Below are 50,067 nucleotides of genomic sequence, written 5' to 3' on the forward strand. Positions count from 1 at the left end.
CTCCAGCAGCGGACTATCACATCGGCCATCGGCATTGGTCACGCGCCGCGCAAGGACTTCGCCGTCGCGGTTGAGATTCAGCGCCATGCCGGCAGCGGGTAGCCCTCGCGCCATATCGAGTACATGCACGGTAAGACGACGCCGAGAGTCAGTCATTCACGATGTCCTCCAGCCGGAACCGCGCAATGCGCGCGACCTCGCGAAGTGCCGTCACGTGTTCGCTTTCAGGCGACTGCGTAAGGCGTTGGCGCAGTGCCGCCTCGATTGCCTCTGGATCACGCTGGCCGCGCACGGCGATGATGAAGGGAAAACCGAAACGGTCCCGATAAGCGCGATTGAGCGCCATGAACTCCGTGGCCCGGTCACCCGCCAGCCGATCCAACCCTGCCGCTGCTTGCTCGGAGGCCGAAGCCGCCGTCAGCTTCGCTGGCTTCGCGAGTTCCGGATGTGCCCGCAGTAGTGCCACCTCGGCTTCGGTTCCGGCGGCGGCAAGGACAGCCATCATCGCGGCTTGCAAGGCATCGAGGCTCGCAAAGGGCCTTGCCTGCCAGGCGCCTAGCGCGATCCAGGGTGAGTGCTCGAAGACCCGCCCGAAGCGCTCGGTAAAGGCGCTCTCGTCGAGTGTATTGACTGTATCGAGCGTGATCTTCATTCCGGTCATACCAGGACCATCGCCCAACCCGCGCCCGGCATCAACCGAGACCATCGCGAAAGGAAGACCGCCGCATGACCATGATCCGGAACACCTACGGCAAAAGCCGCGTGCGGGTGATGCGCGTGCATCGCGATGGCCCCCATCACGGCGTTCGCGAGCTTTCCGTACAGGCGATGCTGGAGGGTGACTTCGGCCCCTCCTACACCGAAGCCGACAACCGCCTCTCGATCGCGACCGACACCGTGAAGAACCTCACCTATGTCGTCGCCCGCGAGGCGCTGGACGCGGAGGCCGAGATCTTCGGCCAAAAACTCGCGATGCGCTTCCTGGACCTCTATCCGCAGGTGGAGCGGGCGACGGTCACGATGCACGAAACCAAGTGGCGCCGGGCCTCTTTCGCGGGCCAGCCGCATGACCACAACTTTGTGCTCGACGCCAACGGCAAGCCGTTCGCCGAAGTCGCCATGACACAGGACGGCACGACCATTCGCTCCGGCATCGAAGGCTATACCTTCATGAAGTCCACGCAATCCGGCTGGGCCGATTTCCACCGCGACGCCTATACGACGCTACCGGATACGAGCGACCGGCTTTGCGCGACGGCGATGGACGCGCACTGGTCCTGGTCCGCCGCCCCAGAGAGCTATGACGACGCGAACGCGCGTATTCTCGCGACAATGCTGCAGGTCTTCGGCACAACCTATAGCCATAGCGTGCAGGATAGCCTCTATCGCATGGGCGAGGCCGCGCTGGCCGAGGTCCCTGAGCTTGCGACCATCAGCATGGCCTGTCCCAACAAGCACTATTTGCCCGTAAATCTGGCACCCTTCGGCATGACAGCCGACAATGCGGTGTTTATCCCGACGGACGAGCCGCATGGGCAGATCGAATGCGTCGTGGGGCGAGGCCAGCCGTGACTGAACACCGCCGCGTAATCTACGCCCGCGAGCCCGGCCTGACCATATTCGAGTTTCGCCGCCTCCTGGTCGAATCTGGGCTGGGATCGACACGCCCGGTTGGGGATGAGCCTCGATTGGCCGCGATGCTGACCGCCGCTGACATGATCCTCACGGCGCGGGTGGACGAACCCGGCAATGCCTTGGTGGGCGTCGCCCGCTGCATCACCGATTTCGCCTGGTGCTGCTACCTTTCGGAATTGGCGATCGCCCCTTCGGCGCAAGGCTTGGGCATCGGCAAGGGGCTGCTGGACGAAGCGCGGCGGCAACTCGGCCCCGCTGTCACCCTGATCCTCATTTCCGTGCCCGAGGCTGTGGGCTTCTATGAACGCGCCGGGATGGCGCGGGTACCCCACACATTCTGGTACCGCCGCGAGCATTGAGCGCACGAAGAACCAAAGATGCTGACCAGCTTTGCGGATGACCCGTCATGCTCGGCGAAGGCCGAGGATAACGTCGGAGAATAGTTCCCGTGACGATTGGGATCAGGCCGTAGACTACGAGACATGTGATGCGCCCCCGCCGTGCGGACTTTCGGGCTCAACCCAAAACGATTCGTCGTCCGCCAGCATCTCGATCGCGGAGCAAAGCACCATCACCGAGACGCCCGCATCCTCCAACGTGATGCTCTCCGCAGGCGTATGGCTCACACCCCCGCGACACCGCGTGAAGAGCATGCCAATGCGGCCCAGCGGACCCATCACCAAAGCATCATGCCCCGCACCGCTCTGCAAATGACACACCGGCAAGCCAAAGGCCGTGACGGCTCTGGCCAAGATCGCTTGCAAACCCGCATCGCACTGGACAGCCGGTGCTTCATAGGTTGCGCGCAATTCGACCATGACTTGGCGCGTCGCGGCAATGGCGCGAGCCGCCGTCTCGATAAGGTGCAGCGCCGCGTCCCGCACGTGATCGCGTTCAGCCCGCAGGTCGATACTCAGCACAACCTCGCCCGGAATGCTGTTTGAGGCCCCAGGACGCAGGGTCAGTTGCCCAACAGTCGCGACCAGACCGCCGCCATTCACCTGAGCCGCTTCTTCCACCGCCAGCACCAACTCGGCGGCGGCAGTCAACGCGTCACGCCGCATCGCCATCGGCACGGTGCCCGCATGACCCGCTACCCCTCGCAATGTTGCGGTCACGCGCACGGCGCCAGCGATGGCGGTGACGACACCCACAGGCAGGCCCTCGGCCTCCAGCACCGGCCCCTGCTCGATATGCAATTCGAGGTAGCCGACCACACGCCGCCCCCGTCGCGAGAGAGCCCGAATGTCGGCCGGATCGCAGCCGAACGCCTCCAGCGCCTGTCGCAGGCTGACACCTTCAGCATCGACAACATCGAGCGTCGCCAGATCGAAGCTACCCGCGACAGCGCGCGAGCCTGAGAGCGTAGCCGGGAAACGGGCGCCCTCCTCATCGCCAAAGGCAATGACCTCGACGTCGAACGGCAGCGCCGCACCGCGCCGCCGCAACTCCTCGACGGCGGCGATCGCGCCCAGCACACCAAGCGCGCCATCGTAGCGGCCGGCATCGCGAACCGTGTCGATATGGGAACCGAGGATCAGGAGCGGCCGATCCGAAACCACTCCCGCGCGGCCAACGACATTGCCGATCGCGTCGATCTCGCTTGTCAGCCCCGCCTCTTCCATCCAGCCGCGCAATTGATCGGCCGCGGCTCGATGAGCGGGAGTAAGGTAGAAGCGCGTCAGCCGACCGGGTTCGTCCGTGAACCGTGCAAGCGCATCGAGCCGCGCCATCAGCGCCGCGCCAATCTCCGCGACCCGCGCGTCCTGCACCGTCCGTTCAGCCCTCCGCAACGGCGAAGGTAATCGGCTGCGCGCCCTTCCGCAGAGTAAGCCGCCCCAAGCTGGCGAGATCCTCAAGCCCATCCGGAATGGTCAGGAAGTGGTTGCCCGCAAGCTGCCCGGCTTTGCTGGCGAAGCAGCAAGGACCATAGGCAATCAAAATCTCCGTCTCGCTCACGCCGCCGGGATAGAGAATCACATGACCCGGCGCGGGATAGCTCGTCGCATTCTCCGGCCCGAGGCCGAGATCATAATCGCCCATCGGAATCCAGCACGCCTCGCCGCTCCAGCGAACATGGATGAGGGATTCCCGATAGGGCAGCATGCCGCGAAACGCAGCGACGGTCTTAGGCGCCGCCGTCTCCTCGAAACGCGCGACGAAACTGAAATCGCCAGCCGTGATGCGGATCAAGCTCATACAAGCCGCTTCCCCGACGGGCCGACCGCCATCGCCGCCGCATCGAAGCCATCCGCCAGCCGGCCGGTCGGCTTGATGAGATCATAGGCATCGCGCGCGAGGAACTTGCCGCTGCCCGGCGCCGCCACGACCTTGCCGGATTGCATCGCAAGCTGACCGCGCAGAAATACCGCTTCGGCCCAGCCAGTGACCTCCATCCCCTCATAGGGCGTGTGGTCAATGGCATGGCCGAGCTTATCGTTGGTGATCTTGACTTTACGCGTCGGATCCCAGAGCAGGATATCGGCATCGGCGCCCGGTGCGATGCGCCCCTTGCGCGTTAGGCCAAAGATCCGTGCCGGCTGGCTCGCGACGAGCCGCACGAAATCCGTCACATCGATGCGCCCCTTCGCAACACCCTCGCTGAACAACAAGGGCAGCCGCGTTGCCAAGCCTGGAAGCCCATTGGGGATATTGGTGAAAGGCGCGTCCTCGCCATTGCTGCGTTTGCCGAGATCACCGTGATACGAAAAGCCACTATGGTCCGAGGAAACCACGTCGATCGTGCCGCGACGAATGGTATCCCACAGGCCCTCCTGCGCCTGAACATCACGCGGAGACGGGCTGCACATGTATTTCGCCCCCTCGAAGCCAGGGCGGTCCATATCGGCGGCCGTCAGCGTGAGGTATTGCGGGCAGGTCTCGGCCCAAACCTTCACGCCACGGGCCTGCGCGCGCGCGATTTCCTTCGCGACCCCTGCGGAGGAGACATGGAAAATCTGGATCGGCTGATCGACCAGCTCGGCCAAAGCGATGGCGCGATAAGTCGCTTCGCGCTCCACAATCTCTGGCCTCGACCAGGCGTGATACTTCGGCGCGGTACGGCCGTCCGCCAACAGCGCGCGAGCGCGCCAGTCGATCGCGTCGTAATTCTCGCAATGCACCGTGACCAGCGCGCCCGTGCGGCGCGCTACGGACAGCACCTGTAGATACTGTCGATCGTCAAGATGCACCGTGTCGTAAGTCAGAAAGACCTTCAGGCTGCGGATACCCGCCTCGACCAGACCGGGAATTTCCGCGAGAACCTCATCGGTCGGGTCCGAAATGATCTGGTGGAAACTGTAGTCGATGGCCGATGCCCGCGCGAGTTCCCGGTACTCGTTGAGCGTGTCGCGGATCGGCTGGCCCTTGAACTGCGTAGAGAAGGAGATAGCCGTGGTCGTGCCACCAAGAAGTGCAGCCGCGCTGCCGGTGGTGAAGCTCTCCTCATCCGTGCCGCCCTCGGGCCTTAGCTGCGCGATGTGGCAATGGGTATCCACGCCGCCCGGCATCACCAGCAGCCCGCCGGCATCGACCGACCGCTCGCCTTGAAGGTTTTCCCCAACCGCCGCGATGCGTTCGCCGATGATGCCGACATCGGCGCGATAAGCGTCTGAGGCAGTGACGACCGTGCCTCCCCGCACGACGAGATTATAATCAGCCACAGTCGGGGCATCCAAGGTGACGATCAACTCTCATGCGATGGAACCCGCCCTTGCGATGAATTGCTGCGGCCGAGAATGCGGCGCGGCCGGTGGCTGGGCAAGCTCTAGATCGCAGGCGCGGTCCGGGTTCCGGCGTCTCGCGCCCAGCATCCGGGCACAATCGACCTGCATGGCGTAGCGAAGTCAGCGCGACTCAGTCATCAGCGACACATGAGCCGCGGTAATCTTCCAGCCGCCCGCAGTGAGGATCCAGCTCTGACTCTGGCGGCCTACTTGAGTGCTGCCCGCCCGCCGGAACTCGAGATTGCAGGTGGCAAAAGCATCGCCGTAACAGGCGATCTCGCGCCTCAGCACCTTGCGCGGCGGCGAGCCGCCAACCCGGCCTCGCCGGAACGCCTGAATCTCCGCCGTGCCATAGAGATTCTCACCAACTCCATAGCGAAGGGTCATCGGCGAATCCCAGAACAGCGCGTCGAGGGTCGCGAGATCGTTCGCCATCAGGGCCGCTTCGTACTGATCACAGGCCGCCGTCACCGCCGCGAGCGTCTCGGGATCGTTGATCTTCATTTCCCCCTCGGTCATTTGGCGCGAACCACCCCGGCGCGCTCCAGGTTGTGCGCGACCCGTAGCGCCAAACCCTCCCGCCAAGGCGGCGCGATGACCTGCACGCCCAGCGGCAAGCCTTCAGTCACGACAGGCACCGTGACGATCGGCAGGCCGATGAAACTCAGCGGCTGCGTATAGAGGCCGATATTCGGCCGCGCCGGTATCTCGACGCCGTTCAGCACCATCATTGCCTGCCCGATCCGTGGGGCCGAGAACGGCGTCGCCGGCGCCAACAGAATATCGGTCTCCTCGAAGATCGCCGCGACCTGAGCGCGGAACAGGCTCCGAAAGCGCTGGGCCTGCAGCACCGCCGTCGCCGGAACCAGCGTGCCCGCCATCAGACGGTCACGTGTCGCCGGGTCAAAGTCGTCTGGCCGGCGGCGCAGATCGGGAAGATGCAGGTTGCCGCCTTCACTCGCCGTTATCACGAACGCCGCCGATCGTGCCGTCTCCGCGCCCGACAGCTCGACCTCCCTGGCGGCGCCGAGCGCTTCCGCCACACGGCCAAGCGCCGCCAGCATCTCCGCCGAAGCGCCAGACATGAACCAGCCGCCTAGCACCTTGCACCGCAGGCCATCGATCGAGGACTCAAGCTCCGCCAGGGTCGGCTCGATCGGACGGTCGGCGGAGCCGGGGTCAGCTGGATCGTGGCCTGTCTGCAAAGCGTCGTAGCAGAGCGACAGATCGGCCACCGTCCGGGCGAAGGGGCCGACATGGTCGAAACTGCCGACAAAGGGGAAGCTTCCGGCCCGCGACAGGCGACCATAGGTCGGCTTCAGACCAAAAATGCCGCAAAAGCTCGCGGGCACCCGGATCGACCCATTGGTGTCCGTGCCGAGCGAAAGCGGAACCAGCCCTGCCGCCACCGCCGCCGCTGATCCGCCCGATGATCCGCCCGCTACATGCTCCAGCGCGTGGGGATTGTGCGTCGTCCCGTCATGGGAGTTCTCGGTCACGAAGCCATAGGCGAACTCGTCCATATTGGTCGCGCCGACGAGCACCGCGCCCGCTTGCCGCATCTGGCGCACCAATGCCCCATCCGAGGTCGCCGGCGGCCGGTCGCGCAGGATGAGGGAGCCGGCGACCGTCGTGAGATCCGCGACGTCGAAAAGGTTCTTCACCGCGAATGGCACGCCCGCCAAGGGACCAGGATCACGCCCCGCTGCGACCGCCTCATCCACCGCGCGCGCATCCTTGAGCGCGCGCTGTTCGAGCACCGCCGTGAAGCAATTCAGCGCAGCATCGCGGGACGCGATTTCGGCCAAAGCGTCCCGCGCCACCGTCTCGGCGCGCAGCGTTCCGTCGCGCACCGCCTTCGCCACCGACACCGCATCGCGAACAGCCGCGCTCAAGGCCGGAACACCGGCGCGGGCTCCACGCTTTCCGAAAGGTCAAGCGCCATGAGCCGATCGATATGCTGCTGGAGGGTCTTGAGATTAATCACAACCCCCGGCGCGCAGCTTTCCGGAATGTCGAGGCCGATTCCGCGCGCCGTTTCCCGCCCATGCGCCAGCAGCGCTTCGTCGGAGGCTGGTATTGTCGATTGCATGCGGCGGCGCTCCTGCGGATGTCAAAGCCAGCGAGCCATCACTCGGGTAGGAAACGAGCGAATCATATTTCCCGCGCCGAGGCTATCGCAGACGCGTCACCAAGCCCACCACCGAGTGCTGAAACCGGTTGGCCGCCCATGATCACCGCCGCGGAAGCGCCTGCCTCGACCCCACGCGACAGGCAGCGCTCGATCGCACCACCGCCGAGATGTTCCGAGAGATACCCGGCGAGAAAAGCATCCCCCGCGCCCGTGGTATCGAGAACCTCGACAGTCGGCGCCGGTTGAGCCCAGCGATCCCGCATCAGACCTCCCGCAATCGCCCCCGCGTTCCCAAGCTTGATGACCACCAGCTCGTAGTATTTGCCCAGGATCGCAAATTGCTCCTCCCGATCGGGCGTGCCGGCGAGGAGTGCGGCCTCCTCGCTGTTGGGAAAGCAAATCGAAGCGCCTCGCGTCCAGCTCAGAAAATTCGCGGCCCCCACCTCCTCGATGAAAGACACTGAACCAGGATCGACCGTCACCTTAACCCTGCGCGCCCGCGCCCGAGCCATAAGATTGAGAACGGCGCTTCTGGGACTGGGTGTGATCAAGGCATAGCCGGAGACCTGCAGCAGATCGGCACCATCGAGTAGCGCATCAGGCAAGTCCTCGACGCAGAGTCCGTCATTCGCACCGCGATCGGTAAAGAAGCTGCGCTCACCCGTCGGGTCCACCAGAGCCACCAGGGTTCCAGTCGGCCGCACCGGATCGGCCCCTAGAAACGGAGAAATTCCCAACGCCTCCATCGCCAGCCGCTGGGCAGCGATATCACCCTCGCCGACTCTCCCGGCAAAGCTAACCGCAACACCGAAATGATTTAGCCACGCCGCCTGATTGGCGCCCGAACCTCCCGGCATCGAACGGATCGCCGCCCGCCGGTCCGAACCCACGATCAAAGGTCCTTCGGCCCTGACGATGACGTCTGTCATCACATCCCCCACGACCAAAACTCGCCGCGGAAAAGGAGCGCCTTGGGCGCCCATTCGCTAGCTCGCTCCGCCCGCACCCGAAGCTTCAGCGGCCGTGATCGCCACCAGCGCGACCGCTATCTCCGCCGCGACCGCCGCGTTGTTCTTAACGAGCGCGATATTCGCCTCGAGGCTCTTGCCATCGGTAAGCTCGAAGATGCGCTGCAACAGGAATGGCGTCAGCGCCTTGCGATTGACGCCCGAGGCCTCAGCCTGTGCGACCGCTTCGGCGATCCGCGCCTCGATTGCGGCCGCATCCAAGCCATGCCCGTGCGGGATCGGATTGGCGACCACCATTCCGCCACCCATTCCGAGCTGCCGGTTCATCGCGATCACCCCCGCGACCTCGCCTGGCGTATCGAGACGGTGATCGACCGGATAGCCACTCGTCCGCGCGAAAAACGCCGGAAACTCATCCGTGCCGTAGCCGATCACCGGAACGCCAAGACTCTCCAGCATCTCAAGCGTCTTGCCGATATCGAGGATCGACTTTGCCCCGGCGCAAACAACAGCCACCGGAATCGAGCCGAGGGCCGCCAGATCCGCTGAGACGTCGAAAGTCTCCTCAGCGCCGCGATGCACCCCACCAATCCCGCCAGTTGCAAAGACGGAAATCCCCGCCATCGCCGCGATATGCATCGTCGCCGCGACCGTGGTTCCCGCCAGCCGCCCCGTAAGCAAAAGCGCCGCGATGTCGCGCCGAGACGCCTTCGCCGCCGAATGCCCTTCCGCCGCAAGCCGCTCCAGCGCCACCGCGTCCAGGCCGACCATCAACCGGCCATCCATCATGGCGATCGTCGCCGGCAGCGCGCCATGGTCGCGCACGACCTGCTCCACCGCTCGGGCCATCACGAGGTTCTGCGGAAACGGCATGCCATGGGTGATGATCGTCGATTCCAGCGCCACGACAGGACGACCCTTGGCAAGCGCCTCGCTGACCTCCGGCGCGATCGACAGCAAGCTCTCGGCGGCCATCTCATCTCCTATCTAGGCAGCAGCGGCGCCACCGAGATAAGCGGCCTGAACGCGAGGGTCCAGCGCGAGATCGGCAGCCGCGCCATGGATCAGGATGGACCCGCTTTCGAGGACATAGGCGCGGTCCGCGATGCGTAAGGTTTGCCGCGCATTCTGCTCCACCAGCAGCACCGCCATCCCCTCGTCGCGCAACCGCTTCACGATGCCGAAGATCGACCGCACGATCAGCGGGGCGAGACCCATGGACGGCTCGTCCAGCACGAGCAGGCGCGGCTGCAAAACCAAGGCGCGAGCGATCGCCACCATCTGCTGCTCGCCGCCGGAGAGCGTCCCCGCAAGCTGCAACCGCCGCTCCGCCAGTCGCGGGAAGAGCGCATACATCGTCTCCATCCGCCGCTTCAACTCCGCCGCCTGGTCGCGGATCAGGTAGCCGCCAAGCCGCAAATTCTCCTCAACCGTGAGCGGGCTGAACAGCCTGCGCCGCTCCGGCACATGGGCCAGGCCGAGCGCCGTGATGCGATGCGCCTTGACCCCGTTGAGGCTTTCACCCCCCAGCACCACTTTTCCGCCCCGCACCGGCTCCAGCCCCGACAGCGCCCGCAGCGTGGTGGTCTTGCCCGCGCCATTGCTGCCGAGCAGCGCCACGATCTCGCCGGGCGCCACAGTCAGGTCGATGCCGTGCAGTACCTCGACCTTGCCGTAGCCGACGCGCAGCCCCTCGACGACGAGAAGGCTCATGCCACAGCCCCAAGCGCGCCGACGTCCTCGTCGTCCTCCTCGGTGCCGAGATAGGCCGCGATGACGCGGGGATTGGCCTGGATCTCCGCCGGCCGACCCTCGGCAATGACACCGCCGCGATCCATGACGATGATGCGGTCGGAGACGCCCATGACCAGCAGCATGTCGTGCTCGATCAGCAGCACCGTAGTGCCAAGATCGCGAATGCGGCGGATGAGGCCCATGAGCGACTGTTTCTCGGTCGGATTCATCCCCGCCGCCGGCTCGTCGAGCAGCAGAAGACGCGGCTGACCCGCCAGCGCCCGCGCGATCTCAAGCCGGCGCTGGTCGCCGTAAGGAAGATCGCCGGCCCGCATCCCGGCCTGATCCGCGAGACCGACGAACTCCAGCCAGTTCCGGCAGGCGGCATAGTGCCGGCCAGCCTCCCGCCGCGCGCCACTGAGCGCCAGCATCTCGGTGACCAGCGGCACTCGGTAGCGGTGATCCATGCCGACCAGCGCATTCTCGAACACCGTCATGTCGTCGAACAGCCGGATGCCCTGGAAGGTTCGCGCCAGTCCCAGCGCCACCACACGATGCGGCGCCAGCCCGACCAGCGAGGCGCCGCCCCAAAGGATCGACCCCTCGTTGGGTTGCAGCACGCCGGTCAGGCAATTGAAGACCGTGGTCTTACCGGCGCCGTTAGGTCCGATGATGCTGAGGATCTCGCCCTGCCGCACGGAAAAGCTGACATCGCTGACGGCGCGCAGCCCGCCGAAGATGCGGCTGATGCCGCGCACCTCCAGCAAAGTGCCGCGATGAGGCGCCGGTACATCCCCTGCCTCATCGGCCACCAGCGCCGACGGCTCCGCCTCGGGAACCGCATGGGCGGCTGTGGCGGAGGGCGCCGCGATGTGACGCAGCCGTGCCGGCCACAGTCCTTGGGGCCGCACGAGCATGAGCAGGATGAGCGCAATCGCGAAGGCGAATTCGCGCCACAGATGGATGAACCGCAGCGCCTCCGGCAGGCCCGCAACGATGATGGCGCCAAGAATCACACCGGGCAGGCTGCCGCGACCGCCAAGCACCACGATGATCAGGATCGTCACCGACTGCGCATAGGTGAAGGAAGTCGGGTCGATCGCCCCGAACCGCGCCGCGAAGAGGCTGCCGCCGAGGCCGCCGATGACCGCGCCCATGACATAGGCCAGCATCTTGACCCGAAGCGTCGGCACGCCCACGGCCTCGGCCGCGGACTCATCCTCGCGCAGACTGGTCCAGGCCCGGCCCAGGCGTGAGCGCCCGAGGCGAATGACGAAGACCAGCACGACGACCAGGAACGCGATCCCCAGCTCGTACACCGCTTTGGGCGATGTTATGTCATGCCCGAATAGCCGCGCGGGATTGATGCCGTACAGCCCGTTGGGGCCACCGGTAATGTCGAGGTTGGTCGCGATGATCCTTACGATCTCCCCGAACCCCAGAGTCACGATCGCCAGATAGTCGCTGCGCAGCCGGAGCGTCGGGAATCCGATGATGACGCCGGAGACTCCCGCCAGCAGCATGCTGAAAGGAATCGTCTCCCAAAAATTCAGATGCAGCAGCGTCTCCAGCAGCGCCGTCGTGTAGGCACCGATGGCGAAAAACGCCGCATAGCCGAGATCGAGCAGCCCCGCGTAGCCCACAACGATATTGAGCCCGAGCGCCAGGATCGCATAAGTCACGACCGTCAGCCCGACATCGATGACGTAATTGCTCGACACCAGCGGCAAAGCCGCCGCCAAAACGAGCGCGCCAATGACGAGTGGCGCTACCGGAAAACGGGCGGCCGCCGCCACCTACATCCGCTCCACGACGCGCTCGCCAAAGAGCCCGGTGGGCTTGATGACGAGCGTGCCGATGAGCACCGCGAAAACGATAACGTCGGTCCAGCGCGACGAAACATAACCGGCGCTGAATGCCTCCAGCAGGCCGATGATCAACCCGCCCGCCATGGCGCCTGGAATATTGCCGATACCGCCTAAAACCGCAGCGGTGAAGGCGCGCAGGCCGACGATGAAGCCCATGAAGAAGTTGATTTCGGTGTAGTACAGCCCCTCCATCACACCGGCCACCGCAGCGAGCGCCGAGCCCACGAAGAAGGTCGTCTGGATGACGCGCTCGACATCGATGCCCATCAGCCGCGCCGCATCCCGGTCCACCGCGAGGGCGCGCATCGCGGTGCCCATGAAGGTGCGATGCACAAACAGATAAAGTGCCGCCATCAGCGCCAGGCTGCAAAAGATGATGCCGATCTGGACGTAGCTGATCTGCGCGCCACCAATCACGAAACCCGCGGTACTGACGAGATGCGGATAAGTCTCGAAGCCCGGCCCATAGATCAGCAACACGCCATTTTCCAGCGCGAGAGACACGCCGAGAGCCGTGATCAGAATCGACAGGCGCGGTGCCGACAGCAATGGCTGATACGCGAAACGCTCGATGACGACACCAATTCCGCCGGTCAGCGCCATCGCCAGCAACACCGCCAGCAGCAAAGCGATGCCCCAGGGCATGTGCATCGCCGCCAGGGCTGACAGCACTGTCCAGCCCAAGAAGGCGCCAACCATGAAGATGTCGCCATGGGCGAAGTTGATGAGCCGCACGATGCCGTAGACCATCGTGTAGCCCAGAGCGATCAGCGCATAGAACGAACCGGTCGTAAGCCCCGCGACCAGAAGTTGGAGAAATTCGCTCATGATGCGACGCCGCCGGGACCGCGTCGCATCAATGCGTTCTTACTGCACCGCGACCCATTTTCCATCGGCATCAAGCTTCTGGCCGGCGACGAACTCACCGTTCTTGACGTCGATGGTGATATAGACGGCGGTCGCGCGGTCACCCTTCTCGTTGAAGGTGATGTTGCCGGTGATGCCCGGAAAGTCCTTGATCTTGTGCAGCGCCGCTGTGATCGCCGCCGGATCGACCGACTTCGCATCAGCGATCGCCTGAGCGATCACCGCCACCGCGTCATATTCGTAAACCGAGTAAGGACCCGGCGCCTTGCCATAGGCCTTGGTGTAGTTGGTCACGTAATCCTTCGCCCCGCTCAGGAACTGCGGCAGCGGAGCGGTGGTCGAGGTCCAGCCCTCGGCGCCGGGTCCGGCCGTCTTGATCAAGGTCGGGTCATTGGTGGCGTCGCCACCCATCATCTTGGCTTTGATATGGAGCGCCGCCGCCTGCTTCGCGATCAGCCCGGCTTCCGCGAAGTAACCGGTATAGTCGATCACATCGGGGTGTAGTGAAGCGACATGCGACAAGACGGCGGAGTAGTCCATCTGCCCAGGCGTGATGGCATCGTAATAGACGACGTTCACGCCGTCCTTCTTCAGCGCCTCAACAGTATTGTCGGCCAAACCCTTGGAATAGGTGGTGTTGTCGTCGATGACCGCGGCGGTTTTCGCGTGCAGGTAATTGGCAATGTAATTCGCGGCGAAAGGCCCCTGCTCGTCATCGCGCCCGATCGTGCGGAAAACGGTGTCGAGACCCAGTTCGGTCAGCTTCGGATTGGTCGCACCATCCAGCACGTAGGCAATGCCCGCACGATGCAGCGCCGTCACCTCTGGCAGCGCCGCGCCGGAGCAGTAGGAACCGGCAACCGCGACAACGCCGTCATCAGCGATCTTCTGCGCCGCCTGCGCGCCCATTTGCGCGTCACACCCGTCATCCTCAGGCACCAAAACGATCTGCCGGCCCAGCACGCCGCCAGCCGCATTGATCTTGGCCGCGGCCACCTTGCCGCCATCGACGATATCGATGCCCGCCGCGGCATAGCTGCCCGAGAGCGGCGCCGTGACGCCGATCTTGATGGGATCCGCGGCAAAAGCCGCCGTCGCTCCTCCGGCCAGCATCAGGGGGAGCGCGGCGTAGAGGATCGGTTTGATCATTGCATTCTCCGTAACGAGGGGCGGATATCTTGGCAGCTACCGGTCGGTCTTAGTCCCGCCCCGGCACGAGATGCAATCGGTAGGCCAACAGTTCCCGCCAGGCTGGCAAAGGCGCATCCAGCGCGTGTGGAACCCGCTTCGACCTCGCCTTGATCGGGCGAGGCTGGTTAACATCCAAATCCTTATAAGAAGTAAATGAGAGGGCGATCACCCGCGCCCTACCGGGAAGCCAGTAACGCCCCTGGCCTGATGGCCCGGGGCGTCCTGATCGCGGCCGCCCGAAGACGGCCGCCGTGAGTTAGTTTAGCTCGCCTGGCCGAGTGCCTTCTCAGCCTCCGCCGCGTTCTCTTTCGTCACGAGCACCGACGGGACAAAGGTATAGGGCGGCAGGTCATGGTTGCCGGCGAGGTAGCGAGCGGCATTATCCACCGCCGTCTTGCCGATCAGATAGGGTTGCTGAGCCGCCACGGCGGAAGCCGGCGATGCCGGATCCTTCACCATCTTCACCACGTCCGGGCTGCCATCCACGCCATAGGTCCGCACCTCTGGCCGCTTCGCCGCGACAATCGCCTGGGTCGCGCCAACCTGGGGCACATCCCAAGCCGACCACACCGCCGCGATATCGCCCTTGTTGGGATATTTCGAGAGCATGTCGGTGACCTGGCTATAGGCGTTCTGCACGGTATTGGGGATCACGTCCCGCAATTCCGGCGTGATGATCTTGATGTCTGGGAATGCCTTCAGCACCAGCTTCAACTCGTCATAGCGAATGGCGCAGACCGGCACGCTGTAGAAGCCGTTGAAGACGAGGATATTGCCCTTGCCGTGAATGTCGCTCGCCAATTGCAGAGCCAGCTTCTCGCCGATGCCGAAATTGTCGGAGGTCGTATCGTTGATGCTATGCGGCGAGATCGTATCGACGGTGAACAGCGGAATACCCGCGTCACGAACCTTCTTGAGCCAAGGCTGCAGCACCGGCCCATTGCCAAGCTGCTCGATGATGACATCGGGCTTCTGCGCGATCAGGGTTTGGATCTGGCTAATCTGGCGACTGTCATTGCGCCCGCCATCGAGAGCGATCGCGGTACCGCCAAGCCGCTTCACCTCATCCATCTGGCCCTGATAGGCTTTCAGGTCCCAATAATGCTCCGTGCCGATCACGGTGATGCCGATGCGCTTGCCCTTCAGGCTTGGCACATCATCCGCATAGGCGGTGGTCGCGGCAAATCCGAAGGCAAAAACAAGTCCGGCGAGAATCCGAGCTTTGAACGACATGACGAGGGTCTCCGATTGATTGATTTGTTATTTCAGTCCGCGGCCTGAAGACGCCGCGTGGCGAAGCTCGCGCCGAGCACCGCGAAGACCAGCAGGCCGATCGCGACCTGCTGCCAATAGAAATTCCAACCGATCAGCAGCAAACCGTTATGCAGCATGCCAAAGAGGAAAACCCCGATCAGCGTCCCGAGAACATTCGGCTTCGCCTCCCGGCTGATGGTGGTGCCCACGAAAACGGCACCGATCGCATCAAGCAGAAAAGCGTTGCCCGAGAGCGGCACATAGGACTTCACGGTCGCCGCCAGCAGCAGTCCGGAGACGCCGCAGAGCAGCGCCGAAAGCAGATAGACCAGCCACGTGGCACGCCTTACGGGCAAGCCCGAATAGCGCGCCACCTGCGGCGCCGCGCCGATCGCCCGGACGTGTCGCCCAAAAGGCGTGCGCCCCAGCAGCACCTGCACCACGATCACCGCCGCCAGCACGATCCATAGCGGCGCCGGCACACCCAGCGCTGTGCCATGAGCTAACGCGTCCAAACCGGCCGCGGGGAAGTTGGATACAAGATAAATCGGCGTGCCGCCATTGGTCGCCAATTGCTGCACGCTCTCGCCCACGAACAGCACGCCGAGCGTCGCCAGAAACGGACTAATGCCCAACACGGTGATCAGCGCCGCATCGACAACGCCCACCATGAGCGCACCGCCGAGCCCCACCGCGAGACTAAGCGCCAGCCCATGGCCGAGAGACATCAATGTCACCGCGACCATCGCCGCGATATCCGCCGATGTGCCAACCGAGAGGTCGATCCCTCCCGCCGACACCACCAGCGTCATGCCGAGCGCCACAATCGCGGGAAGGGTGAAGTTGTTCACCAGGATATGCAGCAGGTTTCCCGGCGTCCTGAAGGTCGGCGAGGCCACGGCGAAGATGACGAAAAGCAGGATCAGCGCGGTAGGCGTCACCCAGCGCACCAATTGCGTGACGCGGAAGCGTGGGGCGGCGATACTGGCTGACAACTCACACCTCTCCCGAGCGGCGCGACACGGACCGAACCGCCACGACGAGCAGGATCAAAACGCCTTGCACTCCATTCACCCAGTAGCTCGACACGTTGAGAAGCTGGAAACCGTTGATGAGGCAGCCGATAAACAACACGCTCAGGATCGTGCCGCCGATCGAGGGCAGCAGCCGGCGCGAAAACACCGCGCTCATCAGGCTCGTCAGCACAACGGAGAGAAGAATATCGCCCGAACCCGGCGAACTGCCGGAAAGCCGCGCCGCCTGCACAATGGCTGCCAGCGCCACCAGCAGACCCGCCGACACATAGCTCAGCGCAAGATAAAGCGGCACGCGCAACCCGGCCGACCGCGCTGCTTGCACCGACCCGCCGACCGCCTGAAGCCGCAATCCCCAAGGCGTCGCATGCACCACGACCAGCAGCAGCAGCGCCGTGCCCAGGAAAGTCCAATCGGTCAGCGAAAAGCCCAGCGGCGTGGCACCCGCGATATAGGCGAGCAGCGGGGAATTAGCCGTCAGCACCGTATTCTGTGTGAGCACCAGTTCCAGCCCGGCGCAGATATTCATTACCGCCAAGGTCGCCAGCAACGGCAGAATACCGAGCCCGACAACCGCAAAAGCGTTGACGAGCCCAACTGAAGCCCCCGCCGCAAAAGTCAGCACCGTCGCGGTCGCATCCCCCAAGCCGGCATTGACGGCCACCGTAAAGACCGCCGCGCAAAGGCCGAGATTGGCACCGAGCGAAAGGTCGATCCCGCCACGGATAACGTCACCTCCGCCACCGATGATGACGATGCTCATGCCGAAGGCGAGCAGCGCCAGCACCGTCGATTGCTCGACCACATTGGTCAGATTGCCGCGCGTGAGAAAGCCGGGCGCCGCGATCGCGAAGACAACAAAGACGATGAGCAGAGCGCCGATGGCGGCAAAGCGAACGAAGCCCCCCCGCCGGTTTCTTTTCAGCGGCGGCACCTCAGCCTCGGCATCCTCGGTCGCGAGAGCGACGCCGAGACGCTGATCGATCGCCCCGTCCATCAGGCGGCCTTGTCGAGCGGTGCCAGCGCTCCCGTCGCGGCGGCCAGGATCTCGTCGGCGGTCGTTTCCGCAGGGACAAGCCGCCGCACGATCCGCCCGCGATACATCACCAGTACGCGGTCGCAGATACCCTGCAACTCCATGAGATCGGAGGAGAGGATCAGAACAGCAGCCCCCTGCGCGACTAGATCGCCCAGCAGCCGGTAAATCTCGACCTTCGCCGCGACATCGATCGCAACCGTCGGCTCGTCCAGGATATAGATATCAGACTTGGCGCTCAGCCATTTGGCGAGCACGACCTTCTGCTGATTGCCGCCACTGAGGTCGCGCAGCCGCGCATCCGGCCCAGGCGTCTTAATCCCCAGCCGCTCGATCAGGCTCATCACCTGCCCCCGCTCCCGCCGCGTATCGATCAGACCGAAGCGCGTCAGCCCGCGCAGGCTGGCGAGCGTCATGTTCTCGCGCACCGAGATGTCGAGCGCCACACCCTGATGCCGCCGATCCTCCGGCACCAGCCCGAGCCGCCGTGCGATAGCCCGCCCCGGCGAGCCAATCCTGGCCGGCTTTCCGCCGATCAGGATCTGTCCGCGATCATGGCGCGTAAGGCCGAAAGCCGTCTGCAAAACCTCCTTCGCACCTGAGCCCACAAGGCCCGTCAGGCCAAGGATCTCGCCTGCATGCAGCGTGAACGTGACATCCTCATAAGCGCCCGCCTTGCCGAGCGATTGCAGCGTCAGCGCGGCTTTGCCACAGGGTATCACCTGTTTGGGAAACATCTCGTGGATGTCGCGGTTGATCATGAGGGACACGATCTCCGCCATAGGCGTCGTGCGCGGATCGACCGTCGCGACATCCCGCCCATTGCGAAGGATCGTCACCACATCGCAGAGATCACGAACCTCTTCGAGGTAATGCGAGATATACACGATCGAGGTGCCTTCATCACGCAGCCCCCGGATGATGTCGAAAAGCCGATTGGCCTCCCGCCGCACCAGCGCCGCCGTGGGCTCATCGAAAACCAGCACGCGCGGCTTGTTCAGAAGCGCGCGGGTGATCTGCACGATCTGCCGCTGCGCCGCGCTCAATTCGCTGATCAGCATATTGCCCGAAAGCGAGACTCCGAAGGTCTCCCGGACGATCGCCTCGGCGCGGCGACGCATGGAGAACGGCGCCAGCAGCGGACCATGGCGCAACTCGTTGCCCAGGAACAAGGCTTCCGCCACCGTCAGGCCGGGCACCAGAAGCGCTTCCTGGTGGATGATATGGACCCCGAGTTCTTCCACCAGACGCGGTGTGACGCTGCGGGGTTCCTCGCCATGGATCAGGATGCGGCCGGCATCGAGCTGGTAGAGACCGCCGAGGATCTTGATGATCGTCGATTTCCCCGCGCCGTTCTGCCCGATCAGCCCATGAATGGTGCCACGCCGCACAACCAGGCTCGCCCCATCCAGCGCGCGCGTCGCGCCGAAAGACTTGACGATATCGCGCAGCGCGAGCGCCTCCTCCGTCATCGTCACAGCGCTCCGTGACGTGGCGGCTTGATGCCATTGAGATAGTAATTCCCGATCGCCGCATATTTCCACCGCACTGGATCATGCAGCGTGTGGGTGCGGACATTGCGCCAATGCCGATCGAGATTGTGCTGCGCCAAAGTCGATCGCGTGCCCGCAAGCTCATGCAGCTTATTGGCGGCGGTCAGCGCGGCCTCGGTGCCATAGGCCCGTGCTTCCGCGACAGCGATGGAGGCGAGTGCGACAGTCTCGTCATTCGGCTCGGCAACCGCCTTGTCCACCGCTCTGCCCGCCCGCGCGAGCAGCGCATCGGCCGCGTTCTGCCGCAGCGTCAGATCGCCGATCTGCGCGATCGTATAGGGATCGTCCGTGGCGCGGTCCTGGCCACTATCGATCCAGGGACGCGTGAAGCGCCGCACGAAATCGATCGTATCGGCCAGCGCCGCCCGGCCAATGCCGATGTCCATCGCCGCGTGCATGATCTGCGCGAAAGCCCCCATCGAGGTCGGCACGTCGAAAGCGTCGTGGAACGGGATTACGCCAATCGGATCGACCTCGACATTCTCGAAGATCGTCGTACCGCTGCCCGTCGTCTTCTGCCCGAAGCTCGACCAGTCATCCACCAAAGTCACACCTTGCGTCTCGGGCGAGACGAAGGCGAATAGCAAATTCCCTTGCGCGTCCTTGGCGACAGCCGCGACCCAATGGGCGAAGAGCGCACCGGTCGAATAGAATTTTCGCCCTTCGAGAATCAGGCGGCCATCCTTTGGCAAAAGCGTGGTCTTGTAGTCATGCACCGTCTTGGTGCCGATCTCGCTCAAGGCATTGCCGAAGCGGTCGCCATTCAGCACCCGCTCGAACCAGAGCTGCTTTTGCTCCTCGGTCGCGGTAAGCCTGATCGCCTCGACCACGAAGAAGTGGTTCTGCGGGATCTGCCCGATGCTGCCATCCGCCGCGGCTATTATGGCGATCACCTCCGCCAAGGTCGCCGCCGAAACTCCGGCGCCGCCATGCTCGCGCGGCACGGTGATGCCCCAAAGGCCGCTCTGCGAATATCGATCGATCTCCGCCCTCGGCAACCGTCGCTCGCGGTCGCGATCGGATGCGCCCACGGCGAATTCGACGGCGAGTTCACGCGCGACGACTAGCGCCTCGGCATCGCTGGAGATGCGGTGCGCGGGCCTGCGTTCGGAGAAGTTCGACGAGGCGCTCATTGGGCGGCTTTCAATGTCGTGTGGCGAGAGGCGGCGGCGGGATGCTGCGCGCCAAGACGCGGGCCGCTGCCAGGAAACATTTTCTGGCGCAGCGTGCCGGCGCGATACTCGGTCTTGTACCGCCCGCGCCGCTGCAATTCCGGCACCAGAAGATCGGAGATATCGGCGAAGGTCTCGGGCGTCACGACATAGGCAAGATTGAACCCGTCGAGGTCAGTCTCCGCGATCCAGGCTTCCATCTGATCCGCGACTTCAGAGGCTGATCCCACCAGCAGCGGCCCGAAACCGCCGATACCGACATGCTCAGCCACTTCGCGCACGGTCCAGGTCTTGTCCGGATCGGCCGTGGTGAAGGATTCCACCGCCGAATGCACCGCCTCATTGCGAATATACCGCACGGGCTCGTCCAAATCGTAGACCGAGAAATCGATCCCGGTCCAACCCGACATAAGCGTCAAAGCGCCCGCATGGCTGATGTAGCGCCGGTACTCCGCATGCTTCTCGCGCGCCTCCTCGCCCGTCCGGCCGACAATGGCCGTGGTGAGATTGAAAATGCGGATCGACTCTGGGGCGCGGCCATACAGCGCGGCGCGCCGACGGATGTCGGAAACATAACCCTTCGCCACGGTCTTGCTCGGCGCCGCCATGAAAACGCATTCGGCATGGCGCGCCGCGAAGTCGCGCCCCTTGCCGGAAGTACCCGCCTGGAACAACACTGGCGTCCGCTGCGGAGATGGCTCGCTCAGATGAATCGCATCCAGCTTGAAGAACTCGCCCTCATGCTTGATGCGATGGACCTTCGCCGGATCGGTGAAGATACCGCGCGCGCGGTCGCGCAAAACAGCATCGTCCTCCCAGCTGCCCTCCCAAAGCTTGTAGACCAGATCCATATATTCCTCGGCGATCTGGTAACGTGTATCGTGCTTCGGCTGCGATGCAGCGCCGGAAACTCCACGCGCCGCGCTATCCAGATAGCCGGTGACGATATTCCAGCCGATACGGCCCTTGGTCAGATGGTCTAGCGTCGACATGCGCCGCGCGAAGGTGAACGGCGGCTCGTAGGATAGCGTGCAGGTCACGCCGAAGCCGAGATTCTCAGTCACCCCCGCCATGGCGGAAACGGTCAGCAGCGGGTCATTCAGAGGAATCTGCGTCGCCTCGCGCAGCGCGGTATCCGTATTGCCGCCATACACATCGTAGACGCCAAGCACATCCGCCAGAAACAGCGCATCGAACTTGCCACGCTCCAGAATTTTCGCGAGGTCGGTCCAATAGGATAGGTCGATGTAGCGATCCGCCCGGTCGCGCGGATGCCGCCACAGCCCAGGCGACTGATGCACGACGCAATTCATGTCGAAGGCGTTGAAAAGGATCTCGCGGGTCGCGCTCATCGTCTCGCTCACACCCAGGCGTGGCGCGGAGGCAGCACGCCGTTGAGGGCATGATTGCCGATCAGCGCGTATTTCCAGCGCACCGGATCGTGCAGCGTATGGGTGCGCGCATTGCGCCAATGCCGGTCCAGCCCGTGCTGCGCCAAGGTCGAGCGCGTGCCCGCCAGTTCATGCAGCTTGTTACCCGCCAGAATCGCGATCTCAGTCGTCAGCACTTTGGCTTCAGCGACCTTGAGTGAAGCCTCACCCACCGTCTGCTCGTTCGCCTCCGCGATCGCGCGGTCCACCGCATAGCCAGCCTGTTCCAGGATCGCCTCAGCTGCGTGAAGCCGCAGGAAAAGGTCGCCGACCGCCGCGATAGTATAAGGATCTTCCCACGCGTGATCTTGCCCACTGTCGATCCATGGCCGCGACTGAGTGCGCACGAACCGCACGGTATCGGCGATGGCGGCGCGCGAGATGCCCAGATCAACCGCCGCCTGAATGATCTGGGACACGGGCCCATTGGCGGAGGGCTGGTCATAGCCGAGATAGGCGGGCACCACGTTCCGCGCCTCGATCAAGACATTATCCAGCGACACGCTGCCACTCGCGGTGGTGCGCTGGCCAAAGCCAGACCAATTATCCGTGATCTTCAGGCCCGGCGCCTGGGGATCAGCAAAGGCGAGATAGACCTTGCCGTCCTCGCCAGTCGCCGCGATCGGGATGATATCCGCGAAAAGCGCGCCGGTGGAATAGAACTTTTCGCCGGTGACCCTAAACGCGTCGCCGTCCGCCACCAGTTTCGTATCGAAGACGCCGGCATTCTTGCTGCCCGCCTCGGAAAACGCATTTCCGAACCTGCGGCCTTCCAGCACCCCGGCGTAGAAGCGGGTCCTCTGCTCCTCGTTCCCGGTAAACCGCAGAGCCTCCACCACGCCAAGATGGTTCTGCGGAATTTGCCCGATCGAGGGATCAGCCTCAGAGATCATGGCGATCACCTCGGCGACGGTCGCGAAGGAAACCTCGGCTCCGCCGTAACCGCGCGGCACCGTCATGCCCCAAAGGCCGCTGCCGGAGAAAAGGTCGAGTTCGGCGCGCGGCAGAATACGCTGCTGATCCCGCGCGATCGCCTCCTTCGCCATCTGAGGCGCCAGCTCCCGCGCAACCGCGATTGCCTCCGCGTCACTGCGGATGACGGTGGCAGGGGCGCGAGAGAAGGCGACGCCCTTGTGGCCGGCGATCTGATCCATGCTCAAACCTTGTGCAGCAGCAATATTACGAAGCGAAACGCGTGAACCCCGTAGCGTAACGCAGCGAGCGATCTAACGCAAAAACACCTACCGTCAACGATATTGTTATAATATGCTATCTTAAATAGTGTTATTTGGACGAGGACCGATCCATGAGCGCGTGCAGGACGCCCGGTGGCGCACCCAGCGCCGGCGCCTGCTCAGCTCACGCCGAGCAGAGAGCGCGCGCCACGAACTCCGAGCGTGGTGGGACCAGACGTTCTCCTACGCCGCGCAGATCTCCTTGACCGACTTCATCACGGCCTCGGTGCTGAAGACCCGGTCGAGCCAGCCGTCCCGAAAAATCTGCGGCTTGGCCTGTTCGATCGCGTAAAGCGCGCCATCGGAGAACTTGCCCTCCGGAAAAACCCCAAAGGCGATCGACAGGCCGATATTGATATGCCCCAGCATGAAATCGACCGCCGCCTCGCGCGGAACCCCCCGGCGCACGACATCATCCACGGCCTCCTTCATCGCGAGGCACAGCGTAATGCCGACGGTTTCGGACAAGGCCGGCTCCAGCATCGCGATATTCTCGACCGTGCAGCGATGCGCCCGCATCACCGGCTTGTAGATTTCTCGCGCCACTTCCTCGCACAGCGCATAATGCGCTTCAGGCCCCTGCATCAGCGCGCAAACGATATGCTGCTTGGCGTGAATGCCGCCGAAGAAATCGTTCTTCGCCACCGGGTCGGTCTCGTCATTGAAAATCGGCGGATGGCAGGGATGGGTCACGAAGTAAGTCACATCCGGGCGCACCGGCATTTCGCCCGCATAGGGCGCCGCGGCGTCGAGTACGATGAGCGCCGTGCCGGGCCGCACCTTGCCGATGATGTCGTGGGCGATCTTGCCGATCAGCCGGTCCGGCACCGCCATCACCACCACATCGGCCTGGCTCAGTGCAGTGTCCATTTCGACGCAATCTGCGCCAACCGCTTGCTTGAGCCGCTCGCGCCCTGCCTCGGAAACCTCGACATGATCGACGGAAAATCGCGATCCCTGCAGGTTCGTGGAGAGACGCACACCCATCTTTCCGCCAGCACCGAGTAAAGCGACCTTCGTCATCGGACTATCCTTGGTTCAAATTGGTTTCGAGGAGGACTCGCCGCCCGCCTTTATGCGAGCGAAGTAGTCCGGGCTGCCCATCTGGCCGCCCTTCAGAGCCAGTTCCAGCGCGGCATGGGCGGGGTCATCGGAATGCGCCTTGCACAGCGCCGCTCCGGGCACCGTCGGCGCCAGCGCGCTCAGCGCATAGACGCCGAGCGCCAAAGCCGCGTGGCTCGATGTGTCGCCGCCCGCGATGATTCCGCGATCGATTCCGGACTTTCGCATGACACGATCCAGGATGCGGCCGAGGCCGTCCCCGATGCGGTCATTAACCGTGTCCAACGCGACGCCAGAAGTTTCCACCACACGCCGCAATTCGGGCAGCGACGGATCATCCGGCCCCCGCGCCGTATAGATGATCGGGTCCAGCCCAGCCGACAGCGCCTCAAGCGCCGCCGCCGAGGCGCGATCCTTCTCCCTCTCCCAAGCCGCGCCATCGACCGCGGCCGTGGGATCAAGCCGAATACCCAGGAAACCGTGTTCCTCGGCCCAGGCGATCTGATGCGCCGTCACCGGCGAGCAGGAGCCCGACACCCCGACGATCCGCGCCGCCGCTGGCGCCGCACGCGGCGGTTCGGCCACCGGAATGAGCCCCGCCCGCTGCCAATGGGCGATCAGCGCGTATTCGACACCCTGGGAGCCGACAACGAATTGCATCGCCTCCCGATGCTCCCAGACCAGCCGCCCGGCTTCCGCGAGCGTCTCCTCATCGACAACATCAAGCGACATGATCTGGGCACCCTCGGCCCGCGCGATGGCGAGCGCATCATCCGCGCGTCCCTGCTTCATCGCAACGAAGTCGATCAAGCCCGAAGGAATAGCCGTCTGGGTCGCAAGATGCCGGGCGAGATCCGCCTCATGCATCGGCGTGACAGGGTGGCGGCTCATAGTCGGATGGCGGTCGAGCCGATATCCCACGCCCGCAACCGTCGCGAACAGATTCCCGAAGGCCTGGTAGCGGTGAATAGCGGGCGCCGCCGTGATCATGGGAATCCAACGATTGCCGAAAATCTCGTCGCCGATCTCGATCGCCGCGCCAATGGAGCCGACCTCGCGCGAGGAATCGAAGGTCGAGCAGATCTTGTACTGCGCGAGTGGCGCACCGGTAGAATGCAACGCCGCGAAAATGGGCGGCAAGGCGACGCGCATCCAGTCGGGACTCTTGGACCGCGCGATGCCCGCGATGCCGATGCCTCGAAGGTTAGGGAACCGCGCTAGCTGCTCCGGCCGCGGCACGTCGAAGAACAACACGCTAGGTAGGCCCGCGAAGGTCAAAGCCTCCATCACGGCGGCCGAGCCCGTAAAGTCGTCACCGTAGAAGGCTATCAGCGGCCCAGCCGGCAGCGGCAAAGGTGTCGTTCTGCGATCACTCATTATACGATCATTATACCAGCTAAATCATGTGGAGCCAAACGCCTTCGCTACGGCGCAATGATTCGATATCGAACGCCAACTCAAGCACCGTCATGGCACGCGCAGGCGGGGCGGCCCTCGCGTGCCATCCACGCCTGTCTTTGTTGCGCAAGCAAGGCGTAGATGGCATGCCTTCGCATGCCATGACGGTGAGGGAGTGAGCATGGTTCAAACCAGAGACATCCTGCTTTAGCGAAAGCTACGAAGCGGATTCCACCGCCTGCGACAAAAACAAACCACGGCTGCGTTGCAAATGGTCCCGCATCGTCTGCGCAGCTCCCACCTCGTCATGGGCGATAATCGCATCGAGGATCAGACGATGTTCCTCCAGCGTGATGCGCTCGTGGCCTTTCCAATGCAGCAGACCAGAATGAAACGCACTGAGCCATTGCAGCATCGCGCGGCTCACCACTTCGAGGATCACATTCCGCGTGATGGCGGCAATGACCGTATGAAACTCCATATCCGCCGCGACGAAACGGCCGGCGTCGCGGTCAAGAAACGCGGTCTGCCGCGCCAGTGCCTCTTCCAGTCGCTGAATATCGGCGGGCTCCGCCATGCGCGCGGCCTCCCGCACCATGCCCACCTCGAAGAAAACCCGCGCATCCTGCAACTGCTTGAGGGATTGCGGCTGCGTCGCCAGAACATGCCGCGCCGCATGGTCGATCTGCTGCATGACATCGGCGATCGAGGGATGAGCGATGCGCGCCCGCTCCCCGTGGGTGATGGTAATGAGACCGAGCTTTTCCAGCCGCTGCATCGCCTCCCGCACCGCCGGCCGTCCGACGCCATAAGCCACCATGAGCTCCCGCTCAGACGGCATCTGCGCGTCGGCACCGTAAGCCCCGGTCTCGATCTCTTGCAGGAGGCGATCGAAGACCTCGTCCGACAGCTTGCGCCGCGTGATCTTCTGCGGTGCGACCATCAAGCGCTGATCAGGCTTCCACCCGCTCCTGGTGATATTTCCGGTCCAATTCCTTGATCCCCTCGACATTGGCGGCCGATGAGCCTTGCGGATCGAAATGCGATTCCAAGAATTTGTCGACGATCGCCTTGGCGACTTCCGTTCCGATCACCCGCGCGCCCATCGTGATGATATGCGCGTCGTTGCTTTTCGCGGCGCGCTCGGCCGAGTAGGTGTCATGCGTCTGCGCCGCGCGAATGCCGGGAACCTTATTCGCCGAGATACACACGCCGATGCCGGTGCCGCAGCACAGAATCCCGCGATCGAAACGCCCTTCCAGGATCGCGTTAGACACACGTTCGGCGAGCGAGGCGTAAAGCTCCTTGCCGCCCGGCACCTCACGCCCAAGATCGACGACCTCATGCGGACCGCCGGATAAATGCTTGAAAATGACATCCGACAGCGGCTGTCCCGCGCTGTCTCCGCCCACGACGATCCTCATGTCGATAACTCCTCCGTCCCGTTCTGGGTCGATGCGGCATTGGCCGCCTCTGCGACGATGGCGACGATCTCCGCCAAGCCGTCCGCGTTCCAGGCATAGCGCCCCACGAAGAGCCCGTCGACATCGGGGATCACGGCCAGCTCCGGAGCATTGGCCGCGGTCACGGAACCGCCGTATAGAATGCGGGTCGCCGTGGCATTGGCCGCGCCAAACCGTTCGGCGAGCGCAGCCCGCAGCCGCGCGAGGCGGTCCGCGACATAGTCGGGATCGGCGGCGGCGGCGGCACCGATGGCCCAGCGCGGCTCATAGGCCAGCACAAGGCGCGGCAGGGCATTCGCCGGCTGATCGGCCGTCGCGGTAGCGAGCTGATCCGCCAGAACATCATCCGACCGACCGTCCCGCTTATCCTCCGCCTTCTCGCCTAGACAGAGGATCGGGGTAAGCCCGTGGCGCAGAGCAGCGTTTACCTTGAGGCGCACCGCGGCGTAGGTTTCGTTGAAATGCTGCAGCCTCTCGGAATGGGCGAGTGCCACGTATCGGCAACCCGCCTCGACGAGCATCGGGGCGGAAACCTCCCCGGTCCAGGCGCCGCGATCATCCCAATGGACGTTCTGGGCGCCGACGCCGATCTGCGACCCTGCGACGCGCGCGCCCGCCGCGCTCAGCGCGGTGAATGGCGGCAGAACGAAGACATCGAGCCCATGATGGTTGATGCCGGCCAGCCTTTCGCGCAGCAGGTCGATATAGGCCAGCGTATCGGCGATCCCATGGTTCATCTTCCAGCCGGTGCCGACGAGTTTGCGCCCCCGCTTCGCTGGCAGGGTCATTGCGCGCCCTTCTCGCCGAAGGCCGCGATCGCCTGAGCGAGTTCGGGATGCTCGCGCGCATAATCCGCGAGCGGAACCCCGGCCACCGCCGCTTCCCAGGCCTGAGTGATGGCGCGCACGCCAGCGCCAGCCCCGCCCGGATGCCCCATGATCCCGCCGCCGCCTAGATACAACAAATCGATGGACCGCCCGTTTCGCGCGAAAGTCTCCGGCGCCTGCCCGCCCCATTGCCCCGATCCCACCACCGGCAAAGCACGGTCGTCGTCGGAAAGAAGCGGCGTGGTGCAGTCACGGAAGGAGCGCAGGAAGGACTCGTCCGGCTCCCAATATTTCGCCCCAATGCCATTGACCTGAAACTGGTCGATACCGAGCAACCGCCACAGCACCTGATAGACGCTGAAATCGAGCCCCAGATCCGGATGCCGCGTCAGCATGTCCCAGCCGCTACGATGCGCATGCAGCACCAAGCGCGAGCGCTTCCGCAAAAATGCCAGTCCGCCATAGCCGACCGAGTTAATGTTGATCACCGCCGCATTGCCGCCCGCATCCGCCACGATGTCGTGCTGGCGCAGCATGGTCTCCGGGTCCGCGCTGGAAATGCCAAAGGCATACATGACCTTCCGCCCGGTCCGCTGTTCATGGTCCAGAATCACCGGCATCACGGCCCGCACCCGCGCTTCGAGCGGCGCATAGCCGGGATTCATCATCTTCTCGTCGTCTTTGATGAAATCCGCGCCGGCCTCGACCAGTTCGCGCGCAACCTCCGCCGTCTGTTCAGGCGTCAGTCCAAGCGCGGGTTTGATGATGCTGCCGATCAGGGGCCGGCCATGGACATTCGCGAGCCTGCGGCTGCCGGCGATGCCGAAAGCGGGTCCCGGATGCGCCTTGATAAACGCGGGCGGCAGCCGCAGCCCGACGATACGCGCACCCGACAGGCCGCGCACCGAAAAGACCCCGCCGAAAGCGATGGTGAGGAGGGCCGCGATATCCGTGCCAATAACTTCCAGCGGGAAATCGACATCGACATCCGCGCGCTTATAGGGCCGCGGATTCTGGGAATTGACCGCATCCTGGGGATAAGCCGGCCGCTCATGCGGTTCCAGCATCCGGATATCAACGACCCGCGCCGCGCATCTCGCTTTGAGATCAGCAGTTTCGCCCGGCACCGCGACGAAGGTTCCGGTCGATTGGTCGCTCGCGATCTTTTCCGCGAGCCGCCCGATATCGCCCGACGTCTCAATCCGATACGTCAGCCGGATCGCGCTGTCGTTCGACACTTGGCTCACGATCGACCTGCCACTTTAGTTCCAGCGCCGCCCTGCGTGGTTGGTATCGCGCGCTTCACCGTCCGCCCCCTGCCACCACCCGCCAGCGACAGCACGGCGATCACCACAACGCCCTGCACGATATCCTGCATCCCGGAAGGCAACCCGGCAATCTGCATGGTCGCCACGATGAGGATGAGCAGCACGCAGCCGAACAAGGTGCCGACCGCTGTCGAAGATCCGCCCATGATAAGCGATCCGCCCAACACCACCGCGCCAAGCGATTGCAGCAGGTAGGGACCGCCCATCTCCAGAAAAGCGCCGCCGACATAAGCTTGCAGCAGCAATCCATCGAGCGCCGCGAGCAGTGAGCTAATCAGAAAAGTAGCCGCGACAACCCGCGTCACGCCAATGCCGGAGAAATAGGCCGCACGCGTGCTCTGCCCGACAGCCGAAAGCGTGCGCCCATAGACCAGCCGCCCCAGGACGATGCTGCCGACAACAACAGCCACCACCGCGAGCATCGCGACCACGGGAAAACCGCCGACCCGCGCCGTTGTCAGCCACTTCAGCGTCGGGCTGACGCCGTAGCTCACCAGCTCCTTATTGGCGAAGAGACTGGCGGTAGCCAAAATATATCCGGTCGCAAGCGTCGCGATAATCGCCGGTATCCGGAAAGCCAGCACAAGCACCGCGTTCACGCTGCCAACGACAATGCCAATCCCCAACGTCGCCAACACACCAAGCCATAACCGGCTGTCGTGGCCCTGGATGAGGATCGTGCTGACATAGGCGCTCAGCGTCAGCACGTTGGGAATGGACAGGTCGATATTCCCGCGACCCGCCGTAATCACGAACATTTGGCCCAGCCCGGCCAATGCCAGGAACGACGCTGAAACCGCAACGCCGGAGAGACTCTGCAGGCTGAACCGGCTGGTGATGAGGGACAGCACGAACCACAGCAGCACGACGCCGATGAGCGCCCAAATCCACCGGTTGCGCTGGCTCCAGTCGATCAGCCGGCCCTCGCCCAGACCCGCCATCACTGCGCCCTCCGCCGGATCAGCGTGGCCCGCAACCCGAGCATGCCGAGCAGCAGCAAGCCCTGAACCGCCGCATTGTAATCCGTGCTGACATTTAGCGCGCCAAGCAGGGCGCCGATCAGCGACAAGACGATCGCCCCGGCGACCACGCCCCAAGGCGACAGCACCCCCCCGATCAGGCTGCACCCGCCGATCACCACGGCCGCGACGCTGGAAAGCGTGAAGGGACCACCGACATTGATGTCGCTCGCGGTATTCGCGGCGGTCAGCGAGACTCCGGCGATCATGCCGAAGATTCCCGCCAAACCATATCGGATCACCGCATAGCGCAGCGCCGACCAGCCGCTACGCGCGAGCGCCGGCGCATTGTTGCCAAAAGCGCGCAGCACCACACCAAGCGGCGCGCTGTCGAGGAAGACCGTCACCCCTGCGACGATGAGGATGATAATGACGGATGTCGGCAAATGCGGAATGGACCAGCCGAACAACGACGTGACCCAGTCGGGGCTGCTGCCGCCGGGCGCTGGTTGCAGGGAATACCCCGCTCCCATCCAAATGAACGAAGCGCCTAGCGTCACCACGATCGCGGGAATGCGGCGCAACTGGATGAGCGCGCCGATCAAACTATACGCAATCAGCGCGACAACAATGGTGACCGCGCCCAACAGCGGCCGGTCGACCAGCAGAGTCGCACTCACGACATTCATGAGCCCGGCAAAAGCACCGATGCTGAGGTCGATCTCGCTTCCGCCCACGACAAACATCTGCGCGACAGCCACCAGCACCAGCGCAACCGACGGCCCAAGCAGAAGATCGAGACCGAACACGCTCGCCGCCGCATGATTGACCAGCATCATGACGCCCAGAACCAGCGCCAGACTCACAAAAGGCGCGGCCTTGATGACTGTCTTGCCCCAGTCGCGATGAAGCCGCTCGACACCCTCGCCCTCTCCGCCGCGTGCGACTTGCTCCGAAAAAGAGGCGCCAATGATGGCGTCCTCGGTGATCTCCTCGCGCCGCAGCTCGCGCACTATGCGGCCCTTGCTGAAGACCAGCACCCGGTCGCATTCCATGAATTCGAGGTCTTCGGTCGAAAGCCAAACAATCAGCCGCCCGGCCCCCGCGGCATCGGCGAAGAGCCCATAAAAATCCGTCTTCGCCGCCACATCGACACCGCGTGTCGGATCGTCGAGCAGGATCGTCGGCGAATCGCTCACCAAAGCGCGGCCGACCAGCGCCTTCTGCTGATTACCACCGCTGAGATCGAGAATGCCGGAGCCAAAGCGACCAGGATCCAGCCGCAGCTTCTCGGCGGCATCGAGAATGGCGGGGCGATCCTCGGCCGCGGCGAAAGGCGCGAGCGCGAAACGCCGACCGATGCGCTCGATATCCATATTGGCGAAGACATTCCAGAACGCGAAAACGCCTTCTCTCTGCCGGTCTCCCGAGACGAAACTGACGGCGCCCGAGCGCTCGATCCCGCCCGAATGACCGGAGGCAGCGAAAATGTCGCGCAGAAACTCCTTCTGCCCCGCGCCTTCCAGACCCGCCAGACCCACGATCTCGCCTTCGCGCAGAAGGATCTCGCTGCCGATCTTCTCGACCACCGGGCCACTCACCCGCAGCCGCACTGGCCGTTGCGAAACCGGCGCCGCCTCATGCGCGCGCCGCAAAGCGACTTCCGCGCCACCGCCCATCGCCTGAACCAGTGCCTGGATCGAGGTATCCGCCGCTGCACCGCGCCAGGCCAGACGCCCATTGCGCAGGACCATAACATCGGCCGCGACATCGACGATTTCATGCAGCTTGTGGCTGATGAAAATACTCGCGAGCCCCGCTTCGGCCTGCTGATGAATGAAAGCCCGCAGTTGTCGGCTGCGTTCCAGATCCAGCGACGATGTCGGCTCATCCAAAACAAGCAGCCGGATGCGCGGCGCCGAGGCGGCCCGCGCGATCTCCACCATCTGGCGCTGACCAATGGAAAGGTCATCCACCACATGATCGACATCGATGCCGTTGCCGGGAAACACACGGTCGAGCGCGGCACGGGCCCGCGCACGATAGGCGCGGCGCCATCCGGGCACCGGCCGCGCCAGATCCGGCGCCTCCAGAAAGAAGTTCTCCGCGACCGAAAGATTGGCGCAGAGCGAAAGCTCCTGATGCACGATACGAATGCCGTGAGCCTGCGCCTCGGTGGGACCGAAGCGATCCCAATCCGCCGCACGGCCATCCAGCTCCAGCGTACCGAAATCGGGCCGGCTGACGCCGCAGAGCGCGCGCATCAGCGTGCTCTTCCCCGCGCCATTGCCGCCCACAAGTCCGAGAATATCGCCCGGCCGCACGATCAGCTCGACCCCGTCATTGGCGAGGGTCGAGCCGAAAGCCTTGGTAATGTCGCGCAGCGCAACGAGAGGCACGGTCGCGTCAACGCTTTTGGCGTGCGGCGAGGCCGTGCTGAGATCACTCATCGCTTAGTCACGGAACTGCCTATTTCTGCGACAGCAGATTCGTCTTGACCCAATCCTGCGAATAGGACGGGCTGACGATGATGTTCGGCGGCAGATTGGCGTAGCTCTTCAGATTGGCCTGATCGACGGTCGCCACCGGCATGATGAGCTTCTGCGGCACATGCGCGCCCTGCACGATGGCAAGGCTCAACCAGAAAGCCGCGCCGCCGATACCGGGCGTCGTGTTCATCGAGATGGTCGTATAGCCGTTGCTCGCATTCTCCTGCGCCCACCAGCGGATGAAGTTCGAGCTGCCGCCGCCCTCGATGACAGGCATGTGGCCCTTATACTGGCCGCCATACTGGTCGAAGGCCTGCGCCACGCCGTAATCGTCACCGCCCTGGCCGAGCACCGCATCGACATGCGGCAGGCTGGGCAACACATTGGCGATGGCCGATTGCGCGACCGAAGCGGTGGCTTGGCCATAGACCGTCGCCACGACCTTCACATTCGGATTGTTCTTGAGCACGGCTTCCTGTGCTGCATACATCGACACGTCCGGCGCCGAACCCTTCACGCCACGGACCAGGATGATGTTGCCCTGGTTATGGATGAGCTTCAGCGCGGCGGTGGCCTGCTGCGTCTTATAGCCGGTGAAGTCGAAATTGAGCTGCGTATTGCAAGGCGCCGAGGCGATGGAATCGAAGGAAATCACCTTGATCCCGGCGTGGCAGGCTTTCTGGATAATGCCATTCTCCGCCGTCTCGGAAGCGGCATCGACCGCGATCGCATCGACACCCTTGAGAATGAGCTCGGCGAGCTGGCTGTTCTGCTGGCTGACGCTGCCGTCGCCGTTCTGGATGATGTAGTCCGAGATCAGGCCGGCCGCCTTGGCCTGCTTGGCCGCCGCCTCGAAGGCCTCGACCATCTGATGGCGCCAGATGTTGCCGTAATAGGAGTTGGACAAAGCGATGACCGGCTTGTCGGCCGATGCCATCGCCGGCATGGCCGGTGCGACCATGGCCGCCGCCGCCAAAGCGAGGCTGGGAATAAGCGAGCCAGCAATCTTCATGACATGTTCCTCCGCGCACCCGTTAAGCCCGGGCTGAGCGCTGCATATGCCCCGACATGACAAGCCTAGGCAAGGTGATTATCTCATCATACCACCAGAACCTGCGTTTCTCTGTGCTCGCCCGCATAGGCGCGCGTCGTTCGTCCAGATTGACTCTCCTTCGTCCGAGGCGATACCCCGGCACGCCGCGCCGGCATCCGCCGGCGGCCTCCAGGCGGCTGGAGCAGACATCCGGCTGCGCCGGTCCGCTTCCCGAAGGACATGCAATGCCCGTTAACGCCTTCATCTTCCCGGGTCAGGGGAGCCAGTCCGTCGGTATGGGGCAAGACCTCGCCGCCGCTTTCGGCGCGGCCCGGGACGTCTTCGACGAGGTGGACGAGACACTCGGACAACGTCTCTCCAAGCTGATGTTCGAGGGACCGACCGAGGAACTCACCCTCACCGAAAATGCCCAGCCCGCGCTGATGGCCGTCTCCCTCGCCGTCATGCGGGTACTGGAGCGCGAGGGCGGCCTCGTTCTGCCGCAGAAGGCAGCCCTCGTCGCCGGCCACTCGCTTGGCGAATACAGCGCGCTCGCAGCTGCGGGCAGCCTCCAATTGGCCGAGACCGCGCGGCTGCTACGCCTTCGCGGGACCGCGATGCAACGCGCGGTTCCCGCGGGAGAAGGCGCCATGGCGGCTCTCCTCGGCACTGAACTCGAACAGGCCGCCGAGATCTGCCGCGAGGCAGCCACCGACCCGGAGACCGGTGCTCATCAGGTCGTGCAGCCAGCCAATGACAATGGCGGCGGCCAGGTCGTCATCTCGGGGCATAAGGCTGCGGTGGAGCGCGCTATCGAGATTTCGCGGGCGCGCGGCATCAAGCGCGCCATGCTTTTGCCGGTCTCTGCCCCCTTCCACTGCGCCCTCATGGCGCCCGCTGCCGATGCCATGGCAGAGGCGCTCGCCACCGCCGCGATCACGGCCCCGCTCGTGCCGGTTGTCGCGAATGTCTCCGCCGCCAAGGCGACGGACCCGGCCGCCATCCGGACACTGCTGGTCGAGCAGGTGACGGGCCTCGTGCGCTGGCGGGAGAGCGTGCAGGCCATGGTGTCCATGGGCGTCGACACCTTCATTGAGATCGGAGCGGGCCGGGTTCTCGCCGGTCTCGTCCGCCGCATCGCGCCGGAGGCGACAACTCGCTCCATCGGCACGCCGGCGGAGATCGAGGATTTCCTCAAAGGCTAAAACACCCCGCACGGATTGCGTCGCTGGCGCACCATGCGGCCTCAATCGAAATGATTAAGGGAGCGGACATGTTCGATCTCAGCGGAAAAACCGCCCTCGTAACGGGCGCCTCGGGCGGCATCGGCGGCGCCATAGCGCGCGCCCTCCACGCCCAAGGCGCCGCGGTCGCCCTCTCCGGCACCCGTCAGGCGCCTCTCGACGCCCTGGCGGGTGAATTGGGCGAGCGTGTCGCCGTCTGCCCAGCCGATCTGCGCGACTCAGCCGCGCCCGATGCCCTTGTGGCAACAGCCGAAGCGGCCCTCGGCCCCCTTGCCATCCTCGTCAACAATGCCGGCTTCACGCGGGACATGCTGGCGATGCGCATGACCGATGAGGACTGGCAGAGCGTGCTGGATGTCGATCTCGCGGCACCCTTCCGCCTCATCCGCGCCGCCATGAAAGGCATGCTGCGCCGCCGGGCAGGCCGGATCATCAATATCGCCAGCATCGTCGGCGTCACTGGCAATGCCGGCCAGGCCAATTATTCCGCCGCCAAGGCTGGAATGATCGGCATGACCAAGTCACTCGCGCAGGAAATCGCTAGCCGTGGCGTAACGGTCAATGTCATCGCCCCAGGCTTCATCGAAACGGCAATGACCGCCGGCCTCCCCGAGGCGCATAAAACCAAACTGCTCGGCGCCATCCCGCTCGGCCGCATGGGGAAGCCTGAGGACATCGCTGCCGCCGCCGTCTATCTCGCCGCGGAGGAGAGCGCCTGGGTCACCGGCGCCACCATTCACGTCAATGGCGGGATGGCGATGATCTGAGTCGGGCCGCGACGGCCAGGGGCTTAGGTTTGCTCACCCCGGGCTGTTGGCGACCTAATTAAAACCGTGCTAAGCGCCCCGCTGTTCCGGGGTGCATCGTCGGGAAGGTCGGCGGGTGCTCCGGCCCGGCGCTTGCCCCCAAGGCGTTTGGATTGTCATCAATAGCCGCCAGGCAGGAGTTTCGAGGTCCATGAGCGAAGTCGCCGACAAGGTGAAGAAGATCGTGGTGGAACATCTGGGCGTGGAGGAGTCGAAGGTGACTCCCGAAGCGTCCTTCATCGACGATCTCGGCGCGGACAGCCTCGACACGGTCGAGCTTGTCATGGCTTTCGAAGAAGCCTTCAGCGTCGAAATCCCCGAGGATGCCGCCGAGAAGATCAGCACCGTCAAGGATGCGATCGACTACATCGAGAAGCAGAAGGCCGCCTGACGGCAGCTTCCAGATGACCGGCTTGAGAACGATTGAGCTGCGCCGCGTCGTCGTCACCGGGATGGGCATCGTATGCCCCCTGGGAGTCGGCGTGGAGCATGTCTGGCAGAGGCTGATCCGGGGCGACTCGGGCATTTCAGCGATTCAAAGCTTCGACGTGACCGACCTCCCCGCGAAAGTCGCCGGGGAAGTCCCGGCCGGAGTCCGCGCGGAGGGTGGTCTCGACCTCAACGAGTGGGTTCCGATCAAGGACCAGAAGAAGATGGATCGCTTTATCCATCTTGGCATGGCCGCGGCGATCGAGGCCGTCGAGGATTCCGGCTGGATGCCGACCGACGAGGAAGATCGCTGCGTCACGGGCGTGATGATCGGCTCCGGAATAGGCGGCCTGCAGGCCATCGCCGATGCCGCGGTCCAGGTGCATCAGGGGAAGGTCCGGCGGCTTTCGCCTTTCTTCATTCCATCCGCCCTCATCAACCTGGTCTCCGGCCATGTTTCCATCCGCTACGGCTTCAAGGGTCCCAACCACTCGGCGGTGACGGCCTGCGCCACCGGCGTCCATGCCATTGGCGACGCCGCACGGCTGATTTCGCTCGGCGATGCCGATGTCATGGTCGCCGGCGGGGCCGAGGCCGCCATCTGCGCGCTGGGCATCGGCGGCTTCTGCGCCTCGCGTGCCCTATCGACCGGTTTCAACGCCGAACCGGCCCGCGCGTCGCGTCCCTGGGACAAGGATCGTGACGGTTTCGTGATGGGTGAAGGCGCCGGCGTGCTGGTGCTCGAGGAATACGAACACGCGAAGGCGCGCGGCGCGAAGATCTACGCCGAGATCGGCGGCTACGGCCTCTCGGGCGACGCGCATCACATCACGGCGCCAGCCGAAGGCCATGACGGCGCTTTTCGCGCCATGAAGGCGGCGCTGAAGAACGGCCAGGTCGATCCATCCGAGATCCAATACGTCAATGCCCACGGCACCTCGACGCCGCTCGGCGACGACCTGGAACTCTCCGCGGTCGAGCGTTTCTTCGGCGACAATGCCCGCGGCCTCGCCATGTCCTCGACTAAATCGGCGACCGGTCATCTGCTTGGCGCCGCCGGGGCAATCGAGGCAATCTTCTCGATCCTCGCCATCCGGGACGGGGTGGCGCCACCGACCCTCAATCTCGACGAGCCAAGCGTGCCGAGTGTGATCGACCGCGTCGCCAATACGGCGCAGCAGCGGCCGATCAAGGTCGCGCTGTCGAATAGCTTCGGCTTCGGCGGCACCAACGCCAGCGTGATCTTCCGCGCTGCCGCCTAACCGCCGAAGCTCCCCCATCGGCCGGATCGCGAAATGGGTCCTGCCTCTGGCGGTACTCCTCGCTGTCATCGGGACGGCGCGGGGATTCATCCGCCAGAGCTGGTCGGGCTTCGGTCCCCTCCCGGCCACCACCGCCCTTGTCGTGCCGCATGCGGACACCGCCCAGCTTGCCGATCTGCTGCAACAACGGCAGGTGGTGGATAACGCGCTGATTTTCCGCATCGCGGTGCTGATCACCAGCCGCGACGGCGCGCTGCATGCCGGCGAATTCAGCTTTCCCGCCCATGCCCGGCTCTCCGATGTGCTTGCGATCCTCCGGCACGGCCGCCAGGTCGAGCATCACGTCACCATCCCGGAGGGCCTAACGGCGACAGCCATCGCCACGCTCGTCAATCAGGCGCCCGCGATGCGGGGCAAAGTCTCGCCGCCCGCCGAAGGCGCTGTCCTGCCGAACACCTACGACTATCTCTATGACGCCGAGCGCCCGGCATTGCTCTCACGCGCGGAAGCCGCTCTGGACTCGGCGCTTGCCACCGCTTGGACAGCCCGCGCGCCAAATTTGCCGCTCACCTCGCCGCAAGAGGCCGTGACGCTCGCCAGCATCGTGGAGCGGGAGACGGCCAAGCCCGATGAGCGGTCAATGGTCGCCGCCGTCTATCTCAACCGTCTGAAGCTGGGCATGCCGCTGCAGGCCGACCCGACGGTCATCTACGGCCTGAGCAAGGGCGCCGGCGTGCTTCCTCGGCCGCTGACCCATGCCGACCTCGCGACGCCCGACCTCTACAACACCTATGTGCGGACCGGCCTGCCGCCGGGGCCGATCGCCGCGCCCGGCATTGCGTCGATCCAAGCCGTGCTGCATCCCGCGCAGTCCGACGCGCTCTACTTCGTCGCCGATGGCACCGGGGGCCACGCCTTCAGCCACGACTATGCGGGGCAGGTGCGCAACATCGAAAAGCGCCGCAAGGAAACGGCGGCGCCGTAATCCTACTTCGGCACCACGTTCGGATTGCCCCCCGGCGAACCGGCTGGCGGAAAGACCGGCATATTGCTCGGCGCCAACGGCTTGATAACCGGCATCCTGCTGTTCACCGAGGGCACGATCACACCATTGACGGAGCCGGGCGCCGTGATCGCTGGCGCGCCAGGATTGACGAGGTTCGGATGGGCGGGATCCTGCGGAGCGGGAGGTGCCGTCACCATCGGCTTGTAGGAATTCGGCATCTGCGCCCCCGCCGCCATCGGCATTGCCGCCCCTAGGCCGATCAGGCCGCAAAGCACTATCGTCTTTCGAGCGATCATCGTTTTCTCCCAAGCCGCGAGTCCGCCGGAGCATAAAGGCTTCCGGCGCGGATAAGTTTCAGATGGCCGTGTGCGCCGTCAGCCATTCTCCGCGCGTAGACGCGGCGCGGCTGGCAGGCGAAGTACCCGCTCGGTTGCGAGAAAGCCAAGCATCACCATCGTGACAATGCTGATCACTATGGTCATCACCATAATCCCCGGCAGAAAATGCCATTCGGTGTGAAACACTTCCCGAATGGTGACCATCGCCGCGAGATCGCCCAGCACCGCCGCAGCGATGCCCGCCGCGCCACCTGCCACCGCGAATTCCGTGAGCCAGGCCAAACGGATCTGCGCGCGCCGCGCGCCCAGCGTCTTGAGGATCACCGACTCGGCGATCCGCGCCTCCCGCTCCACCGCAATGGCGCTGACGAGCACCAGCCCGCCCGCCAGAAGCGCGACCAGACCGACCAGGCTGACCGCCGTGCCGATCTGGCCCAGGAGGCCAGCCAGACCACGCAACACCGCGCCGACATCGATGCCGGTCACGCCAGGCAATGCATCCGTCACCGCCGCCAGCACGCGCCCCTCCTGCCCCGGTGGCGTGCGAAGCGTCGCGATCATCGTATGCGGGGCACCCGCAAAGGGGTCCGGCGTGGCGACGAAGAAGAAATTGAGCTGCAGCGATTGCCAGTGGATATCTCGCAGATTGGCGATGCGAAGGTCGAAGCTGCGGCCGAGCACACTCACCGGCAGCAAATCCCCGACACCGATCCCCCAACTCCGCGCCACCCGCGCATCGAAGGACACGAGCGGCGGCCCGATATAGTCAGCCGCCCACCAATGCCCGGCGACAAGACGCGTCCCCGCTGGCGGCGCGGCAGCGAAACTCAGCCCCACATCGCTGCGCAGCGGCCAGTCGGTGCCGGAGGGAGCATGAAATTGCGCGACCGGAACGCCGCGTACCGCGAGAATGCGGGCGCGAAGACTAGGGAGCGCCGCCAGATCATAGGCTCCCGCCGCGCGCGCCACCGTCTCGAACTTGGGGAGGTCAGCCGGCTGCACGTCGATGAAGTAGAAACTTGGCGCCCGACTAGGCAGCGCCCCGGTGAACTCGGCGACCAGATTGGCGCGTATCTCGGCGACCGCCACCAGCACCGTCAGTCCAGCGCCAAGCGAGAGCAGCATCAGCGGCAAGGAGGAAGCCGGTCCATGCAGCCGGCGCAACCCGAAGGCCAGCGCCGCCGATCTCGGGCGTGGCAAGCGGGCCAGCGCCCTCATAAGAAGCCACGCCACACCGCGCAGCAGCAGCAGCGTCGCGGCGGTTCCGGCGCAGAAGCCGAGCGCGATCACCGGCCGCGGCACCGAAACGGCGGCGAGCCCGACCAGCAGCGCAAGGCAGAAGCCTTCCGCCAGTGCGAACTGCAGGGTCCAGGGCAGACGCTGCGGCAGAACCGCCGCCCGGAACAGTGCCGCGCCCGAGATCGCCGACGCGCGCCGCAACGGCGGCATCGCGAAGACAAGGGCCACCAGCAGCCCGAACGCCGCCGCAAGAGCCAAAGGCAATGAGTAAAGTGCGAGATTTGCCGGCACCGGCAGCTGGTTCCGCAACAGCGGCAGAACCAGCAACGGCGCCAGCCCACCGACCACCAGTCCGAGCAGAATCCCCGGCAGCCCGAGCAACGCCAGCTCGAAGCCCAACACAGCGCTCATCAACTGCGCGGAGGCGCCGAGACAGCGCAGTGTCGCGATGCTGCGCGCCCTCGCGGCAAGCCATGCCTCGACGCCATTCGCCACGCCGATTCCGCCGACCAGCAGCGCCCCCAGGCCGAGCAGGATCATGAACAACGCGGCCTGATCGACGAAACGCGTTATATCGGGCGCCGCCTCGCCAACGCCGCGCACGCGCCAGGCCGCCACCGGAAAGGTCTTTGCGAGATCGGCCGTGACCCGCTCCGGCGCGAGACCGGCGGGCAACGCCACCTGCAATGCGTAGGTCGCGAGGCTACCGGAAGCCAACAGGCTGCTATTGCGCAGGGTATCGAGCGGCACCAGCGCTTTAACCCCGAAGAGCTGGCTGTCCGATATGCGGTCGGGCGCATCAACTATCTTGCCGAGGTAGCGTAACGGGACACCGCCGAGCGTCACCCGGTCGCCAGGTTTGAGGCCGAGCGTATCAGCGGCTGTCGGGTCCAACAGCAATCCCGGCAAGGCGCCGGACGCCAACAGTTCTGAGAATCCCCCGGCAGGCGCGGTCGTCACGCGTCCCAGCAACGGCCAAGTGGGACTGACCGCCTCAACCGCTGCCAATAAGCGCCGGCCCGAGGGGGCGACGAGGATTGACCGTGTCCGCACCGTCTCCGAAAGCCGCCCATGACGCGCCAAGAACCAATCGCTCAGCGCCGGCGGCAACGCTCCACTGCCAGTGGAAATGGCGAGATCGCCACCCAGAATAGCCCGGCCATCCTGCGCCAGACCCTGGTTGATCGCCGCCCGCAGGGAGCCGACGCCCGCGATGGCGGCGACACCCACGGCCAGGCAGAGCACGACAATGAGCAGCCCTCGCCGCCCGCCGCGCAGGTCGCGCAGCGCAAGCCGCCAAGCGAGGCGCATCACGCGATGCGGCCGTTTTTCAGGGTGACGATGCGGCCACAGCGCGCGGCAATGCCGGGATCATGGGTGATGAGCATCAAGGTCGTGCCGCCCTCGGCACAGAGTGCGAAGAGCAAATCCATCACGCTGCGGCCAGTTTCGACGTCAAGACTGCCGGTCGGTTCATCCGCCAACAACAGGCGCGGCCGCGGCGCGAAGGCTCGGGCGATCGCCACGCGCTGCTGCTCGCCGCCGGAGAGCTGAGCCGGTCTATGATGTAAGCGATGACCCAATCCGACCTGTTCCAGCGCCCCAGCCGCGACCTGTGCGGCATCCGCCCGCCCCGCGAGTTCGAGCGGCACAGCGACATTCTCCGCCGCCGTCATAGTGGGGATGAGATGGAACGACTGGAACACGATACCGAGGTTCCGCAGGCGAAAGAGCGCCCGCGCCTCCTCGTCCAGCGCTTCCAGCGCCTGACCCGCCACCCGGATGCCGCCGCCGCTCCCCCGCTCCAGGCCGGCGATCACCATCAGCAGGCTGGTCTTGCCCGAGCCGGAGGGGCCAAGCACCCCCACGCTCTCGCCAGCGGCGATATCGAGGTCCAGCCCCTGAAGAATGGCGACCGCGCCGGTGGAGGTCGGGATGGTCAGCCGCAAGTCGCGAAGGGCGACGATCGGGGTTCCCTCCTCGCGCGAGATTGCGGGACCGGCGGGCAGAGGATTTCGTCTCGACATGCCGGACATCTGGTGTCGAGGAGGGCATCCGCCATCGTATTGGCGGACAACGCGGTCATTCGTCGATGGTGGGAAGACAGTCCTTCGCGGCAACCGGTAACTTGTGCTCTGTCCCACCGAAAGACGATTAGCCCGGAGTTGTGCGGGCACGGCGCGCGCTCTTCTATTGCGGCAGACTGACATACATCGATCTTGAGGGATGAAGTGAATCAGACAGCCCGTCTCGCCAGCCGAATTCTGCTTGCTGCCCTGATGGCGGCGGTGGCTCCGTGGCCGCAGCAGGCGGCGAAGGCGGCGACCGCAGGGGCACCGGTGCGATTGCTCGTCCTCGGCGACTCCCTCACTGCCGGCTATGGCCTGCCCGTTGAGGACGGTTTCCAGGCTCGCCTCGCGGCGGCTTTGAAGGCTCAGGGCGCGTTGGTCACGCTCGTCGACGCGGCGGTCAGCGGCGATACCACCTCCGACGGGGCGGCCAGGCTTGGCTGGGTGCTGGGCGGCGGTCCGGTCGACGCGGCACTGATCGAGCTCGGCGGCAATGACGGGCTGCGCGGCCTCGACCCCGCCCTCATGCAGCACGCGATGACCCAGATTCTCGATGCGCTGGCGGCCAAGCATATCCCGGTGCTGCTCAGCGGCATGCTCGCACCACCCAATCTCGGAGCCGACTACGACAACCGTTTCCGTGCCGTCTTCACTGAACTCGGGAAGCGGCCGGACGTGATCTTCGACCCCTTCTTTCTGCAGGGCCTCATCGGGCATCCCGAACTGACCCAGGCTGATGGCATCCATCCCAATGCGGCGGGCGTGAAAATCGAGGTGGCGCGGTTATTGCCGCTGGTCCTGCAACTCGTGGCGCGCGCCAAGGCGCAGGAGACCGCGAAGGCGCCGGCCGGATGAGGCTCTTCGTCGCTTTGGATCTACCCTGGCCGCTGCGGGAACGGCTGGCGTCGCTCGCCACCGGCATACCCGGCGCGCGCTGGGTCAGCCGCGAAAACCTGCACCTTACTCTCCGCTTCATCGGCGAGGTGCCACCCTGGCGCGCCGAGGAGATCGACCTCGCGCTGCATGGCCTGCGCGGCCGCGGCTTCAACCTGACTTTGGCCGGCGCCGGACTGTTTGAACGCGGCGGCCGCGTCACCTCCCTCTATGCGGGCATTGAGCGGTCGCCGCCGCTCGAATTGCTGCAAACGAAGATCGAGACAGCGTTGCAGCGGGCAGGGCTGGAACCGGAACGACGACGATTTCTTGCCCACGTCACGCTTGCCCGCATGGATCAGCCGCCGAGCGAGAAAATCACCGGCTTCGTCCAGCAGAACAACCTCTTCCGATCAGAAGCTTTCGCGGTCGATCGCGTCACATTATTCAGCTCGCAGCTCACCAGCACTTCGCCGATCTACACTGCCGAAACGGAGTATCTTCTGGACTGAAGAGCGGTGTTTTCCGCTAATTGGAGCGCCGGGAGCTACGAACTCTCATCCTTTGTGACACGTTCGACGACGATCGCGTGATGCCAAGGTCCCATGGCAGCGCTTGTGCAACTGGCGGCGCGCTGTCTAGAAGGCTTCATGCCTTTCGCTGCCTCCCGGATTCTCAAACGCGCACATGGCTGGCCGATGCGGTGGTGCGCCACTAACGGAACGATAGCGTGAGCGGCTCGGACCCCAGGCGATGGCTACGTGACGCCCGGCGGGCCATGGCGCGCCTGCCCAGCCTGCGTCTCACCCGCGTGCCGGATGCGCCGACTTTACCGGTGCGGGACCTTTGGCCGGGTGACCCGACCCAGGGCGCGCGACTGCTGAAAGGCGAACTTGTCGTCGGCAACTCGGTGCGAGCGTTGCAGCCCGGCGGCTGGGGCGACTCCAGCGGTTCCCCGGTACTGCGCGCAGCGGCGCATTCCTTCACGTGGCTGCGGGATCTCAGGGCGCTCGGGACCGATGCAGCGCGCCAGCGCGCCCGCACGCTCGTTTCCGAATGGATCGCGACGCCGCAGCATGATCCCGTCGCCATACGGCCGGATGTGGTGGGCGCGCGGATTGCCGCCTGGCTCGGCCATTACGATTTCTTTGCCGCGAGCGCCGAGGACGCTTTTCGCCAGAAGCTCATGGCGCGGCTGGTGGGAGACGCCCGTGCGCTCTCCGCCGCCATGCCGGTCGAGGAGAATGAGGCGCGCGGCTTGACCGCCATCAAGGGGCTGGTCGCGGCGGCGGTTGCCTTGCCCGATCAAGGCTCTTTCCTTAGCCGCGCCCTGCGCTTCCTGCCTCAGGAACTCACGCGGCAGATTCTACCCGACGGCAGCCATATCGAGCGCAGCCCGGCGACCAATCTCTCCGCCCTGCAGGATCTCACCGAGATCCGTGCGCTGTTGCAAGCCGCCCAGGCGACGCCGCCACCGGCGCTCGGCCCTTCGATCGAGCGGCTTGCCGCCGCACTTCGCGTGTTGCGGCACGGTGATGGCGGACTCGCTTTGTTTAATGGAGCGCGGGAGGAGACCTCCAGCCTCGTCGATCTCGCGCTCACTCAGGCGGGACGCGCAGGCAGGGCTCCGACGCAATTGGTGGATGGCGGTTTCCACCGGCTGCAGGCCGGACGCAGCGTGCTGCTGATGGATACGGGCGCGCCGCCGCCGACTGGCTTCGACCGCAATGCCCATGCCGGCACGCTCGCCTTCGAATTGTCGATCGGCCGCGACCGCCTGGTGGTCAATTGCGGCTCTGCGCCCGCCGCGATGTCCGAATGGCGGGACGCCTTGCGCGCGACCGCCGCGCATTCCACCCTGATCATCGACGACACCAGCTCCTCCGAGCTGAAGCCCGAGGGGCTCGGCCGGCGCCCGGAACAGGTCGAGGTGCAGCGCCAGGAGGCGAGCGGCGCGCATTGGCTCGAAGCAAGCCATGACGGCTGGTTGAAGACCTTCGGCGCCCTCCACCGCCGCCGCCTCTATGTTGCGGCAAGCGGCGAGGATATCCGCGGCGAGGACGCCGTGGAATCGGCGACACCGCAGAGCTTCGCGGTCCGCTTTCATCTGCATCCCAATGTCCAGGCGACGCTGCAGCCCGATGGCGAGGGCGTGACGCTGCGGCTGGCCGGGGGCGCGAGCTGGCGTTTCAGGGCCGACGGCGCCCGCATCGGGATCGAGGAAAGCGTCTATATGGGCGGCAGCGAGCCCCGCCGCGCCGAGCAGATTGTCCTGACCTCCGAGGCCGAGGGGCCGCAGCAGGTCAAATGGGCAATCACCAAGCTGGGCTAGCGTCCTAGCCGGAGCGTGTTCGCTGGGTGGCGAGATAGGCCGCCGGGCCGAGAGCCGCATGAAGATCATCGAACTTACCAACACCGATTTCGCCATGCGGCACTTCCTCGCGCCGCTCCTGCGCGAGGGCCGGGCGCGAGGTCATGAGATGGTGGGCGCCACAACGGAGGGCGCGCTACTGAGCCCGCTGCGGCAGGAGGGCTTTCGTGTCCTGCCGCTGCCGCTTTACCGCGATCTTTCGCCGCGCAACCAATGGGCTGCTTTCGTGGCACTCCGTGACCTGTTCCGGGCCGAGCGGCCCGATCTGGTCCATGCGCATATGCCCATCAGCGGCTTCCTCGGCCGCATGGCGGCCCGCGCCGCCGGGGTGCCGCGCATCGCCTATACCTGCCACGGTTTCCTCTTCAACCAGCCGGGCTCCCTGCTGCGGCGCGGCGCGGCGCTCGCCATGGAAGAGGTAGCCGGGCGTGTCACGGACCTCTTCCTCACCGTTTCGGCCGAGGAGGCGCGGGATGCGCGACGCCTCGGCATAGCGCGGCACCCGATCGCCATCGGCAATGGCCGCGACCCCACCGTCTTTCGTCCGGACCCTGAAGCTCGCGCTGCGTTTCGGGCAAGTTTCGGCGTGCCGAAAGATCGCGTTGTTGTCGTCATCGTCTCCCGCCTCGTGCGTCACAAAGGCCACCCAGAGCTTCTCGCAGCGATGGAGCAGGTCCCGGGCACCGAGCTCTGGGTTGTCGGTGACCGGCTGCCCTCGGACCATGGCGCCGAGATTGAAACCGCATTCGCCACAAGCTCGCTCGGAGACCGCTTGCGCCGTCTTGGCTATCGCGAGGACACGGCGGCGGTTTTGGCGGCGGCCGACATCTTTGCTTTGCCGAGCCATTTCGAAGGCCTGCCTATGTCGGTCATCGAGGCGATGATGAGCGGCTTGCCCGTGGTCGGGACCGATATTCGCGGACCACGCGAACAGATTGTCGATGGCGAAACGGGCTTCCTGGTGCCGCGACGCAGTGTGCCATCCCTTGCCGCCGCGCTGAAGCGACTCGCGGCCGATGCCGGACTTCGCGCCAAGATGGGTGCCGCCGGCCGCAGCCGCGCCTGCGCGCTGTTCGACGAGAGGCGCATCGTGCGTCGCACGTTGGACCTGCTGACGGGCGAAGAGTCACCGAGCGCGCGCGAATAGTGCTCTCACGAGGGCATCCAATCCTTCATTTCTCCCGCCAAGCGGTAGAAATTGACACGGCCGCAGGCAGGGCCAGACTTCGAGGACGGCGCGGGACCATGCTGCGCCGCTTCAGGGTCAAAGCTGCTGGCAAATGAAGCGGAGACGGCGTTGATGCCGTGACCGCCCTTGCCCGGCCCCCTTAAGAGAATGCCCTGCAACGGCAGAATCTGCTTAAGGCCGGCGACAACCAGCAGGTTGCGGCCGCCATCAATCTGTTGCCGCACCGTCTCGGCCATAGCGCGGTCAGCACCCTCCGAGCCGCCTTCCGGCGGGGAATCGACGGGGATAATCGCCAGGCCATAAGCCCTAGCGAGCGCGCAGACGAGCGCCGCCATCTTCGATTGCGCCCGCGCGGGGCCAATTTGCTTGAGGTAACGCGCCGCGCCACCGGCCCGCGCCATGCCCTGCTCGACCTCCCGCATGCCGTGGCGCAACTCCTCGAGCTGGGTCGGGGTGATGGCGGCCAGCAGCGCGCGGTAGCCCTTGTCCCGGGCACTGCCAAACAAGGCGTCATAGAGCGGGAGGAGGCCGAGATTGCCGCTCGGAGCCGCGATCAGGATGGCGGAGGCAAGGCCCGGCCGGCTGAGGCGGGCCGCTGTAGTGAAGAGGTCCTTCGCGATTAGCGGGGCCTGGGCCGGCGAGCGATATACCCCAAGATGCGAAGCGCCTGCGGCGTTCGCGACTCCGGGCTCACCGGACGCGGACGACTTGCGAGGCTCATCTGGCTTGTCCGCTTTCGATGGCGTCCCTTTCTGCCGCATCGCCGCCCGCCAAGACGGAGATACGGTGGCGCCACCCGCGGACCGGGCGGATTGGGTTGCTTGGGGTAGGGCTGCATCCATGGCCGGTTCCTCCTGCGCTATAGCGCAATCCGTTACGACTAGGCATCATTACCCTGGACTTCGATAATAAACTGTAACCAATTGGGCCGGTAGAGGCTGGACGAGGCGGGGACGCCGGCTCTATCTCGGCGCCACCTGCCGGAGCATTGCCCCCATGAGCCTTATCCCCGTTCGCCGCGCCCTAATCTCGGTCTCCGACAAAACGGGGCTGCTGCCTCTCGCGGCGTCTCTCGCGGCCGTGGGGGCAGAGATCCTCTCGACCGGCGGCACCGCCCGCGCGCTGCGCGAGGCCGGCTTCGAGGTGACGGAAGTTTCCGACCACACCGGCTTCCCGGAGATCCTGGATGGCCGCGTGAAAACGCTGGTGCCGCAAATCCATGGCGGATTGCTCGCGCGGCGAGACCTTCCCGAGCATATCGCGCAGATGGATCGCCACGGCATCGCGCCGATCGATCTGCTGGCGGTGAATCTCTACCCCTTTGAGGCGACGGTCGCCCGAAATGCCGATGCCGAGACCACGATCGAAAATATCGACATCGGCGGTCCGGCTTTGATCCGTGCCGCGGCGAAAAACCATGACTTCGTGGTGGTTCTGACGGACCCCTCGCAATATGACCAAGTGCAGACGGCGCTCGCCGAGGGCGGTACCGAACTGAGCCTGCGGCGCGCCCTTGCCGCTGCTGCCTATGCGCGCACCGCGGCCTATGACGTTGCGATCGCCGCCTGGTTCGCGCGTGAGGCCGAAGAGACGGCGCCGGAGCGTTTCGCCATCGCCGGCCGGTTGCGCCAGCGGCTACGCTACGGCGAAAATCCCCACCAAACCGCAGCGTTCTACGTCACCGACCAGCGGCCCGGCGTCGCCACCGCGCGGCAGGTGCAGGGCAAGGAACTGTCCTACAACAACCTCAACGACACCGACGCGGCCTTCGAGTGCGTCGCGGAATTCGCTGAACCCACCGTGGTTATCGTCAAACACGCGAATCCCTGTGGAGTGGCTTCCGCCACCAGCATGGCGATTGCGTGGGATGCGGCATTGGCCTGCGATCCGGTGAGCGCTTTCGGCGGCATCGTGGCGTTGAACCGGCCGCTCGATGCCGCGACAGCCACAAGGATCGCGACAATCTTCACTGAGGTCATCGTCGCGCCGGATGCGAGTGCCGAAGCGCAGACCGTCCTTGCCGCGAAGAAGAACCTGCGGCTGTTGCTGACCGGTGCGCTGCCTGATCCGGCGGCACCCGGCACCAGCTTCCGCTCGGTTTCGGGCGGTTTTCTGTTGCAGTCGCGCGATGCGGGCCGGGTTGCCCGCGCCGATCTGCGCGTGGTGACGAAACGTGCGCCCAGTGAGGCGGAGTTCCTCGACCTGCTCTTCGCCTTTCGGGTCGCGAAGCATGTGAAGTCGAATGCGATTATCTATGCGCGTGATCAAGCGACCGTCGGCATCGGCGCGGGTCAGATGAGCCGCGTCGATAGCGCCCGGATCGCCGCGTGGAAGGCAGCAGAGGCAGACAAGGCGGCGGGACGTGTGCGGCCCAGCACGCAGGGATCCGTCGCTGCCTCGGACGCGTTCTTTCCCTTCGCTGATGGGCTCGAAACGATCATTGCCGCGGGCGCCACGGCGGTCATTCAGCCCGGCGGCTCTATGCGGGACGAGGAAGTCATCGCAGCGGCCGATGCCGCCGGTATCGCGATGGTGCTGACGGGGATGCGCCACTTCCGGCATTGAGCGGTTTCGGTGGAAGCGCTTCTTTCAGCCCACCCGCAAGGCCGGCTTCTACCTTGACGGCGGCTTCCGAGCTCCATTCAGCAACTGGCTCGCGAATTTTCGATTTCTCGGTGCAAATGGCGCCGGAGAAGCATCTCCGGATACAGCCAACTTTCGCGCGGCAAAGTCCAGCAACTCGCGAAACCGGACGTTCCCATCTGATCTCCTCACGACAAGCTTGGGGTGGCCTATGCGATCGATGGTTAAAGTCATGCTGTCGCTGTCCTCGTTGGGATCCTGACGCCACATTTTGCGGCCGCGAGGATTGACGAGGCGTGATCACCGTTGCAGTTTGCGTATGATTTTCATGCGTCGGGTCAAGGCGATGGCGCAGCGGGGTTTTTCCGCGCCTCGTATTTCTCGGCTTCGTGGTTCACGTCCCATGCACCGACAATCATCCAGAGATCGGCGTCGCTGGAAACGTCTCCGGGTCTGAGCCCCAGCGCCACCTTGAGCCTCGACAGCGCCTCCGGCTTGTTCAGGAAGAGATCCCGGGCCTGCTGCACGCTGAGCGTGGATAGATAGCTATCGGGCAACGCGTCGATGATTTTGAGAAGATCGTCGTCCGCGGGAGTTTCTCCTGGTTCGAGCTCCAGCACTGTTTTAAGGGCCACGAGCGCTTCCGGCTTATCCTTGAGGAGAATCTCGAGCGCCTTCTTGCCGATCGGGGACAAAAACTTGTCGGGAACGAGAGCCGAAGGCGCTGCCGGGATGGGCTCCCGCGCCGGGGCGGTGCGTCTCTGTCCCCCGCGTGCAATGAATCCGGGTCCCACGGGCGCACGAAGCCTATCCGAACGCCCTATCCCGTGGATGCCCGGCTTGTGAAAAGCCTCAGCCTTCCGCTGACTGACGATGTGCTGGAACTTGTTCTCGCCGTCGCTAACGGGAATGCCCGTCAAGGCGGCAGGACTGGCGTCCTTCGCGGTACCCACACCAAGTCTCATCAAATAGTTCCTTCGCGATTCCCTATCCCTTCATGTGAGCAAGCATGCGTTGACACGAAACTAACAAACCAAACCTAGCCCCGATCACGGTCGGACTTCCGCAAGCCTAAGCTCCCACCGCCTCGCCCGCGCCGATCCGCGCATGCTCGCGCAACTCCGCCTCGCCCACAGCGTCAAGCGCGTCGAGGAATGCGGCGGCGAAGCTGCCTGGTCCACTGGCGCGCGCTTCCGCCCGTTCGGAAGCGACCGCCATATGGGCATGCGCGGCGACAATGGCGGTGGACGGGTCGGGGGCCGC

47 protein-coding genes and 1 pseudogene are annotated in these 50,067 nt (G+C 64.8%); 12 read left to right on the forward strand and 36 right to left on the reverse strand.

The window, feature by feature from the left end:
- Both GSQ83_RS30905 and uraD read right to left on the reverse strand, forming a co-directional pair.
- Positions 1 to 156, reverse strand: a 156-nt coding sequence (locus GSQ83_RS30905; RefSeq protein ID WP_174246686.1) for a hydroxyisourate hydrolase, incomplete at its 3' end; no start/stop codon positions are given.
- On the reverse strand, positions 149 to 652 hold the full coding sequence (uraD, locus tag GSQ83_RS18455; protein ID WP_174246687.1) for a 2-oxo-4-hydroxy-4-carboxy-5-ureidoimidazoline decarboxylase: 504 nt from the start codon (positions 650 to 652) through the stop codon (positions 149 to 151). The genes uraD and GSQ83_RS30905, both read right to left, overlap by 8 nt.
- A 74-nt stretch (positions 653 to 726) precedes the next feature.
- On the opposite strand from uraD, the gene pucL reads away from it, so the two are divergent.
- Positions 727 to 1,572, forward strand: coding sequence for a factor-independent urate hydroxylase (gene pucL / locus GSQ83_RS18460; RefSeq protein ID WP_158804364.1), 846 nt, complete (start codon positions 727 to 729; stop codon positions 1,570 to 1,572).
- The gene (locus tag GSQ83_RS18465; protein ID WP_158804365.1) at positions 1,569 to 1,994 is read left to right on the forward strand and encodes a GNAT family N-acetyltransferase; all 426 of its coding nucleotides are present in this window, start codon (positions 1,569 to 1,571) and stop codon (positions 1,992 to 1,994) included. The genes pucL and GSQ83_RS18465 overlap by 4 nt, the downstream gene beginning before the upstream one ends.
- Before the next feature lie 114 nt (positions 1,995 to 2,108).
- Here GSQ83_RS18465 and GSQ83_RS18470 read toward each other — a convergent pair whose 3' ends face one another.
- From GSQ83_RS18470 to GSQ83_RS18605, 28 genes are all read right to left on the reverse strand, one after another.
- Positions 2,109 to 3,407, reverse strand: a complete 1,299-nt coding sequence (locus GSQ83_RS18470; RefSeq protein WP_254065778.1) for an allantoate amidohydrolase — start codon at positions 3,405 to 3,407, stop codon at positions 2,109 to 2,111.
- A gap of 7 nt (positions 3,408 to 3,414) precedes the next feature.
- Positions 3,415 to 3,834: a DUF3830 family protein gene (locus tag GSQ83_RS18475; RefSeq protein WP_158804367.1), complete on the reverse strand. Its 420-nt coding sequence runs from the start codon at positions 3,832 to 3,834 to the stop codon at positions 3,415 to 3,417.
- Positions 3,831 to 5,297, reverse strand: a complete 1,467-nt coding sequence (gene hydA / locus GSQ83_RS18480; protein ID WP_158804368.1) for a dihydropyrimidinase — start codon at positions 5,295 to 5,297, stop codon at positions 3,831 to 3,833. Before hydA ends, GSQ83_RS18475 begins: the two co-directional genes overlap by 4 nt.
- A gap of 183 nt (positions 5,298 to 5,480) precedes the next feature.
- On the reverse strand, positions 5,481 to 5,864 hold the full coding sequence (gene hpxZ / locus GSQ83_RS18485; protein ID WP_158804369.1) for an oxalurate catabolism protein HpxZ: 384 nt from the start codon (positions 5,862 to 5,864) through the stop codon (positions 5,481 to 5,483).
- An 11-nt stretch (positions 5,865 to 5,875) separates the two neighbouring features.
- A complete protein-coding gene (locus GSQ83_RS18490) occupies positions 5,876 to 7,255 on the reverse strand; it encodes an AtzE family amidohydrolase (protein WP_158804370.1) in 1,380 nt (459 codons plus the stop codon).
- On the reverse strand, positions 7,252 to 7,452 hold the full coding sequence (locus tag GSQ83_RS18495) for a DUF4089 domain-containing protein (protein ID WP_158804371.1): 201 nt from the start codon (positions 7,450 to 7,452) through the stop codon (positions 7,252 to 7,254). Before GSQ83_RS18495 ends, GSQ83_RS18490 begins: the two co-directional genes overlap by 4 nt.
- Positions 7,453 to 7,514: 62 nt before the next feature.
- Complete coding sequence (locus GSQ83_RS18500) at positions 7,515 to 8,477, reverse strand: carbohydrate kinase family protein (RefSeq protein ID WP_158804372.1); 963 nt, start codon at positions 8,475 to 8,477, stop codon at positions 7,515 to 7,517.
- Between the two features lie 3 nt (positions 8,478 to 8,480).
- Positions 8,481 to 9,437 carry a pseudouridine-5'-phosphate glycosidase gene (locus GSQ83_RS18505; protein WP_158804373.1) on the reverse strand — a complete coding sequence of 319 codons (957 nt, stop codon included), beginning with the start codon at positions 9,435 to 9,437 and terminating at the stop codon, positions 8,481 to 8,483.
- A 12-nt stretch (positions 9,438 to 9,449) separates the two neighbouring features.
- Positions 9,450 to 10,175 (reverse strand): ABC transporter ATP-binding protein, encoded by a 726-nt coding sequence (locus tag GSQ83_RS18510; RefSeq protein WP_158804374.1) that lies wholly within the window; start codon positions 10,173 to 10,175, stop codon positions 9,450 to 9,452.
- A complete protein-coding gene (locus tag GSQ83_RS18515) occupies positions 10,172 to 11,992 on the reverse strand; it encodes an ABC transporter permease subunit (protein ID WP_158804375.1) in 1,821 nt (606 codons plus the stop codon). The genes GSQ83_RS18510 and GSQ83_RS18515 overlap by 4 nt, the downstream gene beginning before the upstream one ends.
- The gene (locus GSQ83_RS18520) at positions 11,993 to 12,892 is read right to left on the reverse strand and encodes a branched-chain amino acid ABC transporter permease (protein WP_158804376.1); all 900 of its coding nucleotides are present in this window, start codon (positions 12,890 to 12,892) and stop codon (positions 11,993 to 11,995) included.
- A gap of 39 nt (positions 12,893 to 12,931) precedes the next feature.
- On the reverse strand, positions 12,932 to 14,080 hold the full coding sequence (locus GSQ83_RS18525; RefSeq protein ID WP_158804377.1) for a branched-chain amino acid ABC transporter substrate-binding protein: 1,149 nt from the start codon (positions 14,078 to 14,080) through the stop codon (positions 12,932 to 12,934).
- Between the two features lie 303 nt (positions 14,081 to 14,383).
- Entirely contained in the window at positions 14,384 to 15,355 is a 972-nt protein-coding gene (locus GSQ83_RS18530; protein ID WP_158804378.1) for a sugar ABC transporter substrate-binding protein, read from the reverse strand.
- A 32-nt stretch (positions 15,356 to 15,387) separates the two neighbouring features.
- Positions 15,388 to 16,371, reverse strand: a complete 984-nt coding sequence (locus tag GSQ83_RS18535) for an ABC transporter permease (protein WP_158804379.1) — start codon at positions 16,369 to 16,371, stop codon at positions 15,388 to 15,390.
- Position 16,372: 1 nt separating this feature from the next.
- Positions 16,373 to 17,407: an ABC transporter permease gene (locus GSQ83_RS18540; RefSeq protein WP_158804380.1), complete on the reverse strand. Its 1,035-nt coding sequence runs from the start codon at positions 17,405 to 17,407 to the stop codon at positions 16,373 to 16,375.
- Positions 17,407 to 18,918 carry a sugar ABC transporter ATP-binding protein gene (locus tag GSQ83_RS18545; protein ID WP_158804381.1) on the reverse strand — a complete coding sequence of 504 codons (1,512 nt, stop codon included), beginning with the start codon at positions 18,916 to 18,918 and terminating at the stop codon, positions 17,407 to 17,409. Before GSQ83_RS18545 ends, GSQ83_RS18540 begins: the two co-directional genes overlap by 1 nt.
- Before the next feature lie 2 nt (positions 18,919 to 18,920).
- Complete coding sequence (locus GSQ83_RS18550) at positions 18,921 to 20,132, reverse strand: SfnB family sulfur acquisition oxidoreductase (protein WP_158804382.1); 1,212 nt, start codon at positions 20,130 to 20,132, stop codon at positions 18,921 to 18,923.
- Positions 20,129 to 21,523 (reverse strand): LLM class flavin-dependent oxidoreductase, encoded by a 1,395-nt coding sequence (locus GSQ83_RS18555; RefSeq protein WP_158804383.1) that lies wholly within the window; start codon positions 21,521 to 21,523, stop codon positions 20,129 to 20,131. The genes GSQ83_RS18550 and GSQ83_RS18555 overlap by 4 nt, the downstream gene beginning before the upstream one ends.
- 8 nt (positions 21,524 to 21,531) lie before the next feature.
- The gene (locus tag GSQ83_RS18560; protein WP_158804384.1) at positions 21,532 to 22,755 is read right to left on the reverse strand and encodes an SfnB family sulfur acquisition oxidoreductase; all 1,224 of its coding nucleotides are present in this window, start codon (positions 22,753 to 22,755) and stop codon (positions 21,532 to 21,534) included.
- Between the two features lie 264 nt (positions 22,756 to 23,019).
- Positions 23,020 to 23,859 (reverse strand): phosphogluconate dehydrogenase C-terminal domain-containing protein, encoded by an 840-nt coding sequence (locus GSQ83_RS18565; protein ID WP_158804385.1) that lies wholly within the window; start codon positions 23,857 to 23,859, stop codon positions 23,020 to 23,022.
- Positions 23,860 to 23,874: 15 nt separating this feature from the next.
- Positions 23,875 to 25,275 carry a four-carbon acid sugar kinase family protein gene (locus tag GSQ83_RS18570; protein WP_158804386.1) on the reverse strand — a complete coding sequence of 467 codons (1,401 nt, stop codon included), beginning with the start codon at positions 25,273 to 25,275 and terminating at the stop codon, positions 23,875 to 23,877.
- Positions 25,276 to 25,513: 238 nt separating this feature from the next.
- The gene (gene nanR / locus GSQ83_RS18575) at positions 25,514 to 26,239 is read right to left on the reverse strand and encodes a transcriptional regulator NanR (RefSeq protein ID WP_158804387.1); all 726 of its coding nucleotides are present in this window, start codon (positions 26,237 to 26,239) and stop codon (positions 25,514 to 25,516) included.
- Positions 26,240 to 26,249: 10 nt separating this feature from the next.
- Positions 26,250 to 26,720 carry an RpiB/LacA/LacB family sugar-phosphate isomerase gene (locus GSQ83_RS18580; RefSeq protein ID WP_158804388.1) on the reverse strand — a complete coding sequence of 157 codons (471 nt, stop codon included), beginning with the start codon at positions 26,718 to 26,720 and terminating at the stop codon, positions 26,250 to 26,252.
- The gene (gene tpiA / locus GSQ83_RS18585; RefSeq protein ID WP_158804389.1) at positions 26,717 to 27,547 is read right to left on the reverse strand and encodes a triose-phosphate isomerase; all 831 of its coding nucleotides are present in this window, start codon (positions 27,545 to 27,547) and stop codon (positions 26,717 to 26,719) included. Before tpiA ends, GSQ83_RS18580 begins: the two co-directional genes overlap by 4 nt.
- Positions 27,544 to 28,833 (reverse strand): 3-oxo-isoapionate-4-phosphate decarboxylase OiaX, encoded by a 1,290-nt coding sequence (gene oiaX / locus GSQ83_RS18590; RefSeq protein ID WP_216850349.1) that lies wholly within the window; start codon positions 28,831 to 28,833, stop codon positions 27,544 to 27,546. The genes tpiA and oiaX overlap by 4 nt, the downstream gene beginning before the upstream one ends.
- The gene (locus GSQ83_RS18595) at positions 28,830 to 29,855 is read right to left on the reverse strand and encodes an ABC transporter permease (RefSeq protein ID WP_158804390.1); all 1,026 of its coding nucleotides are present in this window, start codon (positions 29,853 to 29,855) and stop codon (positions 28,830 to 28,832) included. The genes oiaX and GSQ83_RS18595 overlap by 4 nt, the downstream gene beginning before the upstream one ends.
- On the reverse strand, positions 29,855 to 32,323 hold the full coding sequence (locus GSQ83_RS18600) for an ATP-binding cassette domain-containing protein (RefSeq protein ID WP_158804391.1): 2,469 nt from the start codon (positions 32,321 to 32,323) through the stop codon (positions 29,855 to 29,857). The genes GSQ83_RS18595 and GSQ83_RS18600 overlap by 1 nt, the downstream gene beginning before the upstream one ends.
- A 19-nt stretch (positions 32,324 to 32,342) precedes the next feature.
- The gene (locus GSQ83_RS18605; protein WP_158804392.1) at positions 32,343 to 33,374 is read right to left on the reverse strand and encodes an ABC transporter substrate-binding protein; all 1,032 of its coding nucleotides are present in this window, start codon (positions 33,372 to 33,374) and stop codon (positions 32,343 to 32,345) included.
- A gap of 266 nt (positions 33,375 to 33,640) precedes the next feature.
- On the opposite strand from GSQ83_RS18605, the gene fabD reads away from it, so the two are divergent.
- The 5 genes from fabD to mltG all read left to right on the forward strand — a co-directional run bounded on the left by fabD (position 33,641) and on the right by mltG (position 38,121).
- Positions 33,641 to 34,600 (forward strand): ACP S-malonyltransferase, encoded by a 960-nt coding sequence (fabD, locus tag GSQ83_RS18610; RefSeq protein ID WP_158804393.1) that lies wholly within the window; start codon positions 33,641 to 33,643, stop codon positions 34,598 to 34,600.
- A 68-nt stretch (positions 34,601 to 34,668) separates the two neighbouring features.
- Positions 34,669 to 35,406: a 3-oxoacyl-[acyl-carrier-protein] reductase gene (fabG, locus tag GSQ83_RS18615; RefSeq protein WP_158804394.1), complete on the forward strand. Its 738-nt coding sequence runs from the start codon at positions 34,669 to 34,671 to the stop codon at positions 35,404 to 35,406.
- 190 nt (positions 35,407 to 35,596) lie between these two features.
- Entirely contained in the window at positions 35,597 to 35,836 is a 240-nt protein-coding gene (locus GSQ83_RS18620; protein WP_158804395.1) for an acyl carrier protein, read from the forward strand.
- Positions 35,837 to 35,849: 13 nt separating this feature from the next.
- On the forward strand, positions 35,850 to 37,136 hold the full coding sequence (gene fabF / locus GSQ83_RS18625) for a beta-ketoacyl-ACP synthase II (protein WP_158804396.1): 1,287 nt from the start codon (positions 35,850 to 35,852) through the stop codon (positions 37,134 to 37,136).
- 142 nt (positions 37,137 to 37,278) lie between these two features.
- Positions 37,279 to 38,121 carry an endolytic transglycosylase MltG gene (gene mltG, locus GSQ83_RS18630; protein ID WP_254065780.1) on the forward strand — a complete coding sequence of 281 codons (843 nt, stop codon included), beginning with the start codon at positions 37,279 to 37,281 and terminating at the stop codon, positions 38,119 to 38,121.
- 2 nt (positions 38,122 to 38,123) lie between these two features.
- On the opposite strand, the gene GSQ83_RS18635 is transcribed toward mltG, so the two are convergent.
- The 3 genes from GSQ83_RS18635 to GSQ83_RS18645 all read right to left on the reverse strand — a co-directional run bounded on the left by GSQ83_RS18635 (position 38,124) and on the right by GSQ83_RS18645 (position 41,746).
- On the reverse strand, positions 38,124 to 38,438 hold the full coding sequence (locus tag GSQ83_RS18635) for a hypothetical protein (RefSeq protein ID WP_158804397.1): 315 nt from the start codon (positions 38,436 to 38,438) through the stop codon (positions 38,124 to 38,126).
- A 78-nt stretch (positions 38,439 to 38,516) separates the two neighbouring features.
- Positions 38,517 to 41,030, reverse strand: coding sequence for an ABC transporter permease (locus GSQ83_RS18640; RefSeq protein ID WP_254065820.1), 2,514 nt, complete (start codon positions 41,028 to 41,030; stop codon positions 38,517 to 38,519).
- The gene (locus GSQ83_RS18645; RefSeq protein WP_158804399.1) at positions 41,030 to 41,746 is read right to left on the reverse strand and encodes an ABC transporter ATP-binding protein; all 717 of its coding nucleotides are present in this window, start codon (positions 41,744 to 41,746) and stop codon (positions 41,030 to 41,032) included. Before GSQ83_RS18645 ends, GSQ83_RS18640 begins: the two co-directional genes overlap by 1 nt.
- 204 nt (positions 41,747 to 41,950) lie before the next feature.
- On the opposite strand from GSQ83_RS18645, the gene GSQ83_RS18650 reads away from it, so the two are divergent.
- From GSQ83_RS18650 to GSQ83_RS18665, 4 genes are all read left to right on the forward strand, one after another.
- Positions 41,951 to 42,643, forward strand: coding sequence for an arylesterase (locus GSQ83_RS18650; RefSeq protein WP_254065782.1), 693 nt, complete (start codon positions 41,951 to 41,953; stop codon positions 42,641 to 42,643).
- Complete coding sequence (thpR, locus tag GSQ83_RS18655) at positions 42,640 to 43,173, forward strand: RNA 2',3'-cyclic phosphodiesterase (protein WP_158804400.1); 534 nt, start codon at positions 42,640 to 42,642, stop codon at positions 43,171 to 43,173. The genes GSQ83_RS18650 and thpR overlap by 4 nt, the downstream gene beginning before the upstream one ends.
- Positions 43,174 to 43,391: 218 nt before the next feature.
- Positions 43,392 to 44,993: a heparinase II/III family protein gene (locus GSQ83_RS18660; protein ID WP_371418040.1), complete on the forward strand. Its 1,602-nt coding sequence runs from the start codon at positions 43,392 to 43,394 to the stop codon at positions 44,991 to 44,993.
- Between the two features lie 58 nt (positions 44,994 to 45,051).
- On the forward strand, positions 45,052 to 46,179 hold the full coding sequence (locus GSQ83_RS18665) for a glycosyltransferase family 4 protein (protein WP_158804401.1): 1,128 nt from the start codon (positions 45,052 to 45,054) through the stop codon (positions 46,177 to 46,179).
- A gap of 5 nt (positions 46,180 to 46,184) precedes the next feature.
- Here the strand turns inward: GSQ83_RS18665 and GSQ83_RS18670 are convergent, their stop codons facing one another.
- Positions 46,185 to 47,063: a hypothetical protein gene (locus tag GSQ83_RS18670; RefSeq protein ID WP_158804402.1), complete on the reverse strand. Its 879-nt coding sequence runs from the start codon at positions 47,061 to 47,063 to the stop codon at positions 46,185 to 46,187.
- Between the two features lie 154 nt (positions 47,064 to 47,217).
- On the opposite strand from GSQ83_RS18670, the gene purH reads away from it, so the two are divergent.
- Positions 47,218 to 48,786 (forward strand): bifunctional phosphoribosylaminoimidazolecarboxamide formyltransferase/IMP cyclohydrolase, encoded by a 1,569-nt coding sequence (gene purH, locus GSQ83_RS18675; RefSeq protein WP_158804403.1) that lies wholly within the window; start codon positions 47,218 to 47,220, stop codon positions 48,784 to 48,786.
- Positions 48,787 to 49,142: 356 nt separating this feature from the next.
- Here purH and GSQ83_RS18680 read toward each other — a convergent pair whose 3' ends face one another.
- Both GSQ83_RS18680 and GSQ83_RS18685 read right to left on the reverse strand, forming a co-directional pair.
- Positions 49,143 to 49,769, reverse strand: coding sequence for a hypothetical protein (locus GSQ83_RS18680; RefSeq protein ID WP_158804404.1), 627 nt, complete (start codon positions 49,767 to 49,769; stop codon positions 49,143 to 49,145).
- 106 nt (positions 49,770 to 49,875) lie between these two features.
- Positions 49,876 to 50,067 (reverse strand): annotated as a pseudogene (locus tag GSQ83_RS18685) (hydroxyethylthiazole kinase); the annotation flags it as partial.

The organism is Acidisoma sp. L85 (genome assembly GCF_009765865.1).
Classification (GTDB): domain Bacteria; phylum Pseudomonadota; class Alphaproteobacteria; order Acetobacterales; family Acetobacteraceae; genus Acidisoma.

Excerpts from the sequence above, each read along its gene's own strand:
- GSQ83_RS18525 (WP_158804377.1), bottom strand. The coding sequence starts at position 14,080 with ATGATCAAACCGATCCTCTACGCCGCGCTCCCCCTGATGCTGGCCGGA.
- GSQ83_RS18550 (WP_158804382.1), bottom strand. The coding sequence starts at position 20,132 with ATGAGCGCCTCGTCGAACTTCTCCGAACGCAGGCCCGCGCACCGCATC.
- GSQ83_RS18635 (WP_158804397.1), bottom strand. The coding sequence starts at position 38,438 with ATGATCGCTCGAAAGACGATAGTGCTTTGCGGCCTGATCGGCCTAGGG.
- thpR (WP_158804400.1), top strand. The coding sequence starts at position 42,640 with ATGAGGCTCTTCGTCGCTTTGGATCTACCCTGGCCGCTGCGGGAACGG.
- GSQ83_RS18605 (WP_158804392.1), bottom strand. The coding sequence starts at position 33,374 with ATGAAGATTGCTGGCTCGCTTATTCCCAGCCTCGCTTTGGCGGCGGCG.
- GSQ83_RS18595 (WP_158804390.1), bottom strand. The coding sequence starts at position 29,855 with ATGGCGGGTCTGGGCGAGGGCCGGCTGATCGACTGGAGCCAGCGCAAC.
- GSQ83_RS18680 (WP_158804404.1), bottom strand. The coding sequence starts at position 49,769 with ATGAGACTTGGTGTGGGTACCGCGAAGGACGCCAGTCCTGCCGCCTTG.
- GSQ83_RS18560 (WP_158804384.1), bottom strand. The coding sequence starts at position 22,755 with ATGGATCAGATCGCCGGCCACAAGGGCGTCGCCTTCTCTCGCGCCCCT.
- GSQ83_RS18640 (WP_254065820.1), bottom strand. The coding sequence starts at position 41,030 with ATGCGCCTCGCTTGGCGGCTTGCGCTGCGCGACCTGCGCGGCGGGCGG.
- pucL (WP_158804364.1), top strand. The coding sequence starts at position 727 with ATGACCATGATCCGGAACACCTACGGCAAAAGCCGCGTGCGGGTGATG.
- hpxZ (WP_158804369.1), bottom strand. The coding sequence starts at position 5,864 with ATGAAGATCAACGATCCCGAGACGCTCGCGGCGGTGACGGCGGCCTGT.
- GSQ83_RS18620 (WP_158804395.1), top strand. The coding sequence starts at position 35,597 with ATGAGCGAAGTCGCCGACAAGGTGAAGAAGATCGTGGTGGAACATCTG.
- GSQ83_RS18540 (WP_158804380.1), bottom strand. The coding sequence starts at position 17,407 with ATGGACGGGGCGATCGATCAGCGTCTCGGCGTCGCTCTCGCGACCGAG.
- fabF (WP_158804396.1), top strand. The coding sequence starts at position 35,850 with ATGACCGGCTTGAGAACGATTGAGCTGCGCCGCGTCGTCGTCACCGGG.
- fabG (WP_158804394.1), top strand. The coding sequence starts at position 34,669 with ATGTTCGATCTCAGCGGAAAAACCGCCCTCGTAACGGGCGCCTCGGGC.
- uraD (WP_174246687.1), bottom strand. The coding sequence starts at position 652 with ATGAAGATCACGCTCGATACAGTCAATACACTCGACGAGAGCGCCTTT.
- GSQ83_RS18505 (WP_158804373.1), bottom strand. The coding sequence starts at position 9,437 with ATGGCCGCCGAGAGCTTGCTGTCGATCGCGCCGGAGGTCAGCGAGGCG.
- nanR (WP_158804387.1), bottom strand. The coding sequence starts at position 26,239 with ATGGTCGCACCGCAGAAGATCACGCGGCGCAAGCTGTCGGACGAGGTC.
- GSQ83_RS18580 (WP_158804388.1), bottom strand. The coding sequence starts at position 26,720 with ATGAGGATCGTCGTGGGCGGAGACAGCGCGGGACAGCCGCTGTCGGAT.
- GSQ83_RS18645 (WP_158804399.1), bottom strand. The coding sequence starts at position 41,746 with ATGTCGAGACGAAATCCTCTGCCCGCCGGTCCCGCAATCTCGCGCGAG.
- purH (WP_158804403.1), top strand. The coding sequence starts at position 47,218 with ATGAGCCTTATCCCCGTTCGCCGCGCCCTAATCTCGGTCTCCGACAAA.
- fabD (WP_158804393.1), top strand. The coding sequence starts at position 33,641 with ATGCCCGTTAACGCCTTCATCTTCCCGGGTCAGGGGAGCCAGTCCGTC.
- GSQ83_RS18475 (WP_158804367.1), bottom strand. The coding sequence starts at position 3,834 with ATGAGCTTGATCCGCATCACGGCTGGCGATTTCAGTTTCGTCGCGCGT.
- GSQ83_RS18670 (WP_158804402.1), bottom strand. The coding sequence starts at position 47,063 with ATGGATGCAGCCCTACCCCAAGCAACCCAATCCGCCCGGTCCGCGGGT.
- GSQ83_RS18570 (WP_158804386.1), bottom strand. The coding sequence starts at position 25,275 with ATGAGTGATCGCAGAACGACACCTTTGCCGCTGCCGGCTGGGCCGCTG.
- GSQ83_RS18665 (WP_158804401.1), top strand. The coding sequence starts at position 45,052 with ATGAAGATCATCGAACTTACCAACACCGATTTCGCCATGCGGCACTTC.
- GSQ83_RS18500 (WP_158804372.1), bottom strand. The coding sequence starts at position 8,477 with ATGGGCGCCCAAGGCGCTCCTTTTCCGCGGCGAGTTTTGGTCGTGGGG.
- GSQ83_RS18510 (WP_158804374.1), bottom strand. The coding sequence starts at position 10,175 with ATGAGCCTTCTCGTCGTCGAGGGGCTGCGCGTCGGCTACGGCAAGGTC.
- GSQ83_RS18565 (WP_158804385.1), bottom strand. The coding sequence starts at position 23,859 with ATGACGAAGGTCGCTTTACTCGGTGCTGGCGGAAAGATGGGTGTGCGT.
- GSQ83_RS18600 (WP_158804391.1), bottom strand. The coding sequence starts at position 32,323 with ATGAGTGATCTCAGCACGGCCTCGCCGCACGCCAAAAGCGTTGACGCG.
- GSQ83_RS18530 (WP_158804378.1), bottom strand. The coding sequence starts at position 15,355 with ATGTCGTTCAAAGCTCGGATTCTCGCCGGACTTGTTTTTGCCTTCGGA.
- GSQ83_RS18495 (WP_158804371.1), bottom strand. The coding sequence starts at position 7,452 with ATGCAATCGACAATACCAGCCTCCGACGAAGCGCTGCTGGCGCATGGG.
- tpiA (WP_158804389.1), bottom strand. The coding sequence starts at position 27,547 with ATGACCCTGCCAGCGAAGCGGGGGCGCAAACTCGTCGGCACCGGCTGG.
- GSQ83_RS18555 (WP_158804383.1), bottom strand. The coding sequence starts at position 21,523 with ATGAGCGCGACCCGCGAGATCCTTTTCAACGCCTTCGACATGAATTGC.
- GSQ83_RS18545 (WP_158804381.1), bottom strand. The coding sequence starts at position 18,918 with ATGACGGAGGAGGCGCTCGCGCTGCGCGATATCGTCAAGTCTTTCGGC.
- GSQ83_RS18520 (WP_158804376.1), bottom strand. The coding sequence starts at position 12,892 with ATGAGCGAATTTCTCCAACTTCTGGTCGCGGGGCTTACGACCGGTTCG.